Annotated in this window: 38 protein-coding genes and 1 riboswitch; of the genes, 11 read left to right on the top strand and 27 right to left on the bottom strand. The window is 67.0% G+C overall.

Going from position 1 to position 42,238, the window contains the following annotated elements; all coding sequences use genetic code 11:
- The 4 genes from DI005_RS30660 to DI005_RS30645 all read right to left on the bottom strand — a co-directional run.
- Window positions 1–356 (bottom strand): S-adenosylmethionine synthetase N-terminal domain-containing protein (locus DI005_RS30660; RefSeq protein ID WP_304481741.1); only part of this gene is annotated, 356 nt, incomplete at its 3' end.
- Window positions 357–404: 48 nt separating this feature from the next.
- Window positions 405–2,108, bottom strand: coding sequence for a methyltransferase domain-containing protein (locus DI005_RS30655; protein ID WP_112272325.1), 1,704 nt, complete (start codon window positions 2,106–2,108; stop codon window positions 405–407).
- 889 nt (window positions 2,109–2,997) lie between these two features.
- A complete protein-coding gene (locus DI005_RS30650) occupies window positions 2,998–4,266 on the bottom strand; it encodes an alkaline phosphatase family protein (protein ID WP_113644469.1) in 1,269 nt (422 codons plus the stop codon).
- Window positions 4,263–5,891, bottom strand: a complete 1,629-nt coding sequence (locus tag DI005_RS30645; RefSeq protein WP_113644468.1) for an alkaline phosphatase — start codon at window positions 5,889–5,891, stop codon at window positions 4,263–4,265. The genes DI005_RS30650 and DI005_RS30645 overlap by 4 nt, the downstream gene beginning before the upstream one ends.
- A 147-nt stretch (window positions 5,892–6,038) precedes the next feature.
- Between DI005_RS30645 and DI005_RS30640 the strand changes: the two genes are divergently transcribed.
- Complete coding sequence (locus DI005_RS30640; protein ID WP_112272330.1) at window positions 6,039–7,769, top strand: GGDEF domain-containing protein; 1,731 nt, start codon at window positions 6,039–6,041, stop codon at window positions 7,767–7,769.
- Window positions 7,770–8,013: 244 nt separating this feature from the next.
- A riboswitch (cobalamin riboswitch) is annotated at window positions 8,014–8,233 on the top strand.
- Between the two features lie 39 nt (window positions 8,234–8,272).
- Entirely contained in the window at window positions 8,273–10,585 is a 2,313-nt protein-coding gene (gene metE, locus DI005_RS30635; protein ID WP_369973633.1) for a 5-methyltetrahydropteroyltriglutamate--homocysteine S-methyltransferase, read from the top strand.
- Here the strand turns inward: metE and DI005_RS30630 are convergent.
- Window positions 10,555–11,649, bottom strand: a complete 1,095-nt coding sequence (locus DI005_RS30630) for a hypothetical protein (protein WP_199543355.1) — start codon at window positions 11,647–11,649, stop codon at window positions 10,555–10,557. The two genes, metE and DI005_RS30630, sit on opposite strands and share 31 nt — an antisense overlap.
- 290 nt (window positions 11,650–11,939) lie before the next feature.
- On the opposite strand from DI005_RS30630, the gene DI005_RS30625 reads away from it, so the two are divergent.
- Window positions 11,940–12,806: a DUF5753 domain-containing protein gene (locus DI005_RS30625; RefSeq protein WP_113644467.1), complete on the top strand. Its 867-nt coding sequence runs from the start codon at window positions 11,940–11,942 to the stop codon at window positions 12,804–12,806.
- 84 nt (window positions 12,807–12,890) lie between these two features.
- Window positions 12,891–13,763 carry a helix-turn-helix transcriptional regulator gene (locus tag DI005_RS30620; RefSeq protein ID WP_113644466.1) on the top strand — a complete coding sequence of 291 codons (873 nt, stop codon included), beginning with the start codon at window positions 12,891–12,893 and terminating at the stop codon, window positions 13,761–13,763.
- A 186-nt stretch (window positions 13,764–13,949) separates the two neighbouring features.
- Here the strand turns inward: DI005_RS30620 and DI005_RS30615 are convergent, their stop codons facing one another.
- The 9 genes from DI005_RS30615 to DI005_RS30575 all read right to left on the bottom strand — a co-directional run bounded on the left by DI005_RS30615 (window position 13,950) and on the right by DI005_RS30575 (window position 24,701).
- The gene (locus DI005_RS30615; protein ID WP_137096193.1) at window positions 13,950–14,636 is read right to left on the bottom strand and encodes a hypothetical protein; all 687 of its coding nucleotides are present in this window, start codon (window positions 14,634–14,636) and stop codon (window positions 13,950–13,952) included.
- A gap of 158 nt (window positions 14,637–14,794) precedes the next feature.
- Window positions 14,795–16,504, bottom strand: coding sequence for a tryptophan 2-C-methyltransferase (gene tsrT, locus DI005_RS30610; protein ID WP_112272338.1), 1,710 nt, complete (start codon window positions 16,502–16,504; stop codon window positions 14,795–14,797).
- A 92-nt stretch (window positions 16,505–16,596) separates the two neighbouring features.
- On the bottom strand, window positions 16,597–16,887 hold the full coding sequence (locus DI005_RS30605) for a helix-turn-helix transcriptional regulator (protein ID WP_112272340.1): 291 nt from the start codon (window positions 16,885–16,887) through the stop codon (window positions 16,597–16,599).
- A gap of 92 nt (window positions 16,888–16,979) precedes the next feature.
- On the bottom strand, window positions 16,980–17,951 hold the full coding sequence (locus tag DI005_RS30600; protein ID WP_233520378.1) for an AraC family transcriptional regulator: 972 nt from the start codon (window positions 17,949–17,951) through the stop codon (window positions 16,980–16,982).
- A 766-nt stretch (window positions 17,952–18,717) separates the two neighbouring features.
- Window positions 18,718–20,127: a tryptophanase gene (locus DI005_RS30595; RefSeq protein WP_113644465.1), complete on the bottom strand. Its 1,410-nt coding sequence runs from the start codon at window positions 20,125–20,127 to the stop codon at window positions 18,718–18,720.
- 572 nt (window positions 20,128–20,699) lie between these two features.
- Window positions 20,700–21,551, bottom strand: a complete 852-nt coding sequence (locus tag DI005_RS30590; RefSeq protein ID WP_113644464.1) for a fumarylacetoacetate hydrolase family protein — start codon at window positions 21,549–21,551, stop codon at window positions 20,700–20,702.
- The gene (locus DI005_RS30585) at window positions 21,551–23,041 is read right to left on the bottom strand and encodes a M81 family metallopeptidase (protein WP_113644463.1); all 1,491 of its coding nucleotides are present in this window, start codon (window positions 23,039–23,041) and stop codon (window positions 21,551–21,553) included. The genes DI005_RS30590 and DI005_RS30585 overlap by 1 nt, the downstream gene beginning before the upstream one ends.
- Window positions 23,042–23,043: 2 nt before the next feature.
- Entirely contained in the window at window positions 23,044–23,427 is a 384-nt protein-coding gene (locus tag DI005_RS30580; protein ID WP_113644462.1) for a RidA family protein, read from the bottom strand.
- A 2-nt stretch (window positions 23,428–23,429) separates the two neighbouring features.
- Entirely contained in the window at window positions 23,430–24,701 is a 1,272-nt protein-coding gene (locus tag DI005_RS30575; RefSeq protein WP_112272350.1) for an aspartate aminotransferase family protein, read from the bottom strand.
- Between the two features lie 242 nt (window positions 24,702–24,943).
- On the opposite strand from DI005_RS30575, the gene DI005_RS30570 reads away from it, so the two are divergent.
- A complete protein-coding gene (locus tag DI005_RS30570) occupies window positions 24,944–25,780 on the top strand; it encodes an IclR family transcriptional regulator (protein WP_113644471.1) in 837 nt (278 codons plus the stop codon).
- Window positions 25,781–25,839: 59 nt separating this feature from the next.
- On the opposite strand, the gene DI005_RS30565 is transcribed toward DI005_RS30570, so the two are convergent.
- The gene (locus DI005_RS30565) at window positions 25,840–26,487 is read right to left on the bottom strand and encodes a hypothetical protein (RefSeq protein WP_113644461.1); all 648 of its coding nucleotides are present in this window, start codon (window positions 26,485–26,487) and stop codon (window positions 25,840–25,842) included.
- A 181-nt stretch (window positions 26,488–26,668) separates the two neighbouring features.
- On the opposite strand from DI005_RS30565, the gene DI005_RS30560 reads away from it, so the two are divergent.
- The gene (locus DI005_RS30560) at window positions 26,669–26,917 is read left to right on the top strand and encodes a winged helix-turn-helix domain-containing protein (RefSeq protein WP_112272354.1); all 249 of its coding nucleotides are present in this window, start codon (window positions 26,669–26,671) and stop codon (window positions 26,915–26,917) included.
- Window positions 26,918–26,921: 4 nt separating this feature from the next.
- Here the strand turns inward: DI005_RS30560 and DI005_RS30555 are convergent, their stop codons facing one another.
- Genes DI005_RS30555 through DI005_RS39270 form a run of 3 tightly spaced genes read right to left on the bottom strand, consistent with a single transcriptional unit; the run spans window position 26,922 to window position 28,715 of the window.
- On the bottom strand, window positions 26,922–27,917 hold the full coding sequence (locus tag DI005_RS30555; RefSeq protein WP_113644460.1) for an AraC family transcriptional regulator: 996 nt from the start codon (window positions 27,915–27,917) through the stop codon (window positions 26,922–26,924).
- A complete protein-coding gene (locus tag DI005_RS38050; RefSeq protein ID WP_112272358.1) occupies window positions 27,893–28,108 on the bottom strand; it encodes an AraC family transcriptional regulator in 216 nt (71 codons plus the stop codon). Before DI005_RS38050 ends, DI005_RS30555 begins: the two co-directional genes overlap by 25 nt.
- Before the next feature lie 4 nt (window positions 28,109–28,112).
- A complete protein-coding gene (locus DI005_RS39270; protein WP_158559929.1) occupies window positions 28,113–28,715 on the bottom strand; it encodes a hypothetical protein in 603 nt (200 codons plus the stop codon).
- Window positions 28,716–28,896: 181 nt separating this feature from the next.
- On the opposite strand from DI005_RS39270, the gene DI005_RS30545 reads away from it, so the two are divergent.
- On the top strand, window positions 28,897–29,706 hold the full coding sequence (locus DI005_RS30545) for an IclR family transcriptional regulator (protein WP_233520377.1): 810 nt from the start codon (window positions 28,897–28,899) through the stop codon (window positions 29,704–29,706).
- Window positions 29,707–29,770: 64 nt separating this feature from the next.
- Here the strand turns inward: DI005_RS30545 and DI005_RS38045 are convergent, their stop codons facing one another.
- Entirely contained in the window at window positions 29,771–30,241 is a 471-nt protein-coding gene (locus tag DI005_RS38045; RefSeq protein WP_137096200.1) for a nuclear transport factor 2 family protein, read from the bottom strand.
- Window positions 30,234–31,301, bottom strand: a complete 1,068-nt coding sequence (locus DI005_RS30535; protein ID WP_113644457.1) for an NAD(P)-dependent oxidoreductase — start codon at window positions 31,299–31,301, stop codon at window positions 30,234–30,236. Before DI005_RS30535 ends, DI005_RS38045 begins: the two co-directional genes overlap by 8 nt.
- A 122-nt stretch (window positions 31,302–31,423) precedes the next feature.
- Between DI005_RS30535 and DI005_RS30530 the strand changes: the two genes are divergently transcribed.
- From DI005_RS30530 to DI005_RS30515, 4 genes are read left to right on the top strand one after another with little or no spacing between them, the layout of a single operon-like run.
- Window positions 31,424–32,371: a succinylglutamate desuccinylase/aspartoacylase family protein gene (locus DI005_RS30530; protein WP_113644456.1), complete on the top strand. Its 948-nt coding sequence runs from the start codon at window positions 31,424–31,426 to the stop codon at window positions 32,369–32,371.
- 5 nt (window positions 32,372–32,376) lie between these two features.
- A complete protein-coding gene (locus DI005_RS30525) occupies window positions 32,377–33,501 on the top strand; it encodes a pyridoxal-phosphate dependent enzyme (RefSeq protein ID WP_158303171.1) in 1,125 nt (374 codons plus the stop codon).
- Window positions 33,502–33,542: 41 nt separating this feature from the next.
- Complete coding sequence (locus DI005_RS30520; protein ID WP_158303172.1) at window positions 33,543–34,412, top strand: SMP-30/gluconolactonase/LRE family protein; 870 nt, start codon at window positions 33,543–33,545, stop codon at window positions 34,410–34,412.
- Window positions 34,413–34,417: 5 nt separating this feature from the next.
- Window positions 34,418–35,182 carry an SDR family NAD(P)-dependent oxidoreductase gene (locus tag DI005_RS30515; protein WP_113644454.1) on the top strand — a complete coding sequence of 255 codons (765 nt, stop codon included), beginning with the start codon at window positions 34,418–34,420 and terminating at the stop codon, window positions 35,180–35,182.
- A gap of 21 nt (window positions 35,183–35,203) precedes the next feature.
- Here the strand turns inward: DI005_RS30515 and DI005_RS30510 are convergent, their stop codons facing one another.
- The 7 genes from DI005_RS30510 to DI005_RS30485 all read right to left on the bottom strand — a co-directional run bounded on the left by DI005_RS30510 (window position 35,204) and on the right by DI005_RS30485 (window position 42,187).
- Window positions 35,204–35,776, bottom strand: coding sequence for a nuclear transport factor 2 family protein (locus DI005_RS30510; RefSeq protein WP_113644453.1), 573 nt, complete (start codon window positions 35,774–35,776; stop codon window positions 35,204–35,206).
- Entirely contained in the window at window positions 35,745–36,188 is a 444-nt protein-coding gene (locus DI005_RS38040) for a nuclear transport factor 2 family protein (RefSeq protein WP_137096204.1), read from the bottom strand. Before DI005_RS38040 ends, DI005_RS30510 begins: the two co-directional genes overlap by 32 nt.
- 100 nt (window positions 36,189–36,288) lie before the next feature.
- Window positions 36,289–37,254: an ABC transporter ATP-binding protein gene (locus DI005_RS39555; RefSeq protein ID WP_255565784.1), complete on the bottom strand. Its 966-nt coding sequence runs from the start codon at window positions 37,252–37,254 to the stop codon at window positions 36,289–36,291.
- A 35-nt stretch (window positions 37,255–37,289) separates the two neighbouring features.
- Entirely contained in the window at window positions 37,290–38,105 is an 816-nt protein-coding gene (locus tag DI005_RS39785; protein WP_369973634.1) for an ABC transporter permease, read from the bottom strand.
- 59 nt (window positions 38,106–38,164) lie between these two features.
- Window positions 38,165–39,214, bottom strand: a complete 1,050-nt coding sequence (locus DI005_RS38035) for an ABC transporter permease (RefSeq protein ID WP_137096206.1) — start codon at window positions 39,212–39,214, stop codon at window positions 38,165–38,167.
- A gap of 19 nt (window positions 39,215–39,233) precedes the next feature.
- Window positions 39,234–40,850 (bottom strand): ABC transporter substrate-binding protein, encoded by a 1,617-nt coding sequence (locus tag DI005_RS30490; RefSeq protein ID WP_113644449.1) that lies wholly within the window; start codon window positions 40,848–40,850, stop codon window positions 39,234–39,236.
- A gap of 430 nt (window positions 40,851–41,280) precedes the next feature.
- Window positions 41,281–42,187 (bottom strand): IS5 family transposase gene (locus DI005_RS30485; RefSeq protein WP_369973583.1). Its coding sequence is split into 2 segments (ribosomal slippage): window positions 41,281–41,818 and window positions 41,817–42,187, totalling 909 coding nucleotides; the frame shifts between segments, so codons are not numbered across the junction.
- Window positions 42,188–42,238 lie beyond the last annotated feature (51 nt).

Below are 42,238 nucleotides of genomic sequence, written 5' to 3'. Positions count from 1 at the left end.
TTCTCCAGCCTCGACTCGTACGCCGTGTCCACGCCCTGCGCGATGTCCGGCGACTGCGACCCGATCGCCACGTTCACCCCGCACGAGGCCCCGTCGAAGCCCTTCGAGGAGGAGTCGTAGCCGATTTCCAGCACCTTCTCGCGCACCAGCGTGGGCACGTCGACGTAGGCGTCGGTCGTGACCTCACCGGCCACGTGCACCTGACCGGTCGTGATCAGGGACTCGACGGCGACCCGGCTGCGCGGGTCGGCGGCCAGCATCGCGTCCAGAATGGAGTCGCTGATGGCGTCGCACATCTTGTCCGGATGGCCCTCGGTCACCGACTCGCTCGTGAACAACCTTCGATTTGCAGTCACAATGCTTCCTTTTGCCGTGGTTGCCGTGGGGGAAGGGAATTTCGGGACTCAGGCGCGGGTGTGGAAGATTCCCCACGCGAGGTTGCCCGCACGACCGCCTTCGACCCAGTTCTTCAGTCCGATCTTCATCCGTGTCAGATATTCCGTACTAACGCTGCCGGAGAGGTCGTCGTTACGTCGCTCGGTCTCCTCGAGCACCCGCCCGTAGTGGGTGGCGAGCTGCGGGGTGTGGTCCTCGAAGTCGACCGAGGACATGCCGAGCCGGTTGAGCTCGCGCCGGTAGAACGACGGCGAGCCCATCGAGTCCAGGTGGAGCCGGTCCAGGATCGGCCGAAGTGCCGCCTTCTCGCAGCCGTCGGAGGCCATCGGGTCGGTGAAAATGAACTGACCCTTCGGCTTGAGGACCCTGGTCACCTCCTGGAGGACGCGGATGCGGTCGCCGCTGTGCAGCATCGCGTCCTGCGACCACACGACGTCGAACTCATTGTCCTCGAACGGCAGGTCCTCGAACGAGCCGTCGACCACGTCGATCAAGTGTCCGAGCCCCTGCTCCTCGCTGAACCGCCGGTTGCGCTCGTTCTCGACCTCGCTGAGGTTGAGACACGTCACCGCGCAGCCGTAGGTGGCGGCGAGGTAGCGCGCGGCGCCACCGTATCCCGAACCGATGTCGAGCACGCGCATGCCCTCGGTGAGGCCCAGCTTGCCCGCCATCCGCTCCACCGTGCGCCTGCTCGCGCTGGCGATCTCCTCGCCGGGCGAGTCGTAGAGCCCGACGTGGATGTCCTCGCCGCCCCAGATGTGGAAGTAGAAGTTGTCCGCGTCGTCCGAGTTGTAGTAGTCGCGTGCCACGTTGACCGCGGCCGAGTAGTTGCGGGTGTCCTCGTCGGCCTCCAGGTACCGCTTCTCCGCGACGTGGATGAAGAAGTCCGGATCATCCGCGCTGAAGGTCTCCTGGAAGTCGCCGTAGGTTTCAACCCGCTGGAACCCGACCTCGCGCAGCAGGCGGCGCGTGTAGTCCTTGCGCAGCGGGAACATGTTGAGGTGGTACTGCGAGCTGTCCGGGAACTGGTAGCGGAACCGCGCGAGACCCTCGTCGACGTACTCCGGCTCCGCGGTCACCTCGTCGCCGCAGTAGTAGTACGTGTGCTTGCTGCTGAACCCACTGTCCAAAATGGAGTCGTAGTTGCGCTGGTCAAGGATCAGCACGCCGTCGTGCTTGAGCACGGCGTAGAACTCGGCGAGCGCCTTGCGCCGGTCGCGTTCGGAGAACAGGTGGGTGAACGAGTTCCCGAGACACACCACGGCGTCGAACTCACCGTGCACGTCGCGGTTGAGCCAGCGCCAGTCGGCGTGCACCACCCGCAGGATGTGCCCGCCGTACTCGAGCCCGTTCTCGAACGCCTTCGCCAGCATCTCGGCGCTGCCGTCGACGCTGACCGTGTCGAAGCCCTCCTCGACGAGCCGCACGGAGTGGAAGCCCGTGCCGGTGGCCACGTCGAGCACCGACTTCACGCCACGGGCCTTGAGCAGGTCGATGAAGAAGCTGCCCTCGCTCTCGTAGCGCTTGCGCCAGTCGATCAGGTCGTCCCACTTCTCGACGAAACCCTTGACGTACTCGTTGGTGTAGTGGTCGGTCTCGCGCACGGTCAACGGATCGGCACCGAACTCCTGCGCGGGGTGCGCCTCCACCCGGCTTCTCTCCGCGGTGCCAGCCGGGTCCAGGTGCGTTCGGCCGGCTGTCGATTCCGTCATGCGCGCTGCCTCCTAGGTCACGGCTCGCTTCGAAAATTGTCGGAAAAAGGGCGCACGAAATTGAGCAGGCCGGACCGGCAAATCGCCGTCAGTCCCGATATCGACCCGCGGCGCGCTTTTGAGCGCAGCCAGGCACCGGGCCCGTCAAGACCCGTTCCCTTCACCCCGACTCGGCGGGATTGCAGCACATCGGCGCTGATCTGAGCAAACCGCCTGAACTCAATCTATTGATCGGGACCACACACGATCAATGCGTCGATTGCGTGACGTGCGTTTTCACCCCATGTATAACGCCAAGGCACGCATTCCGTACCGGTGGGCGCTGCGCGCACACGCCCCCCGTGCCTCGGGAAACCGGTATACCGAGTGGTAGAGGCGTTGCGCGGGCACACGACCGCACACCCCTTGACAGCTTCGCCAAGCGGTTTGTGTGCCAAGTAACAGAGCAACCCGTTTGGAGCAGCGAACACTACTCAAGGTTGCCCTGGGTCGATGTTCGGCGGGTTTTCTAGTCCACGCGCCTGACAAGTACCCCGCCGGCTGAGTTCGTAGCGTATTCAGCAACTGGTTGCGTAATGATCAACGATCCTCGCCGCGCGCACCGCGGGTGCCGACGCCGACACCGAAGGTGTACCACGGTGCCGGGGCTCTCAATCACCGGCAAGCCGGTGCACGGCCCCGCGAATGCGCGCGATTACCGGCGGGGCCGCGTTTTTCGGGGTACTCACGGGGAATCGGCACATCGGAAACGCACACCCGCACCGGAGGCTTTCCCAGAACCACCCGGATCGCCCCCGGCGGAAAACGCTCGAGGAAGAGTGCAGCCAAGCCGCACGCGAATCCGCAGTGAAGGCCACCTTCACTGCGCTGAACGCAGTGAAGGTGGCCTTCACTGCGGACGGGACCCGAAGGCCTCCAGCCGCGCCGTGCCGTCGTAGCCGCCAGCGGGCGCGGGCAGGCCGAACAGCGCGCCCACCGTCGGGGCCACATCGATGGTCCTCGCCTGCGCCGCCGAGGTGACCCCGGACCGCACCGAGGGGTGACCGCCCGCGACGAAGAACGGGATCGGCTCCGTCGCCGGATGCCCGTGGTTTCCGGGAATCGGGTTGGACCACACCTGTGGGTCGGTGAACCGCCAGCCCGCACGGGAGAACACCACGAGGTCGCCGGCCTCCGGCCCGAGCCGCAGCTCCGCTGGCGCGTGCGCCGACAGCACGCCCTCGGTGGCGAGCGCGAGCCGCCGCAGCCGCGCCACCGCGGCGGGCCGTTCCGCCTCGGGACCGGTGAAGGCGAGCAGGTCCGCACCGCCGTTCTGCGCGATCTCCACCTTGCCCGCGAGCGCCGCGTCGTCGTCCACACGCGACCGCAGCGAGACCACGCGGTGCGGCAGCGACCAGTCCATCGAATGGTCGGCCAGCACCACGAGCACGCTCGAGAGCCAGCGTCCGCTTCCCTTCAGCTCCGCGACGAACCGGCCCACCTGCAGATCCGCCGACCAGAGGGCCGCCGTGCGGGCCGCCCGCAGAGTGGTGCCGGTGAGGTCGGCGTGGCCGACGCGGTCGACGTCGCCGAAGTTGGCGAACACGAGGTCCGGATCGGCCTCGTCGACCATCGCGATCAGCGCGTCCACGGTCGCCAGGTCGGGAGCGTGCCCGGTGATCGGCAGGATCGGGAACGGCTCCCAGCGCACGCTCGCGCGCTCGCCGAAGACGCCGTAGAGGTACTCCTTGCTCAGCACGCTGCCGGTGACGCGCCCCGCCGAGGCGAGCCGGTCGAGCACGGTCGGTGCGCGCAGGTCGGCGGGCTGGTCCAGGGTGCGCACGCGGCGCTGGGCGCGGTCGTACACCGAGTTCGCGGGCACGCCGGTGCGGTCGGGCCGCATCCCGCTCATCATCATCACGTGGTTGGGGATCGTCTCGGCCACGGCCAGCGAGCGCGCGGCGGGGTAGTTCGTCCCGTTCGCCCGCAGCTCGTGCAGGTTCGGGGTCAGCACCGGGTCGATCTCGTCGGCCCGCAGACCGTCCACCACGAGTACGTACACCCGCAGCGCACGCGGCCCCCGCTCCGCCCGTGCGGTGCCCGCCGCGGCGGAGAGCACCACGGTTGCACCCGTGCCCGCGGCGGCGCGGAGCACCTGCCTGCGTGAGAGCGCGGTCATCGCAGTGCCTCCCTCGCCCTCGTGACTCGCTGTGTGCCCGCGGACACCGCGAAGGAGACGGAGTGCGCGGCGGGGCTCGCCGGATCCTTCCGGTCCGCGAGCACGAACCAGTCCATCCGCACGGCCGCGGGCGTCACCTCCAGCACGGAGTAGCCGTGCGAGTCGAAGTCGAGGTGACGCACGTGCGGGTTGTTGAGCCGGATCGCCGCCTCGACCGCGAGCGAGCCCGTGCGCGGCGGCACCCCGAGGATCTCGTCGAGGTTGTCGCTCGTCACGGACGTGCAGACCAGCTCGGCGCCGACCGACTCGCGCGTGAGCGGGTAGGTCAGCGGATCGGCAGGCAGCTCCGCGGCCCACGCCGAGTGGATGTCGCCGGTGAGGAAGACCGTGTCGCGCACGCCGTGGTCGCGCAGGACGCCGAGCACCCTGGCGCGGTCGGCGGTGTAGCCGTCCCACTGGTCGACGTTGTAGGGCGGGCCGAGCAACGGCCCGAGCAGCCGCGAGAGGGCGTCCAGCTCCCGTGGGGCCAGCGTGGACGGGAACCGCACCGGCGCGATCATCACGGGGTTGCCGACGAGCTTCCACTGCGCGCTCGCGGTGACCAGGCCGGAGGTGAGCCAGCCGAGCTGCTCCGCGCCCGCGATGGTGCGCTCCGGGTCGCCGATGGCGGGGTCGAACGGGTGCGCCGCCTGCCTGCTCCGGTAGGTCCGCAGGTCGAGCATCGACAGCTCCGCGAGCGTGCCGAAGGTGAGTCTGCGGTAGAGCCGCCCGCCCGGCTCGTAACGCACCGGCATCCACTCGGCGTAGGCCTGTTGCGACGCGGCGCGACGGTCCGTCCAGGTGCCCTCGGCGCCCTCGGTGTGGTTCTCGGCGCCGCCCGACCACGCGTCGTTGGCCGACTCGTGGTCGTCCCACGTGACGGCGAAGGGCACGCGGGCGTGCAGCGCCCGCAGGTCCGGGTCCGACTTGTACTGCGCGTGCCTGCGCCGGTAGTGCTCCAGCGTCGTCATCTCGACAGGCGGGTCGTGCGGGCGGACCGCGCCGTCCTCGGCGCCGTACTCGTAGAGGTAGTCACCGAGGTGCACCACGAGGTCGAGGTCGTCGCGCTCGGCGAGGTGGCGGTATGCGGCGAAGTGACCGGACTGCAGGTTGGAGCACGAGACGACGCCGAAGCGGAGCCGTTCGACGGCGGCGCCGACGGCGGGCGCGGTCCGTGTGCGCCCGACCGGCGAGGCCGTGCCCGCGACGGCGAAGCGGTACCAGTACCACGTGGCCGGCTCCAGCCCGGCGACGTCGACCTTGACGGTGTGGTCGCGGGCGGGCCCGGTAGTGACGCTCCCCCGCGCGGCCACACTCGTGAAGGCCTCGTCGCGCGCGATCTCCCAGCTGACCATGACCTCGGGTCCGAGCCCCGACCCTGGCACGGCCTCCGGGGCCGGCGTCACCCTGGTCCACAGGAGCACACCGTCGGGTAGCGGATCACCGGAGGCGACCCCATGGGCGAACGGGCCGGCCTCCTGCGCCGCCGCCGTCGGACCGAGCATTCCGGCGCCGGCGACCGCGGCCAGCGCACCCCCAGCGCGGAACATCTCGCGCCTGCTGAGCGAGTTCACGGGGGCACACATTTCACGAATCGTCACGAGTTGTCACTACTGCTCAGTAGCTGTTCAGCAGAACTTCAGCTGGATGGCCTAAACAAGAAGCGCGGAGCGGCGCGAGCCAGCTTGATCGGCCGTTATTCCTGTGTAACGATCGGGCTGTTTTTCACTGAAATGGGCCAAAAGCGGGTGAAGTTTTCGGGCGTGGGAGTCGGTGTGAACCAAGTTCGCTTCGCGTTCCAGCCGCTGTACAGCCTGCACACTGGTGGGGTCGTGGCGGTCGAGGCACTGGCCCGTCCCGCCTCCGGAGGCGTCGGCGACCTGCTCGGCTCCGCCCTGCGCCGGGGAAGGCTCGTCGAGGTGGACGTGGGCCTCGCAGCCCGCGCCGTGCTGGACGAGGCACCGCACGCGACCCTGCTTCCCCTGCATCTCAACGTGACGGCGCTCACTGCGGCCGCCCCCAAACCCGCGCTGCAGCCGCTCTTCGACGCGCTCGGCGAGACCAGCCGCAGACCCCGCGAGATCGTCCTGGAGATCGGCCCGCCCTTCCACGGCATCGCGCCCGCCGCCCTGCTCTCCGGGATGGCCCGGCTCGGCGAGCTCGGCTTCCGGCTGGCCTTCGACGGCCTCGGCGCGGGTGATCTTCCCCTCAATCTGCTCGCCGAATCGCGGGTGGACCTGGTCAAGCTGGACCGTACGACCCTGCGCCGCCTTCCCGACGACCCGGCGACGGTCGCCCTCGTCGAGTCGCTCGTCCACTTCGCCGCCCGCACCGACCTCCGGCTCGTCGCGACGGGCATCGAGACCGAGGACCAGCTCAACACCGTCCGCAGGCTCGGTATCCGGGTGGTGCAGGGCAACCTCTTCGCACCCGCCCGCGGAGGCATGGCGCCGATGGGCGCGGCGACGCTGGCCACGCCCGACGGCCAGGAGGGACCACCCTCGTTCACGCCGACGAGCGCGCCGACCGTGAAGGACTTCCTGCGGCCAGCCACGACCCTGCCCGCCGAGGCGACGTGCGAGGAGGTCCGCAACGTCCTCGTTGACAACGACGCGCCGACCGGCATCATCGGTCTCGACGAACAGGGCCGTCCACAGTGGTCGATCGACCGCACACGGTTCCTGCTCGCGGTCACGGGACCGTTCGGTCACGCCCTGCACGCCAACCGCCCCGCCGAGCGCCTCGCCGACGCACCGCACGTGATCCGCCACGGCGCCGCCGCGCTGGAACTGCTCGACCTGGTCACCGACGCCGACTGGGACCGCACCGCCGACGACGTGGTGGTGATCGACGACGCGGGCCGCTGCCAGGGCGTGGTGCTGGTGCACGAGGTGGTGCGCGGGCTCGCCGACGCGAAGATCGAGGAGGCGGCCGCGCTCAACCCGCTCACCCGGCTGCCGGGCAGCGACTCGGTGGCTCGGGCCGTGGACCGGCGCATCGCCGCGGGACAGCCGCTCGTGGTGGGCTGGCTCGACGTCGACTCCTTCAAGAAGGTCAACGACACCGTGGGGTTCGCGGCGGGCGACGACCTGATCCGCGCCCTCGGCCGCAAGCTCACCGACCTGGCGACGAACCTCGGCGGCGTCACGGTGAGCCACGTGGGCGGCGACGACTTCCTCATCGCCTGCGACATCGACAAGATCACGACCGTGGCCGACGGGCTGCTGGACAGCCGGTGGTACGCGGAGGGGCTGCCCGTGACGGTGTCACTCGCGACGCTGGTCTGCGCGGGCTCGTCCGTCGGCTCGTACCGGGAGATCTCGCGGCTGCTCGCCCCGTTGAAGAAGCACGCCAAGGACGTGACCGGCTCGAGCTGGGTCAACAGCTGGCCCGGCACCGACCGCATCGAGGTGCTGCGGGGCATCAACTCGCAGCGGATGCCGAGGCAGCGCCCGGCAAGCTGAGCCCCCGCCCACTGCCCGTCCGCAGCGATGTGGAACCCCATCGCGAAAAGGTGAGTGCCCCGGTGCTGCTGGGGGTTCAGCACCGGGGCACTCCTCACATGCCAGGGCGCCCTGGGGAGGGGGCTGTGGGCGCCCGGCAGGCCAGCAAACGTGAAAGTCTTTACGTTCGCTTCATGTTTGAGCATACGCCATGCGTGCTCGTTTGCATAGGTTTCCATCGCTGTGCATCGCCTGTGCGGACCGCTAGAGTGGGCGTGCTGGTGGTTCGCCGGACCGTACGGCCCGGCGAGGCAAGAGGGAACCTGGTGCGAGTCCAGGACTGCCCCCGCAGCGGTGAGCGGGAACGACCGCCGTCATGACGCACTGGGCACACGGTGCCTGGGAAGCGACGGCCAGTAGGCGCGCCGGAGGTGTCCGGCGGGTGCCCGCGAGTCCGAATACCTGCCACCGCCGCGCGCACCGCCGGTGCGCGCGTGCCCGCAACCGCTCGCGAGGAGAGAGCCGTGGCAGAAACGCACGACAGTCATGCCCTGAATCCGGACATCGGCGCCACCGTGCTGGGATACCCGAGGATCGGTCCGCGCAGGGAGCTCAAGAAGGCGCTCGAGTCCTACTGGGCCGGCAGCACCGGCGTGGCCGAGCTGGAGGCCACCGCGGCCGCGCTGCGCCGCTCGACGTGGGAGAGCTTGCGCGCAAGCGGACTGGATTCCGTTCCGGGCAACACGTTCTCGTTCTACGACCACCTGCTGGACACCGCGCAACTCTTCGACGCGGTACCCGAGCGCTACCGCGGCTTGTCCACAGTGGATTCCTACTTCGCGATGGCGAGGGGACGGCCAGGGCTCAGCCCGCTGGAACTGACCAAGTGGTTCGACACGAACTACCACTACCTGGTGCCCGAGCTGTCGCCGGGCACCAGGTTCCGGCTGGCGACGGACAAACCGCTCGCCGAGTACCGGGAGGCGGCCGGACTCGGGATCAGCACCCGACCGGTGCTGCCAGGACCGCTGACGTTCCTGCTGCTCGCAAAGCCGTCGCCCGGCTCCCCCGCCGGTTTCCGCACCCTGGACCTGCTCGACGGCTTGCTCGACGCCTACGCGGAGCTGCTGGGCCTGCTGGCCGCAGAGGGCGTCGCGTGGGTACAGCTCGACGAGCCCGCGTTCGTCGCCGACCGCACGCCGGAGGAACTGCGGGCGCTCGCATCCGCCTACACGCGCCTGTCCGCACTGCGCGCCCGGCCCAGCATCCTGGTGGCCGGCTACTTCGGCAGGCTCGGCGACGCGCTCGGGGTGCTGGCGGGCACCGGCGTCGAGGGCCTCGCCGTCGACCTGGTGAGCGACGAGCGGGCGCTGACGGAGCTGACGGCCGAGCGGCGCCTGCGCGACAAGACCGTGGTCGCCGGGCTCGTCGACGGGCGCAACGTGTGGCGCACGGACCTGCGCGCCGCGGTGCGCACGGCGGCGGCCCTGCTGGGCTCGGTACGCGATCTCGGTGTCTCCACCTCCTGCTCGTTGCTGCACGTGCCCTACGACCTGGACGCGGAGCGCGGCCTCGATCCCGTTGTGCGGCAACGGCTCGCGTTCGCCGAGCAGAAGGTGGCCGAGGTCGTGACCATCGCTCGTGCGCTGCGCGAGGGCGCCGATGCCGTGGCGGGCGAGCTGGCCCACGCGGACGAGGTGACCCGTCTCGCGGGCAGGCGGGACGACCAGGTTCGCGCGCGGATCAGCGCGCTGCGCCCGGAACACCGGCGCAGGCCCGGCTTCGGGCGACGTGCCGCCGCGCAACGCGAACGCCTGCGCCTGCCCGATCTGGCCACTACGACGATCGGCTCGTTCCCGCAGACGTCCGAGGTGCGCGCCGCACGGGCGGGGCTGCGCGCGGGCCGCATCGACGAAGCCCGGTACACGGCCGCCATGCGGGCCGAGATCGAGCGGGTGGTGCGCCTCCAGGAGGACATCGGACTGGACGTGCTGGTGCACGGCGAGCCCGAGCGCAACGACATGGTGCAGTACTTCGCCGAGCGGCTCGACGGCTTCGCGGCCACCGAGCACGGCTGGGTGCAGTCGTACGGATCCCGTTGCGTACGCCCGCCGATCCTGCACGGCGACGTGTCCCGGCCCCGCCCCATCACGGTCGAGTGGAGCACCTACGCGCAGTCGCTCACCGACCGGCCGGTGAAGGGCATGCTGACCGGACCCGTGACGATGCTGGCGTGGTCGTTCGTCCGCACCGACCAGCCGCTCGCCGAGACCGCGGACCAGGTGGCGCTCGCGCTGCGCGACGAGGTCGCGGACCTGGAGCGCGCCGGGCTGCGCATCGTCCAGGTCGACGAGCCCGCACTGCGCGAGCTGCTGCCACCACGGCAGGACCGGCAGCAGGAGTACGTGGACTGGGGCATCGCCGCGTTCCGCCTCGCGACCGCGGGCGTTTCCGACGCCACGCAGGTTCACACGCACCTGTGCTACTCCGAGTTCGGCGACGTCATCATGGCGATCGACGCGCTCGACGCCGACGTGACCTCACTGGAGGCGGCACGGTCCAATATGGAGGTCCTGCGTGACCTCGCCGCGATCGGGTTCGGCCGTGCCGTGGGACCAGGTGTGTACGACATCCACTCGCCCCGCGTGCCGGACAGCGAGGAGATGCGCAAGGCGCTCGCGGCCGCCGTGGCGGTGCTGCCGGCCGAACGGTTGTGGGTCAACCCGGACTGCGGGCTGAAGACGCGGCGCTATCCGGAGATCGAGCCCGCGCTGCGGGCGCTGGTCGAGGCGGCGCACGCAGCACGTCAGGAGTCCGCTTCGGCGAGCCTGCGGTAGATCACGGCCTGCTGCCGCAACCGTTCGGCGTCACCGTCGCGGTCCTCGTCGTCGAGCCGGTCGGCGAGCTGGTCGGCGTCGTCGGCCAGCCGGTGCAGTTCCGCAGGCGACTTGCCCTCGGCGATGAGCCGGGCCTGCTCGGCCGCGTGCCGCGACGCGGCCGAGCAGGCCTCCCGCGCGGCCGGGGGAAGGGCACATTCGAGGGCGTCCCGGCGGAACACCTCCCGAATCTGGCCTGCCGCACGGGCGAGGACACCGGCGAGCGCGGCCGGCACCCCGGCGTCGTGCTCGGCGGCGTCGTAGTCGTCCCACAGCGCGGTGGTGCCGAACGGTCCCACGCTGTCAACGGGATGGACCCAGTGACCGTCGGACACGCTCGCGTAGCCGTCGTTCGCTTCGATGCCTGCCACGCGGGCGAGCGGCAGGCCGGAACCGTCCACAATGGTCCCGGCAAGCTCCTCGGCCCGGATGCGGGCCTCCCCCGGACCGGCCAGGAACAACACCTTCTGCCGCACCTTCCAGTACGACAACCGGATTCCGGGTGGGAACGGGCCGCGCGCGGCGAGTGCGGGCTCACTCCGCTCGCCGTGCCGGGCGAGCAGGCGCGCGCGGCCCGAGGTCAGTGCGTCGGCGTAGTGCTCGACGTGAGCGCGTTCGAACGGCCCGTACGGCGCCCTGTCGCCGAGGTGCGCGAGTGCGGCACGCGGGTAGTCGCCGTCGAGGAACTCGCGCTGCTCCGCCGGCAGGTGCTCGCACGGCACCGGGGCCTCCACGAAGTACAGCGACGGCCGGTCGCCGGTGCGGTGGAAGGGATGCCGCAGGTAACCGGCGAGCCGCACCTGCGCGTCGTCGGCGTCGAGGGCCGCCGCGTGAAGCTCGAGCCACGCGACCCACAGCCGCACGGCCCTGCCGCGCCGCCGCCGTTCCCACGCCTCGACGTCCGCCGCCTCCTGGCGCGCCCGGCAGGCGAGGTCGCTCCAGTCGTCGTCGGCGAAGCGGCTCACCCGGCGTCGTGCGTCCTCGACCGCCCTCGCCAGGCGCGCCCAGTCGCCGGCGCCGCTCATGCTCACGGCACTCCTCCATCCGCTTCCGGTGAGGCGTGTCGCGGCAGCGCACACGCGGCGAGTCTCTCGGCCCACCCGACCTCCCCACAGTGACCACCCCGGCTGCACCGGCGACGCGACCGCGATCCAGGGGGTTTCACGGCCGCGACCACCGGGGGCTAACGTGACAGGTGTCAACAGCACGTAGCCACGGCCAAATGTAGCGCGCTACGTAGGTAGTCCGCTACACCTCGGCGTGGCCTATTCGGGTGAATGCGCGCGCATGTCACCCCACGCCGAGAGGTGGCCACTTGGTCGAGCCGGGGAAGACCGCGGTCAGGCGAGCCGTCGGCCGCGAGCTCAAGCGGATGCGCAACGCCAAAGGCCTGAACCTGAAGGCGGCCGCCGAGGCGGCGGGCGAGACCGGGGACAAGGCGCTGATGCAGGTCGAGCGCGGCCGCAACCTCCCGCAGATCGCCAACATCGACACGCTGCTCTCGACCTACGGCTGCCGCGACCAGCTCCCGAACTTCCAGTCCCTGCTCAAGAACGCGGGCAAGCGGAACTGGAGGGACTGGTGGGAGCACAGCTTTCCCGCCGACTTCGTGCCAGAGCAGTCCAAGCTGCTGCTGAGCTGCGAGGCCTCGGCCGTGCGGCTGCGGATGTACCAGGCTCAGTTCGTGCCGGAGGTGTTCCAGACCGGCGACTACGCCGAGGCGCTGGTGCGCGCGAGCATGCCGCACGCGAGCGACGACGAGGTCCGGCTGTGGAGCAGGCTCGCCGAAGGCAGGCAGGACGTGCTCGACCGGCCGGATCCGCCCGAGGTGCAGTGCGTCCTCGACGAGGCGGTGCTGCACCGGAAGGTCGGTGGGCCGGACGTGCTCGCCGCCCAGCTCGCTCACCTCGCCGAGCTGGCGAAGCGGGCGGGCGTCGACATCCGGGTGCTGACCGAGGAGTCCGGTGCGCACGCGGGCACGGGCGGCAGCTTCACGCGCATCGTGCTGCTGCCCGAGCTGCCCACCTACCCCGGCATCGTGCACGTGCGCACCGCCGCGCAGGACCTCTACTACGAGGAGCCGCACGAGATCGATCCCTTCGACGGGGTCTGGACCTTGTTGCTCGAGCAGGCGCTGCCCGCCGACGAGTCGCTCGCGCTGCTGGAGGCCGCCGCGAGCTAGCGCCTTGTCGGGGAACCCTCCTCGACAAGGCATTACAGTGACGGATGAACGGTCCCGTGACTTCAGCGCAGAAGGGCAGCCCTCGTGGTCGCACCGACTCCGGTCGTCACCGCCGACTGGTTCGCCGCGCGCATCTCCGCGCTCCGCGAGGCCAGCGGCCGCACTCCCGGCGAACTCGCCGCCGCACTCGGCAGGAGCGCCTCGGGGGTGCGTCACTTCGAGTCGTCGACCCGGCTCGTCGGCAAGCGCTATCTCAAGCTCGCACTTGAGGAGCTCGGCCACGGTCATCTCGTCGGCCCCTATTCCTCGGTCATCGAGCGCTCGCGGGCGAAACCGCTGTGGTGGCAACAGGTTCTGCCGCAGGTGAAGCGGTCGGAGAAGCCCTCCGAGCTGCACCAGCTCGAGCTCTTGGTCAACTTCGAGTCCTCGGCCACCCGGATCGGCGTCTACGCCCCGGACACCGTGCCGGACCTGGTACAGACCCCGGCGTACGCCGAGGCGCTGCACCGGATCGCCGAACCGTTGCTGCCGGAGCTGCACCGGGCCCTGCTGCCCGGTCGTCGAGCGCTGCTCGACCACGACGACCCACCACAGCTGCACGTGCTCGTTGACGAGGTCGTGCTGCGAAGGGAGATCGGCGGACCGGCCGTGCTGCGCGAACAGCTCGGGCACCTGGTCGCGCTCACCGACCGGCCGGCAGTCGCCGTCCAGGTGGTTCCGTCCACTGCCGCAACGGGCGTGGAGGGGAACTTCTCCTTGCTGGACCTGGCCGACGAGCTCGACGGTGACCCCGGAGCCGTTTTCGTCAGGACCGGCGCGGACTGGGTGCACTTCCGGCAACCCGCGAAGGTCGCCCGGTACCGCGCCCGCTGGTCGGCCCTGCTGCAGCACGCGCTCCCCCCGGAGCAGTCGCGGGCGACCCTCGAGCAACTGGCACGGGAACTCCACCCGCGCTAGCGCAACACCCCCTCGGCAATCGTCCCCACGGTTTCGGGGTTGGCGGCGTGGCCGGAACCCGAAGGAGGCTGGCCACGCCGCCAACGGCTACGTGTTGCGGATGAACGGTCCTGTAACAGCAGCCGCGATCAGCGTAGCACGCTACCGCTGACCGCGCTACACCGCGGCGCGTCGCACTTTGGTCCACTATGGACCTTCCTGGCCTCCGGGTTCGTCGTGCTCCGTGGGCCACCAGTTGTTCAGCAGGCTCATCCTCGCCTCGAGCAGTGCCGGGTTGCGCAGGTCCAGCACATGCACCTCACGCCAGCGGTAGAACCCGATCCGCTCGAGCATCCCGGCCATCCGCACCGCGGCGAGCTCCGCGGAGACGCGGTCAGGGGCACTGCCGCGGAAGTCCGCCGGCGAAAGGCGGCACGCCGCGAGCCGCGCGGTCGGCGCCAGCGTGCGCAGTGCCCCGGCGATGAGCGGGCCCGCGAGCCCGTGCCCTCGCCACTGCGTACCGAGCGTGACGTCACGCAGGATCACCATGCGCGGCGGGCCTTCGCTGAGCTGCGCGTCGAGTTCCGGATGCAGGCGTCCGTCCGCGGAATCCAGCACCGTTTCGGCGATGAACTCCAGCGCCCATTCGCCGAGAGCCACGGAGTCCAGCAAATTGCGCTCACGCTGCAGATCCGCGATGACCAGGGAGATGTCCCCGACGTGCCGGAACGGCTCCGGGCACAATTCCAGCTCCCACACGTCGGCCGACACGTCCCAGCGTTCGGGCAGGTGGTCCTCGTCGTCGATGTGCCACCAGAGCCGGTCGTGCCGGATGGACAGCCTGATGTTCAGCGGGTTGGCAGGCAGATCCGGGGCATCAGGCGCCATTGTCATGAGGCCACCTCACTTGCGTCGCCGAGCGGTAGCTCCGACCGATATTCCGTCAACCAACACGAGGGTTGCAAGGCTACATAGTGACGTTCGGGTAACAAGATACCCCGGCGAAATTTTTTCGCCGGGGCAACTTGCAAATTCTGTTCATGTAACTCGGGTCAGGTACCCACCACCTGAGCTGGCGTTTCTACTGTGCGTATTTCCTTGAGGATTTCCGTTCGCCTGGGCCAATGAGACCAGAAGGCACCCGTGTACCCGAGCTGTACGGCGCGTAACAGGAAGGGGTTGTCGGCATAGTTGTCGTCGTCCTCGGTGAGGCCGGCGAGCGTCGGCAACATGACGCGATAGCGCTCCTGCTCGGGCACCAGATCCCACAGCAACCGCACGCTGTTGGCCCACCGGCCGCCCGGTGTGCGGACCGTCTCCGGCTCCTCCGGCAGCAGGGGCGACAGGTAGTACACCGGCCGGAACCGGCCGCGCGCGTCGAACACGAACTGCCGCTCGTACTGGACCACCGGACAGCTCCGCATCGGCGTCAGCACGATCGGTTCCTCCGCCGTGTCCGACTGCAGGCCCGGCACGGTCCGTGTCCCGCCGCACTCCTCGGCGAGCCGGATGCCGAGCGGAGAGTACGGGAACGCCCTGATGCCGAGGCTGTAGCCGACCACGGCGACATCGAGGTCCAGTGTCCGCCGCACGGCGTCGCGCACGGTCTCCTCGGTCTCGCCCGGCATCCCGAGCAGCACCTCGACCATCACGGGGATGTCGTGGCGACGGGCCAGCTCGCACACCTCGCGCGCGTCGTCGAACGTGTAGTAGCGGCCACCGCCCGCGGTGAGCTTCCAGCCGTCGAGCATGTCGTCGCGGACGTGGTCCGGAGCGAGGTTCATACCTGCGCACCCCGCGTCCGCGAGCAGCGCCATCAGCTCCTCGTCGAACGGCCTCGGTTGGGCGTAGACCCAGAGTCGCAGGTCGTGCAGCGGCGACGCCGCGCTCGCGCCCTTGCGCCGCACGATCTCCCTGAGCACCGCCTTGCTGTGGGCGATCACGAGGTTGAACTCGCTGTCGGTGGTGTGCAGGTCGTGCACGCCCTGCGCGACGAGGGACTCCATCTCGTCCACGACCGCCTCGACGGACCGCCGCGTGAACAGCGTGCCCTTGGCGTCCGGCTCCACGCAGTGCGCGCACGCGAACGCGCACCCGTTCTTGGTCAGAATGTTGCCGAGCCCGCCCGCGCGGTAGTACCGCAGGTTGTCCACCTTCCACGGCGTCGCCGAGCGGCGCGTGTAGGCGGTGGCGGTGTTCATCGACGTCCTGCCGAGGTCCACCGGCGCGATGTGCCTGCGGGACCGGCCGTTCGACGCCTGTCCGGGCACCCGCTCGATCCGGCCGCCGCCACGGTTGACGAACAGGCCCGGGATCTCCTCTGGGCGGCGGCCCGCGAGCAGCGCATCGGCGAGCGCGACGAGGAGGTTCTCCCCCGGGCCCTTCACGCCGAAGTCGAGACCGAGGTAGTCGGTGAGCGCGTACGGCATCGACGAGAATCCGACGCCGCCGCCGACGAGCGGCGCTCGGGTCACCGACCGGATTTCGGAGACGATTTCCCGGTGATCGCCGAGAAACATTCTCTGTTGCTGCGCGTAAATGGTGTCGGTGTTGCGGATCGTGATCCCGACGAGTGCGGGGTCACGGTGCGTGAAATATTCGTGCAACACCGCTCGCCAATTGTCCCGCTGAAAGGTCAGGTCCACGACCTCGGCGTCGAAGCCGGCGGCCTCGAGGGAGGTCGTGAGGATGTCCAGCGCGTACGGGGTGATCGGGGGGTGCACGAGGTTCGGGTTGACGAGCGCGACCAGCGCCTTGCCCATCGGGGCCTCCCACAGTCCATTTGATACCGACGGCGGGAGTCTCGGTCATGCCGGGTTCGATTGGCAGGGACCGTTTTTCGCTGACGGACCGGTCAGCGAAGCCTGCGCCCACACCGCACGGCGGCGGCGAGCTCCTCACTCGGCACGTCGAGCGCGGCGCTGAGCCAGCGGCGCCAGTACGGTCCCGGCACCCGCTTGCCCCGCTCCCAGCGGGCCACCTCGTCCCTGCTCACACTCTCGTTGGAGGAGAGGTCAACGAGCACGTCGGCGAGCTGGTACTGCGTCAGTCCCCGCATTTTCCTGACCCGCCGTACGAGTTCCCAGATCGGTTCTCCAGCACCGTTCTCGCGCGGGTTTCGCTGCCCGGGCTCACCGGTCGTCATGTCATCGACAGTAGGATCGGGCCGTCCCCTCAACGAGCCGTTCTGCGTCTCTTCGTGTCCTCTTTGCGAATCGTCATAGAAATACATGGTCATCATCTGTGCAGGGTTTGTGATGGGGTCTCGTTGTACTTGCGCCGGTAGGTGTTGGCGAAGCGGCCGAGGTGGACGAACCCCCAGCGGCCGGCGACCTCGCCAACGGTGACGGTGTCGGGCTGCGCGGCGCGCAGCTCGTCGTGCGCCCGCTGCAGTCGCACACCACGCAGGAACGCGCTCGGCGTGGTGTCGAGGTGCCTGCGGAAGCCCTTCTGCAGCGCCCGCACGCTGACCCCGGCCTCACGAGCGAGGCTGCCCATCGTGTGGGCCAGTTCGGGGTGGTTCTCGATGATCTCGACGGCCCTGCTGATGGCCCTCGACGGCGCGGGCAGCGCCTTGCCGTGCAGCATCTCGGCATAGTTGCTGTGCTGCGCGATGAGCAGCCCGGACATCAGGTTCTGCTCCATCTGCTGGATCGACAGCGGATGGTTGAGCAGACTGTCCGGCCGGTTCAGCTCGGACACGCAGAACATCAGGTAGTCGTACCAGGTACGCGCGTAACCCGAGATCGCCATGCCGAGGTCGAACTCGATGGGGTTCGGCAGCGACCGGTCGAGCAGGTCGGACAGCGTCGCCTCCAGCGCGGTCCGCTCGATCCGCAGGATCACGAGTTCGAGGTCGCCGTCGAGCCGCATGCTCAACGGCCTGGTCGGACCCACCACCACCGCGACGCCCAGTACGCCGTAGACGTGCTCGGCGCCCTGCTGGAACAGACCGTGGCCCAGCAGCGGCACCTGCACGACGTAGAACGTTTCGAGCACACCTGGATCGACCCGCACGTCCGCGCCGTAGCCGATGTAGCTCATCCCGACCTTGTCGAGCCGCTTGGAGTGCATCCGGGCGTCGAGCTCGCCGTCCCGCTCGGACAGCTCCATGCGGTGGTCGCAGAAGACGCGCCCGACCGCCTCCCGCGTCGCGTCGAGATCCCGTGAATGGAACAGTTCGAATCGGCTCAGTGGTTTCTGAATCATGCGCTCACCGGGACACCGATCCCGAAAGCCGGCTCGGACCTCCCCGCTTCACCTCCTCCGCTACTAGCGTTAACCCGGCCCGACCTCGCCGGTACCACCAAACGGGTGCGCTTTGCTTTCAGCAAATTGCAGATTTCAAATCGGCAGGACATTCCCGCGCCGGTGGCGAGCCGGTCCGACCAGGCCGCGAGGACACCTGGCCGCGCACAGCACCACAAAGCGACATCGGTTCGAACTCCAGTCTCCCGCTCCCGCCCCGAAGGCACGCGAGCCAATGGGATGCGTTCAACCGTCAATGCGCGAGCCGCGCCGCCGGATTACTCCACTCGGCCCTATCCACCCAGAAAAACGCAGCTCAGGAATTGGCCAAAGGAAACGAACCACACCGGGCGCCCCCATGCGGCCGGTATACCGGGTTCGTCGCCGGGCGATCACCGCACCGTGGCGGCACAATGGTCTCCCGACCGGTTCGCCGAATCATCGAGCGAGGCACGTCCCCATGATCGAGCTTCGATCCGGCCATCGCTCAGCCTCTCGAGACCTGCCACCCCCATGGATCAGCATGGTTCACTCAGTGAATTGCGCGTACCACCAAACGGGTCAAATTGCGAAACGCATCCTGCATGTTCACGAACACGTCATGTCACGGTCACGACGAACCACCGAGGCGGTGACGTCGAGCGGCAGACTATCGGCGCCGCGTTCGTCCGGTCCAGTGAAGATTTTTCAACTATGCCCACTGCCCCCAAGGCCACCTTTGTTGCGTTCAACGCAGCAAAGGTGGCCTTGGGGGCCTTTCTCGGTGCCCCCCCAACGGCGCGAGCGTGGCCGCGAACTGCCGCAGCGCGCCTGTCTGCTCGGTGATGCGGTAGCCCCTGATCGCCGAAACCTTGGCCGCGACCTCGCCCGCCACCTCCGCGACGTACTCGAGGTGGTTCGAGGTGTAGACCCGTCTCGGCAGCGCGAAGCGCACCAGTTCGCTCGGCGCTGGGAGGTCGGGACCCCCCGCGGGGTCGGGTCTGCCGAACACGAGGGTGCCCAGCTCCGTCACGCGGACCGCCCCCGCCAGGTACAGCTCGATGGCGAACGCCGTGGCGGGCAGCTCGTGCGGCGGGATGTGCCCGAGCAGCCTGCCCGCGTCGACGTACACGGCGTGGCAGCCCGCCGGCCGCACGACGGGCAGCCCCGCGCGTTCGAGCCGCTCGGCGAACCAGCCCGCCGACTCCGCGCGGTACCGCAGGTACGCCGGGTCGGTGACCTCCAGCAGTCCCTGCGCGAGCGCGTCGAGGTCGCGTCCGGCGAGCCCGCCGTAGGTCGGGAACCCCTCGGTCTCGATGAGCTGATCCGCACACCGCCGTGCCAGTTCCGGGTCCCGCAGTGCGATCAGGCCGCCGATGTTGGCGACGCCGTCCTTCTTGAGGCTCGCCCAGCAGCCGTCGGCGAGGTCGAACATCGCCCGCGCCAGCTCACGCGGCGTCGCGCCCGCGTGCGCGGGTGAGCGCGTGCCGACCAGGTAGGCGTTCTCGGCGAACCGCGACGCGTCGAGCAGCAGCGGAACGCCGTGCCGACGGCACAGGCGCCGGGTCTGCGCCGCGTTCTCCAGCGACACCGGCTGGCCGCCGTTGGCGTTGTTGGTGACGGTGAGGACCACGCAGGCCACGCGCCCGCCGTCCGGTCCGGAGAGCAGGTGCTCCAGCGCGGTCAGGTCGATGTTCCCGCCGAACGGCAGCACCGTGCCGGCGGGCACCGGCACCGGAAGGTCGACCGCCTCAGCGCCCGCGGCGAGCACGCTCGCGCGCGTGCTGTCGAAATGCGTGTTCGCGACGCACAACCGACCCGGCCGCAGCAGGCCGTGGAGCAGGATGCGCTCCGCCGCCCTGCCCTGGTGCACCGGCAGCACCTCGCCGAACCCCGTCAGCTCGGTGACCACGCGCTCGAACCGCTCGAAGGACCGGGCGCCCGCGTACGACTCGTCGCCGGAGACCAGCGCGGACCACTGCGCCGCCGACATCGCGCTCGTACCGGAGTCGGTGAGCAGGTCGATCGTGATGAGCCGCGCCGGAACGCGGAACAGGTTGTACCCGGCGGCCTCCAGTGCCTCCCTCCGCTCGCCCGGTGTCGGGAAGGGAATCGGCTCGACGGCCTTGATCCGGAACGGTTCCATGAACGACGGCATGTGCGGGCCTCCCCGGTGAACCCGTCGAGTCTCCGGTCAGCCGCGATCTCCGCGGTAGGGGCCGCTCCCCGCCCGTTCGGGCAGCTCGGCCAGGTGCATCGCGCCCACCCGCGACCGGCGGCGCCACGGTACCCGCCACAGCCGCCGCGCCGCCCGGCTGACCGACGGGTACACCCCGCGCTCGACGCAGCCAGCGGCAACCGGGGTTCCCCGTCGCCGCCGCGCACGAGTCCCGGCAACCGGAGCGACGGCCGGGACACGACGGCCATCAGCAGCCGCGCGAGCCTCGGCAGTGCCGGGCCCCGCCACTGGTGGTGCCTCCACACCGGTTCGCACGCACGGCAGCCGAGGCAGCACGACGACTGCCCGGCCGGTTCCGGGTCGTCCGCGTCCAGCCGCCCGTCCTCCGGCGTGCTGCCGGGAAACGCCACCGCGACAGGGTTTCCGGTGAACAGGGGGTCGCGTCACGCGCGCAGGGCGCCGGCTCACCGACGGCGAAGCGCACGTGGCCCCGGCCCACGATGCCCGCGAGCGCGTCGCCCGCGTCGGCCGCGTCGGTCTCGAGCGGCAGGTCACGCTTGCCTGCACACGGACCGCTGCCTGCCGAGTCCGACGACCTCCATCTCCATGACGTCCCCGTCGCGCAGGTAGCCGAACCGGCCCGACAGCGCCACGCCCTCCGGCGTTCCCGTGTTGAGCAGATCGCCCGGTTCCAGCACGAGGAACTGCGAGAGATGCCAGACGAGCTCGGCGACGGTGAAGATCATGTCCGAGGTCTTCGAGTCCTGCCGGGGCTCGCCGTTGACCCACGACCGCAGCGCGAGCGCCTGCGGATCGGCGACGTCCACGGCCGGCACGAGCCACGGCCCGACCGGGTTGAACGTCTCGCACGACTTGCCCTTCGACCACTGGCCGCCCGGCCTGCCGAGCTGGAAGTCGCGTTCGGACACGTCGTTGACGGTCACGTAGCCCGCGATGCACGAGCGGGCCTCGCCGAGCGACTCGAGGTACCGGGCCCTGCGCCCGATCACCACGCCCAGTTCCACCTCCCAGTCGGTCTTCTCCGACCCGCGCGGGATGAGCACGTCGTCGTAAGGGCCGACGACGGTGTTGGGCGACTTGTGGAACAGCACGGCCTCCGAGGGCGGGTCCACTCCGGACTCCGCGGCGTGCGCCCGGTAGTTCAGCCCGATGCAGAGCACGGCGCCAGGCCTCGCGATGGGCGGGCCGACACGCCTGCCCGTGACGTCCAGCGGTTCGAGCTCGCCCCGGTCGAGGGCGCGGCGCGCGATCGCCGGGCCGTCCCACCCGAGGAACACGCCGTCGATGTCGTCGGTCACGGGCGAGAGGTCGTAGTACCCGCCGTCGTCCGCGAGCGCGACGGGACGTTCGGCGCCGGGCTCACCGACGCGCATGAGCTTCATCATGGGTTCCCAGGGTCGAAGTCGGGTAGCTCGAACGGATACATCGGCCGCCGGCGGTGGCGGTAGGCCAGCTTGTCGAGGTTCATCGCGGTGACGCCCTCGGTGTCGGCAACGACCATCCGCGAGGCGATCGGCCCGTACGCCGCGCGCGGTGAGTTGACGCCCTTCGCCACCACCACGTGGTAGTCCCTGGGGTCGACGCCGACGCTGTAGTGCTGGTACAGGCTGGAGTTCATCACCGGTTTCGACGTGAGCACGAGAGTGTGGCCCGCCTCGGTGTCGACGACCGCGGTGGGTCCCATGTCGAAGAACCGCAGCCCGGCGTGCACCGAATCCTTCGCCTCGAACCGGCCGGCCGCGAGCGCGCGGACCCGGCCGACGACGGGCACCGGGTTGCCAGCGGAGTGCGCGCTGCAGGCGCCCACCCGCAGGCGCACCTCGGCTCCGGTTCCGGCGACCTCGCAGCACCGGACCGACTCGGGGTCCCAAAGGGTCTGCAACAGCGATCCCAGGCCGCGTTTCACCGCGGCCTCGAGCACCACCGTCGAGTCGCCGGGCGCGCCGCCGCCGATGTTGTCACCGACGTCGAGGAGCACCACCGGTCCCTCCGGTTCGCACTCGGCCAGGTCCAGCGCCTGGTCGACGTCCAGCTCGCGCGCCTGCAACGCCGACCGGCGCTCCCACACCTCGGCCGCCAGCTCGCGCGCGGCGGCATCGGCCCGCGACTGGTCGCCGTCGTGGACCGCGAGGCACGTCATCCCCATGTGCCCGACATCGGCGTAGGGGAAGCCCTCGACGACGCTCACCGAGAGCATGCCGGGCCGCCGCCCAAGCTGGGCGGCCTTGGCGACCAGACCCGACATGGGCTGCTCGTTGGTGTCCTGGCGCGCGATGTTGACCACGAGCGGCAGCTGCACGAGCGACTGCCTCGGCCGGATCTCCCCACGGGCGCACCCGGCGACGAGGCGCGTGCAGGCGATCGCCTGCTCGCGCGCGTCCACGTGCGGGTTGGTCTGGTAAACCAGCGTCACCGTGAGCGCGTCGACGAGCCGGGGCGAGATGTTCGCGTGCAGGTCGAGCACCGCGCCGACCGGGACGTCCGGCCCGACGACCCCGCGCACCCGGCTCGCGATCTCGCCGTCGGCGTCGGGATGGCGCTCGGCGACGGCCGCGCCGTGGATGTTGAGCAGCACGCCGTCCCACGGCCCCTGCTCGGCGAGCCGGTCGAGCATCTCCCCCACGATCGACTCGAACGCGTCGTCGGTGATCGCGCCGACCGGGTTGACGAACGCGAACACGAGTGGCACGAGCTCGATGCCGAGCCGGCCGGTCTCCGCGAGGTAGCCGCCGATGGTGGCGCTCGACCCGTCGTACTCGGCCACGATCTCCTGGCCGCGCAGGATGCCGCCCGCGGTGAACAGCCGCCGGTCGGCCGGTGTCGGGGAGAAGGTGTTGGCCTCGTGGAACAAACCGAGTGTCGCGAAGCGCATCCCTACGCTCCCCCGAAAGCCACGACGTCGATCTCGAACTTCACCGCGCCGCCCAGGCAGTTGGCGATCGTGGTCCTCGCCGGCAACGGCGGGTGGAAGTACTCCAGGTACAACCGGTTGAACTCGGGCACGTCGGCCGGGTCTTCGACGTATGCGCCGACCCTGACGATGTCTGCCAGCGACAGCCCCTCGCCCTCCAGTATCCGCCGGACGTTCTCGATCGAACGGCGCATCTCCTCCTCGAACGTGCCCGGCACGATCGCCCCGTTCTCCACCGAAGCCTGGCCGGAGACGAAGACGAAGCCGCCCGCCTTCCGGCACGGGGAGAACTTCGAGGTGTTGCCGTCGCGTGCGCCGCTTTCCGTTGAGCCAACAGGCCGGGTCATCCTCACGCCCAATCAGTGAGAGTCTTGTCGAACCGGGTCAGTGCCGCGTCGAGCTCCTCCGGGCCGTGTTGCGCGGAGACGTACCAGACTCCGCGACCCGCTACCCACAGCCCGTGCGCGACGAGCTCGGGCGCCAGGCGCGCGTACCGGCCGAGGTCGAGCTGCTGCAGCGAGCGGTAGTCGCTGACCTCCGCGTCGCCGAAGGAGACGTGGAACGCCATCGGCAGGCCCGCCACGCGCAGTGGGAGGTCGTGGCTGCGCCCGAGGTCGCGCAGACCGTCCATGAGCGCGGAGCCGTGGGAGGTGATCGTCGCGTATGGAGGGTTCTCGATGAGGTGCGAGACGGTCGCGTGCGTCGCGGCCATCGCCATCACCGAGCCGTTGAACGTGCCGGAGTGGTTGACCTTCCCGTTGCCGAACAGCTCCATCAGCTCCGAACGGCCCGCCAGTGCCGAGACGGGCCAGCCGCCTGCCATCGCCTTGCCGTACGTGGCGAGGTCGGGAAGCACGCCGTAGCGGCCTGCCGCGCCGCTGAGCCCGACCCGGAATCCGGAGATCACCTCGTCGAAGATCAGCACGATGCCGTACTCGGAGCACAGCGCACGGGCGGTCTCGAGGTAACCGGGCCTTGGCTCGATGACTCCGGCGTTGATCATCACCGGCTCCATGATCACCGCGGCGATCTCGTCGTGGTACCGGTCGAGCGCCTCGGTGAGTGTCACGGAGTCGTTCCATGGCAACAGGAGGAAGTCGTCGAGGTGCCCGGCGACCTGTCCCGCGCTGGCGACGCCCCATCCGTCGTCGCCGTCGGCCATGAGCACGTTGTCGAGCCAGCCGTGGTAGTGCCCCTCGAAGCGGACGACCTTGGTCCTGCCCGTGGCTCCGCGGGCCAGCCGCAGCGCCGCCTGCACCGACTCCGTGCCGGACACGCCGAAGCGCACCATGTCCGCCCAGCCGAGCGCCTCGCACACCGTCTCCGACGCCTTCACCTCGAGCTCGTGCTGCCCGCCGAAGATGAGGCCCCGGCCGCACGCCTCGCTGACCGCGTCGGTGACGTCGTCCGGGGCGTGCCCGAGAAAGTTGGGCCCCTGCCCGAGGAGGTAGTCGACGTAGTTCACGCCGTCGACGTCGTAAAGCCACGCGCCCCGTGCGTGGTCGATGAAGACCTGCGGGCCGGCGAGGCGGACGTTGGAATGCACCCCGCCGGGGGTGCGCGCGAGCGCCCGCTGGCGCAAGGCGTTCGAGCGGACGAGAAGCTCAGCCGCGTCGCTCATGTGCTCTCCGTTCTGCCTGGTGACGTTCCCGGGAAACCGCCCCACGCCGCGCCACATCCACCAGGTTTTATTGAATGAAACACGTGGACCGTTTCGCGATTACGCTACGGGCGCTCCTTGGGCACCGTCAAGGGGCCGCGAGCAGAACCATCGGCGTCCAAAATGCTGGCCCCCTGCTTCACCACATGGGACCCGCTAGGCTTCTGAAATGCCGAATCCGATTCTGAGGGGACGTGAGTAAACTGCCACGGCGAAAGAACCAGGGGCAGGATGAGAACGCCGACGAGACCACGACCACCGGCGAGGAACGCGACTACACCGTCCGTGCCGTGGAACGGGTCTGCTCGATCCTGAACCTGCTGCAGAATTCAATCGACGGGGTGTCCTTGATCGAGGTCGGTCAGGCCACCGAACTACCGAAGTCCTCCGCGTTCCGCTATCTGTGGACGCTCGAGGCCCACCGCTACGTCGAGCGCGACGAGCACACTGGTCTGTACCGGCTGGGGCTGGGCTTCGTGGGCATGCAGTCGCGGCACCTCGAGGTGCTGCGCGAGCGCGCCCGGCCGTGGCTGGAGGAGCTGCGCGACGAGTTCGAGGAGACCACGAACCTCGGCATCCTCGACGGCGATCACGTGATCTATGTGGACATCGTGGAGAGCAGGCACAAGGTCCGCTCGGCCGCCTCCCGCGGCGACCGCGACCCGCTGCACTCCACCGCGCTCGGCAAGGCCATCGCGTCGCAGCTGCCGGACGCCCGGGTGCGGGACCTGCTCCAGCGCACCGGCATGGAACGGCACTCGGACAACACGATCACGTCGATCGACGCCTACATGGACGAGCTGGCGAAGGTGCGCAGGCTCGGCTACGCCCTCGACAACGGGGAGAACGCGCCCGACGGCCGGTGCATCGCGGCGCCGCTGCTCGGCACGCACCTGCCCGCCGCGGTGAGCATCAGCGCTCCCGCCGCCCGGTTCACGCTCAAGGCCGTGGAGAAGGCCGCCAAGAGGCTGCTCGACGTGGCCGACCAGCTCACCACCAACCCGGTCACTGACCAGCAGCTCAACGAGACGACGGTCTGAGCCGCACTATTCACTCCCCTGCAGCTGCCCGGCACCGCTTCGCCGCCGGGCAGCTTTCGTCAGGTCCGGTCTCCGTCGGGCCACCAGCGGTCGGTCAGGTCCTTGCGGGCGTCGAGCAGCGTCTGGTCCCCGAGGTCCACGACGTACACGCCCCGCCAGCGCCAGAACCCGATGCGCGCCAGCGCCGCGCCCGCCCGCGCCGCGTCGAGCTCGGCCGCCGTCTCATCCGCACCGTCGCCGCCGAAGTCGGCGGCCGAGGGCCGGCACAGGGCGAACCGAGCGGAGCGGGCCATCACCCGCAACGCGCCGGCCAGCAGCGACGCGCCCACCCCGTGACCCCGCCAGTCCTCCGTGATCTCCACCCGCCGCACGATCACGAACCGCTCGGGTCCCGGCCCGATCCGCTCGGCCAGCTCGGGATGCAGGCGCCGATCCCCAAGTGACACCGCCTGGACGAGGAAGTCCTGCACCCACCGACCCAGTGCGGCGGCCTCCAGCAGGTCCCGGTCCCGAAAGAGGTCAGCTGCCGCGAACGCCAGGTCGCCGACGTGCCGCTGGTCGTCCGGACAGACATCGAGCCACCAGACGTCCGCGGACACATCCCACCGCTCCGGATCCTCGTCCTGGTCCTCCGTGTGCCACCACAGCCGCCGATGGCGCAGCGTCAGCTCGACCGACAGCGGATTGGCCGGAAGATCAGGTACCAACTGCCTCTCCTCACCGCGTGTTCCCCGTGCGACATGCAGAGGGAGAAACGGCATTCGCTACCCGGCCCGGGCAGGACCGGCAGAGAACAGAACCATAACGGCCCGTCAACCGACGCAGTGTAGCGCGGCACCCCGCGTCCTGCCACTTCAGGCAGCTCAGGGCCGTTCTAAGGTTCGCTCTATGAGCGGTCCTGGTAAGAAGTACAACCCGGACAACAAGACGGGTTACGAGTACGAGCTGCTCGCCGAGCACCTCGCTGGCCTCATCGAGCGGGGCGAATGGGCACCCGGCAGCAGGCTGCCCGGTGAGCGGGCACTCTCCGAGGAGTACGGCGTCGCACTGGACACCGTCCGCAAGGCCACGCAGATCCTCCGCGACCGCGGCCTCGTGCAGACCCTGAAATCCAAGGGCACCTTCGTCGCCCGATAGCACCTCACTGCCGGAGCGTCTGTGCCGGGTTCTCGCCGAAACGATGCCGGTACCAGCCCGAGAACCGGCCGAGGTGGCCGAAGCCCCACCGGCGCGCCGCCCGCGACACGGCGCCCGCGTCCGGCTCCGCCGCCAGCAGTTCGTCGCGTACCCGGCGCAGCCGCGCGTCCCGCAGGTACTGCGTCGGTGTGACCCCGAGCTGACGGCGGAACGCGCCCTGCAGCGCGCGGATGCCGACGCCTGCCGCAGCCGCGAGGTCTCCAACGGTGTGCGGCAGATCCGGGGCCGCCTCGATGAGATCGACGGCGGTCCGCACGGTGCCGCCGGGCACACTCGGCACCTTGCCGTCGAGGACCGCGCGGTAGTTGCTGTCCTGCACCAGGAGCAGGCCGGTGATCAGCTGTTCCTCCAGCGGCGCCACGACGCGCGGATCGGACAGCAGTGTGTCGTCCAGGTTCGCCCTCGTGATCTCGGCCTCGAGGGACGAGAACCAGTGCGCGGGCCTGCCCACACCGACGTTCATGCCGAGCTCGAACTCGAGCGGGCGGCGCAGCGGGTGACCCAGGTGCCTCGCCAGCACCGCCTCGACCGCGGTCCGCTCGAAGCGGACGACCAGCAGCCTGCTCGTCCCGGAGAGCCGCATGCGCAGCGGCGCGGTGGGGGTCGTCACGGCTGCGTGCCCCGGCTCCGTGTACGCCTCACGCTTCCCACACCTCACCACGCCGTTGCCGTCGAGGTGCGCCTGCACGACGTGGAAGGACTCGGTCTTGCCGGGAGTCACCTCCACCTCGGTGCCGTAGTGGACGTAGTTCAGGCTCACCGCGTTGAGCCGGCACGAATGCATCCTGGCGTCGAGAGGCTTGCGCGTGTCCACGACCTCGAGCCGGTGGTCACACAGCACGCGGGCCATCGTCTCCCGCGTCTCGTCGACATCGCTGGACCGGAACAACGGGTGGCGGTCCAGCGGCAGCCGGTTCACCGGAGTGTCTGTGCTGGCCATTCGCCGAATCGCTCCCGGCGCAGGTATTGGTGCGGCGTCATCCCGCAGTGCTCGCGGAAAGCGTCGTGCAGAGCAGGCCTGGTGAGGCCCACCGCACCGGCAAGCCCGGTCAGCGAACCGGACGCCGCCCGCGGATGTCGTTCCATGATCTCGATCGCCTGCTGGATCGCCTGACCGGCCGGTGCGCCCATGCCGTCACTCCGCGCGCGGGACGACGCGGTACGCCTGGAACGACAGCAGCTCGCGGACCAGCATCTCCTCGACCCCGGACACGGCGCCTGCACCGGGGTAGTCGCTGCGCAGGCACGAGCGGACCCGGTTCCACCAGCTGAGGCCGTCGCCCTCCCGGACATCCAGCACAGGGGCCAACACCAGCGACTCGCTCGGGAGGTAACCGGCGGAGCTCGCCCGGACCCTGCCGATCGCCTGCTCGTTGATGCGCAGGACGAACGCGACGGCGCCCTTGTCCAAGCGCATCCAGAGCGGCTGGCTGGGCGAGGCGAGCACGCCGACACCGGTCTCCGCCTCGATCACCTCGGCTCCGCAGTGGAACGTGCCACGCCCGCGCAGCGGGACGATCAGCGGGTGGTAGCCGACGGTGAGCCAGGGGACCACATGCGCGACGGCGCCGTAGTCGATCACGGTGACGACGAGGTCCTGGAACCGCGCCGCCATCATGCGGACGTCCACGGCGTCGCCGTCGGCCAGCAGCCGGAGGTGGTGCGGGGAGAGGTACCTCGAGACGCCCTCGCGGGTGTCTTCGACGCTGGCCCAGCGGAAGAACTCGAACTTCGGCACAGGTAGGCCTCCGTGTCTCCCCGACGCTGATGGCGTTGCTAGTTCGAGGCGAGTTCCATACAATGAAACCCGTAGGTCATTCGCAAAAGCGAGCCTATCGACCTCGTGCGACGGGGTCAACACGGTCGGGAAGAACCACGTCGGCAGCGGGTGCCGTCGTCGAAAGAAACCAGGTGGCTCCGTGCCGGGACGCAGGAAACCTAATCCCCCAGAGGAAGAACCGTCAAACGAGAGCCGGGACTACTCGGTACGAGCGGTCGAGCGAGTGTGCTCGATCCTCAACCTCGTACAGGAGTCGGTGGACGGGGTGACCCTCAACGCGGTCGCGAAGACGACCCAGCTGCCGAAGTCGTCGGCCTTCCGGTACCTCTGGACCCTGGAAAACCACCGGTACGTGGAGCGCGACACCGACAGCGGCCTGTTCAGGCTGGGACTGGGCTTCGTCGGGATGCAGTCGCGGCATCTCGAGGTGCTGCGCGAGCGGGCGCGCCCGTGGCTGGAGCGGCTGCGTGACGAGTACGACGAGACCACGAACCTGGGCATCCTGGACGGCAACGCGGTGATCTACCTCGACATCGTCGAGAGCAGGCGCACGGTCCGGCTCTCGGTGTCCAACGGCCACCGGGACCCGATCCACTCGACGGCACTGGGCAAGGCGATCGCGGCGCGCCTGCCCGAAGACCGGGTCCGCGAGATGCTGGCGCAGGCGGGCATGCCGGGCGTCACGCCGAACACCATCACGACCCCGGACGCGTACCTCGATGAGCTCACCAAGGTGCGCGAAGACGGGTACGCGGTGGACAACGCGGAGAACGAGCCGGACGGCCGCTGCGTGGCGGTGCCGATCCTGGGCACGCGACTGCCGGCGGCGATCAGCCTGAGCGCCCCGGCGTCGCGCTTCGCACCGGAAGACGTCGCCAAGGCGGCGGAGTCACTGCAGAAGATCGCGGACCAGATCGCCACTCCGGAGGAGCGCCCGGAGCGGGGTTGAAGCGCGCACCAGCCGGAAAATCAGCAGTGATCGAGCGCTTCCACGGTTCAGGGATAATATCCATTCACTGAGAGAACTTACGCAGCCTGACGATCTCGTTCCCCTGAAAATCGAATATCGCGACAGCTTCCTTGTCCGGACCTGATGCCCCGCTCTTCTTGTCCACTGAACACTCAGACCACAGCACCACTACCCTGTCGCCTTGAGCGAAGTACTCCAGACTCCTGGTGAGACGGATCTCTTCGGCCAGCATCGGATCGGAGAGGGATCCGAACAAGTCGGTTACGTAGCTCACGAGTTCCTGTTTTGAGCAGGTCGATCCGGAACTCGCAGGTGACGCGTATTCGAACACGACCTTTTCAGCCAACAGATCGAAGAATGGACGGTAGTCATCCAGGCTTCGTTCAGTGATCTTGGTGTCGAGATGGGACAAGGCTCTTCTTGCCAATTCAACTCGATCGACTAGCACGTCATTCATTGCCGTTGACCCCATCCATACGGTCGCCTGTACCGGGCTACCCACTTTGTCAGGCATCGCGCCACGTCGACGCGACGCCGCTTTCCGCCTCAGCCGGAATGAACTCGCCTCCGGACACACCCCGGCGTGCGGACTCGACCATGGCCCGATAGTCGTACCGTGGCTCATAGTCGAGACGCTGACGCGCGGCCGCGATGCTCAGCTCCAACCGGAACGTCATCGGCATTTCCACCATCCGTTTGGGGACACCGAAGGCTTTCGAGACCACCGAGGCCCCCTCCGCGTGCGAGGTGGGTTCCGCGGCAGCGATATTGAATGCGTGACCGAGAGCCCCCGGCGCTGTCATCGCCCGGTAGACACCTTGAACCGCGTCACGGACGTCGACCATGCTCAAGGTCCAGGGCGCACCGTCCGGGCCCGTCAGGCCCACCGCCGCGTCGGCGGGAACATCCCTGACAGCGGCTTCGTAGAGCTTCGCAAGATCGGGCTGGTTCTCGAACAATGGCCACAGATGGCTGTCCTTGCCCATCGACTGCCACTGGAGGATGGAGCGCCAGAAGCCGGCACGGAAGATGTTCGGCGCCTCTTCCGGACTCACCACGGTCGCGAACCGCACGATCGAGAACGGCAGGTCGAACTGCGCGGCGTGGTTTCGCAGGATGATCTCGCCGAGCAGCTTGGCCGTACCGTAGTAGTCTGCGGGTTCCTGGGGCGCACTCTCCGTCAGTGGCACGGCCGGCGGCGCCCCAGGACGGTACGTTCCGTCCGAACTAACCAGAACGAACCGCTCGATGTCACCACCGGCATGAACGACGCCTTCGAGCAGGCGCAACGTTCCGAAGGCGTTGACGTCGAAGAACCGGTCCACCGGAGTAGCACCCCGAACCAGTTGCGCGGCGAGGTGAACCACGTGGGACACGTCCTTGCACGCCGAGTCGATCGCCGCTTGATCGGCGAGATCCGCCTCGACAATCTGCACCTCGGCGAACCGGTCGAGCTTGCCGGCGTGCGGATCACCCGGCATCACCATGGCCCGCACGCCGTAGCCCTCTGCCAAGAGCCGTCGGACCATGTTCGCGCCTACGCGACCTGACGCACCCGTCACCAAAACCCGCATCAACGATCACCGCTCCTGAGTCGCTTCGCCTGCCTGCCGGGTTCCAAGTCGTTCTTGGGTTCGATCCCCAACACAGCTATAGTGAAATAGGCGTTTCGATATTGCAAGACTGCGGGAGGGCGATGCGCATGGCGGGGCCGGGCACAACCTCCCGAGAGGAATCGGTGCTCACCGGTGGAGCAGTACTGACCACCCTCCGTGGGCACCACGAAGGCCCGACGGTCGCCTTACTCGGCGGTGTTCACGGCGACGAGGACGAAGGCGTGCTGGCCGTGCTCCGACTGCTAGATGAGGTCTCGCGAGCGCCGCTTGCCGGAACTCTTCGAGCGGTCCCACGGGCCAACCCGGTCGCATGGGCGGCGCAGAGCAGGTTCAACCCGTTGGATGGGCAGAACCTGGCACGTTGCTTTCCGGGTGACGGTGACGAATCACCGACTTCCGCACTGGCCGCCGGCATCACGGAAGAGGTCATCACCGGTGCGGACCTCCTCGTCGACCTGCATTCGGCCGGATTGAACTACCAGATGCCACTGCTCTGCGGCTACACCGAGGACAACAGCGCGGCCGAGCAGTCCCGGCGGGCCGCGGTCGCCTTCGGCGCTCCCCTCATCTGGTCGCATCCGCGTACCGGACGGGGACGAAGCCTGTCCGTCGCCGCCGACCAAGGCATTCCGGCTGTCTACGCTGAGTGCACCGGGGGCGGAGCCGTGCGCAGCCGCGAGCTCGACACCTATGTTCGTGGCGTCCTCGGCATCATGGCCGAGATCGGAATGCTGCCGGAAACGTACCGGCCCGGAAGCGTGCTGGACGCCGCATGGGTGTACGGAGACGGCGACCTCGACGATGGCGCTCAGTCCAAGTACGACGGCTTGTTCACCGCCACGGTGGCAGCGGGAGCCGCTGTCGCTCACAACCAGGAGATCGGTCGGCTCTACGACTACCACGGCGGTCTGCTCGAGACCGTGCGTGCCTCCTACGACGGTGTCGTGATGTTCCTCCGGCACCGTGCCCGAACGTCGGTCGACGACGTGCTCTTCGTACTGGCCAGGACCAGCGCACACCAGGAGTGAACCAGGTGGAACCTCGCAGCCAAGGACTGAGCCGATTCGCAGCGGATCTTCCGGCCGTCGACGACTTCATCAGCCTCGGAGAGGGAAACACACCCCTGCTGTCCCTCCCGGTCCTCGCCAGGCAGCTCGGGATTGGTCAGCTGTCCGCGAAACTGGAGTCGCAGAATCCCACGGGCTCCTACAAGGACCGGGTCGCTACGATGTCGCTATCCCTGGCACGGCAACGAGGGCAGAACGGGTGGATAGCCACGTCGTCCGGCAACGCCGGGCTGTCGATGGCCGCCTATGGTACGCGGGCAGGGCTTCCCGGTTTCCTGTGTCTCGTCGCGTCGGCCCCCTTGGAGAAGCGCCAGCCCCTGATGCCGTACTCGATCGGCGTTGTCGCCGTCGAGGGAGTCGGGAGGCGTTCGAAAGCTTCCACCGACAACAGTCTCTTCGACCACGTTCGCTCGGCCGCGGAACGCCACGATCTGTACCTGGCGATCACCGCCCACGAGTTCAACCCCGAAGGAATGCGCGGCATCGACACCATCGCGTACGAACTCGTCGAGCAGGCGCCCGATGCCTCACATGTCTACGTTCCCACCGGCGGTGGGGGTCTGGCCACCGCCATCGGACGAGGGCTGCGGCACCGTGAGTCGGCGGCGAAAGTGGTCATCTGTCAGCCGAACGGGTGCTCGCCCATCGCCCGTCATCTCAACCACGAGATTCCGTCACCTGTCATCGAGACGTGCGAGAGCGAGATCTCGGCGCTGCAGATCCCACACCCACCCGACGGGGTCCCCGCGGCCAAGACCGTGCTCGATTCCGGAGGGTGGGCCACCGCGACGGAAGACGACGCGATCCTCGCCGCCCAACGGCGACTGGCGGAGACGGAAGGCGTGTTCGTGGAACCCGCGTCGGCCGCGTCCCTCGCCTGCCTCGAACGCGACGTCGCGGAGGCCCGCATCGGCTTCGACGCCCATGTAGTACTCATTCTGACCGGCGCGGGCTGGAAGGACCTGAGCCGCTTCGGCGCCGAAGCGGCCGCGATTCTCCCGGCCGAGCTCGACGAGGTCCCGGCATGCGTCGACGACTGGGCCGCGACCTCCATTCCGGGTTTTCGCCGCACGGATTTCGTAGCCCGCTGACTCGATCCCTGGAGGACCGATGCGCACGACTGGCAGGGCCCATGGTTAGGTCGACATCCGACTTCACGCTGCGAGCGGCGCCGGTCTCCGACTCGGTTTCCGGCCTCGGCGAATCGCCGCTGTGGGACCCCAACGCCGGGCTCCGCTGGCTCGACATCGCCGGTGACCGGCTCCACACCATCGACACCGACGGCCACGAGTCGTCGATCCCCCTCTCGCTGACCGCCACGGCCATCGAACTCGGTCCGGACTCCCACCTGTTCACCGTGACCCGGACCGGGTTCGGCTGGCTCGATCCCGGCACCGGACAGATCGCGCAGAAGGTGACGACCACGGAGGCCGATGGTGTCACGATGAACGACGCCGCGATCGACCCCCGCGGCAGGGCCTGGGCCGGGTCCGCAGTCATGGACGACAGCCGTCGAGGCGCTCTGTACCGCCTCGACGACCGTGGCGTGGCCACCCAGTTGCGCCGGCTGAGCATGTCGAACGGCATCGACTGGTCGCCGAGCGGCGACACGCTGTACCACGTCGACAGCACCGCTGGCACCGTCACCGCCTGGGACTACGATCTCGGCTCCGGCGAACTGGGGGCAGCTCGTGTTCTCCGTACCGTTCCGCGCGAGATCGGCCTTCCCGACGGGCTCGCCGTCGACGCGGAAGGTTCGATCTGGCTCGCGATCTGGGGCCCCGGGCAGGTGTGGCGTCTCGATCCGCGAACCGGCAAGGTCACGGCCACCGTGAACGTGCCGACTCCCTGCACGACGAGCTGCGCCTTCGGAGGGCCAGGCCTGTCCATTTTGTACATCACGACCGCGAACCACGAGCAACCGGAAGGCGGTGGTCTCCTGTACGCGGTCGAGGCACCCGTGACCGGCCGCTACGCCCACCGATTCGCCGGAGCCCTGTGAGAACGATGATGCATCGAACCGGAGTCGCACTCGTCACTGGAGCGTCACAAGGAATCGGAGCCGCGATCGCGCGGCGGCTAGCGGCGGACGGCGAGTTCGTCGCGATCAACAGCTACCCCGACGAGGACATGATCGCCGCCGCGAAGAACCTCGCCACGGACATCCAGAGTGCCGGCGGAAAAGCGACCGTACTGCCCGCCGACATCAGCGACCCGTCCTCGGTGGACACGATGTTCACCCAGTGCGAGCACGAGCTCGGGCCGGTCCGCTCACTAGTGCTCAACGCCGCCGCGACCGGCCGCTCTACGTGGCACGAGATCACCGAGGACGAGTGGGACCGGATCGCCGACGTCAATCTGAAGGGCCTCTTCCTGTGCTGCCGTCGAGCATTCACCAGGTCCGACCAGCCGGAGAACTCGGCGATCGTCACGGTCAGCAGCGTGCAGGCCAAGCTCGGCGCACCCAAATCCCTGCACTACGCGACGACCAAGGCGGGCATCATCGGGTTCACGCGGTCCCTCGCCGGTGCGCTCGGGCCTCGCGGCATCCGCGTCAACTGTGTGATGCCGGGCGCGATCCAAACCGAGGCCGAGATCGTGGCCTTCCCCGACCAGGAGCAGGTCGCCGAGATCATGTTCGCCAGCCAGATGCTGCATCGCAGGGGGAAGCCGGAAGACATCGCCAACGTCGTGAGCTTCCTACTCGGCGACGACAGTTCGTTCATGACGGGTCAGACGGTCTGCGTCGACGGCGGCTGGGTCCTGCTCTGAGCTTAGAGTTTCACGCACCGTTCAAGTCGACTCCGGAACGTGGCTCGACCAACCGACGCCAAGTTCCGACTCGATATAGTCATTCAAATTGGAGATGATCCTTATTTTGGTTATCAGTCCGTCCGCGAAGTCCATGACGACAGCATTCCAGTTATTACGCACAGTCTTCGCTGTTTTTGTGATGAAGTATCTCTCTTCGTTTATCATCACCACTCGGTCCCCACTAGCCAGGAACTCTAAGGGCTTCGCTACAGGGTCCTCGAGATCGACGTCAACGATGACATCTTGCTCCCAAGTCAGCATCTCTACCAAGGCTCGCTTACCACGGACCTCACCTGGGTAAGTCGGCAAACCTGGACACTTCGGGCCTTCATGAGACCAAACCACATCTTCTGCCAAGAGCTCAAAAAGTACCTCGTCGCCGTTACCCGAAGCCCTATAGGTAGAATTGATATAAAAGAACGACCACGCACGTAACGCAAGGCCGATATTAACTTGCTCACGAGTCCATCCGCCATTAAAATTGGTCGAACCATGGCCGTCCACGCCACGCAGAACCATTTCATTCTCCCCCCAACAGGAACCGATGGGCATCTACAAACTCCATCATTTCCCTAATACGCCTATCCCTAACCAGCAGACCGTCTGCGAACTCCAAAATTATTGCAAACGCCTTTCCTTCGACACGGCGCCCATTCGCCCTAATTCGGTAACTCTCACGCCCCAGGATTGCCACCTTATCCATCCCCCCTACAAACTCAACGCTTCCATCGACGCGCAGCTCATCGAAAAGCTCATGCAACCCTGACAAAAAGAATTCTTCAACGGCGGCTTTACCGTGGATGTAACGACGTAAGGGAGTTCCTGAGGGAACACCAAACTCTAACGATATGTCCGGAGCCAACAGATTCAAGTACGGCGCGTAAAAATCTGACTCTGAACCTCGCTGCAGATCAACACTCTCAAGAGTACAAAGTGCCTTCTTCGCCAGAATGTGTTCGCTCATACTCACTTCCCAGAACCGTTGCGATCGCCGTTGAACATGGGCGACATCACATACATCTATACGCGTCAATCTATCATCCCGACGCTCGCCGGCCCAGGGCTTAGTTTCGCCCAACCGATGCGGTTTTTGCATACGGGTGATGGCAAGCAAAATCGCGCCCCGGCTCCTCTTCAACTCTCGGGCGCACGGAACAAATCTCTGTAACTCGCTCGCACCTATCGCGGAACCGGCATCCTTCCAAAAACGATTCCGGGCGACGAACCTGCCCAGGAATAGACTTCAATTCGTCATCCCCTTCCTCCAGACTGACACTTGCGGACACGAGTCCAGCCGTATATGGATGTCGAGGATCCTGTAGCACTTCAGTAGTCAAGCCTGTCTCCACGATTTGGCCGGCATACATTATCGCAATTCTCTGCGTGAACTCCGACACTAAAGCTAAGTCGTGACTGATAAATAGCAACGCAAATCCAAGATTGCTTTGAAGATTAAGCAAAAGTTCCATTATTTGCGCCTGTACAGTGACATCGAGCGCGGTAGTCGGTTCGTCAGCCACCACAAGTCTAGGATTTCGCGCCAGTGCCAGCGCAATGAGCACCCTTTGCCTCTGGCCACCCGACAGTTGATACGGTTTAGCGCGTAAGATACGTCGAGTCTCACCGAGCCTTACTGACTCCAGAAGTTCTGCTGGCGTTGCCTCTGCCCCTGAGCGCTTGCAGACTTGCGTTAGTTGACTTCCTACGCTCATCCCAGGGTTCAAACTCGTCATCGCATCCTGGTATACAATCCCTATACCTTGCCCGCGTATGCTTCTACGCCGACTTTTACTCATCGACCTAACGTCTGTTCCGAGGAACTCGATGCGGCCGTTTGCGACTGCACTAGAAGGGAGCAGGTCCGAGACAGCCAAACCCAGAATAGACTTCCCGCAGCCTGATTCACCGACGATTGCTAGGCGCTCGCCCGAACCAATGGAGAGGTTAATGTTGTCCAATACGGAAACCGGCCCATAACGTCGAGGGAAACGAACCGACAAGTTCTCGATCTTGAGGATATCTTCTCCCATTAGTTCCCCCATTCGCACTCCGGTATCAACTCCGCTCATCGGGACCTCAACCGCCTGCCGATTGCGTCCGAAAACCTGTTTAGAAGTATCACAGTCAGAAGAATGGCGGCGCCGGGAAATAGCGAAACCCACCAGGCCCCTGATTCCAGAACCTCTTGCCCATCACGGATCATGTTTCCCCACGAGGGTGCCGGCTGCTTAGTTCCCGCACCAATAAATGAGAGTGCAGCTTCGGCAACTATCGCGTCCGCCATAACAAGCGTCGTATAGACCAGAACCGGGACTCCAGCGTTGATGCCCACATGGTAGCCGACCAGTCTCACTGGACGGGTACCAATGAGCCGTGCGGCTGTGACATAATCTTCACCGTACTCACTAAAGACAGCACCGCGAACTACTCGCGCCATAGGAGGGGTGTATATAATCGCTAGCACGATGATCGTCGTCGACATACTCGGACCGATCGCAGCGGCCAGCACGATCGCTAACAGGATGCCAGGAAATGCCAATGCGATCTCAGTGGTACGCATGACCAAGGTTCCAAGCCATTTTGGACCAGTGGCTGCGATTGCACCGAGGACTCCGCCTGCGATTAGCGCACCCAGTGCAGAAGTCAGCGCAACAAAGAGACTGATCCTCGCTCCATACAACACTCGCGTCGCGACATCGCGACCCGTTTGGTCTGTGCCGAATATATTCTCGGAACTCGGAGTGGCGAGCGGCTGTTCAGTACCGAGCTCTGTCGGGGACGTAGACACCAGGGCCGGCAGTACTAGCAGCACCAGCGCAGCTCCTAGTATAATTAGGAGCGACCAGATGGATAACGAACCCAGCTTTTTAGTCCGCAACATTGGAAAGTACCGATAGCGTCGACTGTCGGAAGTGCGTCGGCCCTGTGGCAACTTGAGCGTCATTCTGCTACCGCCTCTGCCGCACGAGGGTTCAAGAGTATATAGAGGACATCTACAACTAGATTTACCAGCACGAACACAAACGCCGAGACTATTGCAACCCCGCGCACTACACCGAGATCTCCTTGGTCCGCGCCTGACACAAGCAACGTACCCATGCCGGGAAGGTTGAAGACGGACTCAACCACGATTGCCCCGGACATCAACCCACCAATATAGAGCCCGAGTACCGTAATTGGTGAGATCAACGAGTTACGCAGCACGTTTCTCATCAAGATGGTCAACCATGGAATTCCCGCACCTTTCGCCGTCCGCACGTAGTCTTTCGCAAGCTCGTCGGCGACTGAAGCCCTAACGATACGAGTCATCGCAGCCGTAAAAGGAAGCGCCAAGACGGTCGCGGGTCCGATCATAGACGAAAACCAATACTTAACGCCGTCACCAATAGGAACATATCCACCGGATGGCAAAACGCCTAAAGCCACGGCAAACAGCTGGATGAACATGAGTCCGACCCAGAAGGGTGGCGCTGCCTGAAAGAGGGCAGCCAGACCTCCGATGGTCCTGTCAACCAGGCGACCATCGGTCTGAGCTGCTAGTACACCTAGGGCAAGCGATAGAACGACCGATATCACCGTGGCAAGTAGCATCAACTGCAACGTCACCGGCAATGCTGCACCAATCAACTGCGCCACCGGTTCAGGCCTGACGACTGAGCTGCCCAAATCGACGTGCAGGAGATTGACAATAAACCGCCAGAATCGTGCCCAAACTGGATCATCGAGCCCGTTCTCAGCGGCGAACCTGGCGCGAGCCTCCTCCGAGGCAAACAGGCCGAGGCTGGCCCTGGCAGGATCGTTCGGCGATAGGTCAACAATAAGGAAAACAAGTAAGATGACGCCGAAAAGTACAATAGGAGTAGTTGCAAGTCGCCGCCCAATAAATAGCCAGACTGCCGTTTTCTGACTTCGCCCAGCCGACCGGACATCTTGCGCCTCGTCGGAAACCGGATGATGCGTCCCCGGTAGGTAGTCTTTTGCCAAAGGCACTTCGCGCCCCTCCCTGGAACTACCCACTAACACCGTCAGGCAGGAATCCAGGCCCGGGGAGCGCTCGATACCCACTCAACGTGGAACGCCAAGCCGTCAGTTGCTTTACTCGGTGTAACGCAGCTATGGGCACTTCATCTTGAACGATATCCTGCACTTCCGACCATCGTTGTCTACGTTGTGTTTCGTCGTTCATCTCGATTGCCTCATCCAAGAGACGTTCTATCCGCGCCAATGCTGGCGCATTCCAATGCGCAAACTGCCTTGGCAGAGGACCGTAGAAGTGGAAGCGCAGTAGGAAGTCGATATCAGGCGATCCGGTAGATGCGTCCGAGTACCCAAGGAGAGCACTAAATCTCCCCTCTGGAACTCGCGCGTAGAGGCCCAAGCCTCCGGGAACCATGTTAGGGGAGAACCCGGCGTCTCGAAGGTTCTGTTCGATGATTGGCTGCTGAGATATCACGTAACTCTCATTGAAGATCAGGAAATCAATCGGCACAGGATCGGTGCCGTATCCGGCTTCCCTAATTAACTGCCGAGCTCGCGTGGGAGCGTACTTGTAGACCAGCTCAGGCCGCACATACTCTGGATGTTCCTCTGGTATCCAGCCCCCCCACGCAGGTTTAGCCAGACCAAAGAAACTCGTGCGCGTTATTGCATCGCGGTCGATCGCGTAACATACAGCTCGACGCATGCGTGCATCGCTGAAAGGCGGCTTTCCGCAGTTGAAGATCAGCGTGGTCGACCGGTAGCTATCGACAGCGGCTTCCTTGACTCCATGATCACCTTTTAGGGACTCATATGCCGTCGGCGGAACTTGCTCGATCACATCGAACTTGGCCGTTCGAAGTCCTGATATTCGAGCGTTTCCGTCTTCGACGATACTGATATCCAGCACTTCGTAGGTTTGATCTCGCGGACCTTTATATTCGTTGAATTTCTCGAGTCGTACGCTTTTTTCCGAGACAGCCGAAGTCACACGGTACGGACCCGAACCGACCGGCCTTAACTTCAGTTGCTCGGGAGGAACAGACCTCGACAAGACAGGGAACACCGAGAGTCGCTCGACAATTAGTGAAATAGGAACGCTGAGCTTGAACTCAACTTCATAGCGCCCAATGGACCTTACCTCTTCGAAAAGTTCAAAGAAGCGCGCTAGATCGATGTTCTCGGCCGGATCTTTGATGCGGTTGAGTGTGTACACTACATCGTCGGCGTCAAGATCTTCTCCGTTGTGAAATTTTCGATTCGCTTCCAATTTGACCTGGTACACACCTGGCGAGGTCTCCACAGGCATACCCTTAGCAAGCTCAGGCGAAATCTGAGCACGCGGTGGAAACGGATCGACGCGGTACAGACGCTCCGACCATAGATTGGCAATAGATTGCGTAGCCTCGAACTGTCCCGCAAGGGGGTCTAAGCTCGGAAACGCGTTGAATAGCGATACCGTCAGGGCTCCGCCCGAGGAGTTGGTCGCTTGCGGCGGTGCCCCAGCTGTGCAAGCCGACAAGAGCAGGCCACTAGAGCCAGCTACGGCAGCTCCAGCGCCGACACTCATTGCGTGCAGCAGGTTTCGGCGCGTGAAGAGCCTTGGCCAGATAGCCGCGAATCCGTCGTCTTCAGCCGTTGTCACCATGGCGAGACCTTCCCGAAGTGGAGCGTCGCACTGGTTGAAATGAGAGTTTCAAGAACGATACTGCCCGGCCCCGAGGCGGTCAATACCAGCGGACGCTGGCCGTGTAGCCCGCAGCAGCTTGAGATGAGGTACGCCTGATGAAGGAGCTGTGGTCGTCGGGTCCGGCATGACTGAGGCCCCAGTCGAAGGAATGATTTATTCGGGGTGTCACCGGGCCTGGTGGCCGTCGATCCTCGACCGGCGACCACACGCGACGGACGAACGAGACTGCACATAACCAGCAGGTTATGACGTGTTTCTGGGGTTGGACGTCGGCAAGTGCGCGCACCACGCCGTCGGTCTGGACATCAACGGCAAGCGACCCTCGACCCGGGGACCTGCCTAACGGCGAGCCGAAGTTGCGGGCTGGGTTCGCCTAGGTCGTGTCTCCTTATTGCCGAAGCCATAGGGTGATCGCGCGGAGGACGATGCCTCCTCGGTAGACGGCGGCGAGCTTGTCGTAGCGAGTGGCGATGCCGCGCCATTGCTTGTGGTCGTTGAAGGACCGTTCGATCACGTTGCGCCGCTTGTAGGTCAGGGCGTCGAACTCGGGTGGGCGGCCTCCGGCGGCGCCACGCCGTCTGCGGTGAGCAATCTGGTCTGCGGGCTGTGGGATCACGGTCTTGATGCCCCGGGCTCGCAGTCTGGCTCGAATCGCTCGGGATGAGTAGGCCTTGTCGCCGATCAAGGCCTCGGGGCGAGTGCGCGGCCGACCTGGACCGAGCCGTTTGACGGCCAGGTGGGACAGCAGCGGCGCGAGCATGGGGGAGTCACCGGCCTGGCCGGGTGTGAGTGCGATGACCAGCGGGCGGCCGCGGCCGTCGACGAGCTGGTGGATCTTGGTCGACATCCCGCCCCGCGAGCGTCCCAGCGCATGATCAAGCGGCTCGGCGCGTAGATCCTTGTAGTTCGGCTCAGCCCCCTGTGGGCCGCCGACCTGCGGGATGTTCGACCCGTCGCAGGGTGACCGCGTGCTGGTGGGCGCGGTTGATGGTGGAGTCGACCGACACCGTCCAGTCCACCCCGCCGGCGGCGTCAGCCTCAGCGACCAGCCGAGCGTGGATCTTATCCCAGGTCCCATCGGTCGAGAACCGCTTGTGCCGCTTCCACAGCGTCTGCCACGGTCCGAACGACTCAGGCAGGTCCCGCCACGCGATCCCGGTCCGGAATCGGTAGACGATCCCCTCGACCACCTGCCGGTGATCCCTAAACGGCCTGCCTCGCTGGCCATCCGAGGACGGCATCAGCGGCTCAATCCGAGCCCATTGAGCGTCAGTAAGCACCGCAAACCGTGACATGCGATCAACAATCCCAGCTCACACCGCAGATCTTTAGGAGACACGCCCTAG

The organism is Prauserella sp. PE36, assembly GCF_003311655.1.
Classification (GTDB): Bacteria; Actinomycetota; Actinomycetes; order Mycobacteriales; family Pseudonocardiaceae; genus Prauserella_A; species Prauserella_A endophytica.
Note: the sequence above shows the minus strand (reverse complement) of the source record. Positions and strands in the feature narration are given on the sequence as shown.

What these genes read in the sequence shown, in the direction of transcription:
- DI005_RS30655 (WP_112272325.1), bottom strand. Translation starts at nt 2,108, where the DNA reads ATGACGGAATCGACAGCCGGCCGAACGCACCTGGACCCGGCTGGCACC.
- DI005_RS30650 (WP_113644469.1), bottom strand. Translation starts at nt 4,266, where the DNA reads ATGACCGCGCTCTCACGCAGGCAGGTGCTCCGCGCCGCCGCGGGCACG.
- DI005_RS30645 (WP_113644468.1), bottom strand. Translation starts at nt 5,891, where the DNA reads ATGTGTGCCCCCGTGAACTCGCTCAGCAGGCGCGAGATGTTCCGCGCT.
- DI005_RS30640 (WP_112272330.1), top strand. Translation starts at nt 6,039, where the DNA reads ATGGGCCAAAAGCGGGTGAAGTTTTCGGGCGTGGGAGTCGGTGTGAAC.
- DI005_RS30630 (WP_199543355.1), bottom strand. Translation starts at nt 11,649, where the DNA reads ATGAGCGGCGCCGGCGACTGGGCGCGCCTGGCGAGGGCGGTCGAGGAC.
- DI005_RS30615 (WP_137096193.1), bottom strand. Translation starts at nt 14,636, where the DNA reads ATGACAATGGCGCCTGATGCCCCGGATCTGCCTGCCAACCCGCTGAAC.
- tsrT (WP_112272338.1), bottom strand. Translation starts at nt 16,504, where the DNA reads ATGGGCAAGGCGCTGGTCGCGCTCGTCAACCCGAACCTCGTGCACCCC.
- DI005_RS30605 (WP_112272340.1), bottom strand. Translation starts at nt 16,887, where the DNA reads ATGACGACCGGTGAGCCCGGGCAGCGAAACCCGCGCGAGAACGGTGCT.
- DI005_RS30600 (WP_233520378.1), bottom strand. Translation starts at nt 17,951, where the DNA reads ATGATTCAGAAACCACTGAGCCGATTCGAACTGTTCCATTCACGGGAT.
- DI005_RS30595 (WP_113644465.1), bottom strand. Translation starts at nt 20,127, where the DNA reads ATGCCGTCGTTCATGGAACCGTTCCGGATCAAGGCCGTCGAGCCGATT.
- DI005_RS30590 (WP_113644464.1), bottom strand. Translation starts at nt 21,551, where the DNA reads ATGAAGCTCATGCGCGTCGGTGAGCCCGGCGCCGAACGTCCCGTCGCG.
- DI005_RS30585 (WP_113644463.1), bottom strand. Translation starts at nt 23,041, where the DNA reads ATGCGCTTCGCGACACTCGGTTTGTTCCACGAGGCCAACACCTTCTCC.
- DI005_RS30580 (WP_113644462.1), bottom strand. Translation starts at nt 23,427, where the DNA reads ATGACCCGGCCTGTTGGCTCAACGGAAAGCGGCGCACGCGACGGCAAC.
- DI005_RS30575 (WP_112272350.1), bottom strand. Translation starts at nt 24,701, where the DNA reads ATGAGCGACGCGGCTGAGCTTCTCGTCCGCTCGAACGCCTTGCGCCAG.
- DI005_RS30560 (WP_112272354.1), top strand. Translation starts at nt 26,669, where the DNA reads ATGAGCGGTCCTGGTAAGAAGTACAACCCGGACAACAAGACGGGTTAC.
- DI005_RS30555 (WP_113644460.1), bottom strand. Translation starts at nt 27,917, where the DNA reads ATGGCCAGCACAGACACTCCGGTGAACCGGCTGCCGCTGGACCGCCAC.
- DI005_RS38050 (WP_112272358.1), bottom strand. Translation starts at nt 28,108, where the DNA reads ATGGGCGCACCGGCCGGTCAGGCGATCCAGCAGGCGATCGAGATCATG.
- DI005_RS38045 (WP_137096200.1), bottom strand. Translation starts at nt 30,241, where the DNA reads ATGCCTGACAAAGTGGGTAGCCCGGTACAGGCGACCGTATGGATGGGG.
- DI005_RS30535 (WP_113644457.1), bottom strand. Translation starts at nt 31,301, where the DNA reads ATGCGGGTTTTGGTGACGGGTGCGTCAGGTCGCGTAGGCGCGAACATG.
- DI005_RS30530 (WP_113644456.1), top strand. Translation starts at nt 31,424, where the DNA reads ATGCGCATGGCGGGGCCGGGCACAACCTCCCGAGAGGAATCGGTGCTC.
- DI005_RS30520 (WP_158303172.1), top strand. Translation starts at nt 33,543, where the DNA reads ATGGTTAGGTCGACATCCGACTTCACGCTGCGAGCGGCGCCGGTCTCC.
- DI005_RS30515 (WP_113644454.1), top strand. Translation starts at nt 34,418, where the DNA reads ATGATGCATCGAACCGGAGTCGCACTCGTCACTGGAGCGTCACAAGGA.
- DI005_RS30510 (WP_113644453.1), bottom strand. Translation starts at nt 35,776, where the DNA reads ATGCCCATCGGTTCCTGTTGGGGGGAGAATGAAATGGTTCTGCGTGGC.
- DI005_RS38040 (WP_137096204.1), bottom strand. Translation starts at nt 36,188, where the DNA reads ATGAGCGAACACATTCTGGCGAAGAAGGCACTTTGTACTCTTGAGAGT.
- DI005_RS39555 (WP_255565784.1), bottom strand. Translation starts at nt 37,254, where the DNA reads ATGGGAGAAGATATCCTCAAGATCGAGAACTTGTCGGTTCGTTTCCCT.
- DI005_RS39785 (WP_369973634.1), bottom strand. Translation starts at nt 38,105, where the DNA reads ATGTTGCGGACTAAAAAGCTGGGTTCGTTATCCATCTGGTCGCTCCTA.
- DI005_RS30490 (WP_113644449.1), bottom strand. Translation starts at nt 40,850, where the DNA reads ATGGTGACAACGGCTGAAGACGACGGATTCGCGGCTATCTGGCCAAGG.